The organism is Duganella sp. HH101 (assembly GCF_001758795.1).
GTDB lineage: Bacteria > Pseudomonadota > Gammaproteobacteria > Burkholderiales > Burkholderiaceae_D > Rugamonas > Rugamonas rivuli.
Genome location: NZ_LRON01000035.1, coordinates 1 through 44,755, shown reverse-complemented (window position 1 = coordinate 44,755; position 44,755 = coordinate 1). Strand labels below are relative to the sequence as shown.

Sequence of the window (44,755 nt, the reverse complement as noted above, 5' to 3'; positions counted from 1 at the left end):
CCCCATCGTCTAGAGGCCTAGGACATCACCCTTTCACGGTGAGTACGGGGGTTCGAATCCCCCTGGGGACGCCAGTGTTTCAGGACTTTTCCAATATCGCAGTACGGACAGATTTCTGTCCCCATCGTCTAGAGGCCTAGGACATCACCCTTTCACGGTGAGTACGGGGGTTCGAATCCCCCTGGGGACGCCAGTTGATGCAAAAAGCCGCCTAGTGCGGCTTTTTGCATTGCCGGGCCTACCACATGATGGGGTTGTATTGCTTGGGCAGCGGGAAGGCGCCCACATGCAGCGGCGGCCAATGCCCGCCGTAGGCCGCGAACTGCGCCCGCGCCATGTCCAGCGCCAGCGGATCGTAGACCTGCGCACCACCCAGATTACCCACCAGGCCGGCGAAATTATTGCCCAGCGCTTGCCCCGCCATCATCGGCGCCAGCGCGGCGGCCTGCTGCGGCGCCACGGCCTGTGCCGGCTGCTGGCCGGCCTGCGTCTGCAAGCCCACCGCCACCAGCACATCCGGCAAGCCGAAACCGGTGCGGCTCTGGTCGCCCAGGCTGACGCGGTGCGCGCTGGCGCGTATCAGCTGGAACAGCCGCTCGACCCGTTCGGCCCCGCGCGCCTTGTACTGCGGCGTCTGGAAGTCCGGATGGTGGGCCAGCGTCAGCGCCGCCAGTCCCGTGATGTGCGGCGTCGCCATCGACGTGCCATCCCAGGCCGCGAAATTATTCGGCGGCACACAGGACGTGATCGCCACGCCCGGCCCGCACACCGCCACCTGCGGCCCGAAGCAGCTGAACTTGGCCGTGAAATAGCCGTAGGCGTCGACGTTCTGGTCCAGCGTCTGCGCGTGGTAGCTGTCGGCCGGGAACTCGTCGAGCTTGCCCACCGCCGCCACCGCCAGCACATTCGGCGACGAGGCCGGATACTGCACCGCGCCGCCCGAATTGCCGGCCGCGACGATGCAAGCGATGCCGGCCCGCTTGGCGCGCACTATCTGCTGCTCCAGCGCCTCCGACACCTCGGCGCCGCCCAGGCTCAGGTTGACCACGTCGATCTGCTTGTCGATGCAGTATTCCAGCGCATCGATCAGCTGGCTGATCTGCCCGCCGGGGAAGAGCTTGCAGGCGTGCACCTCGGCGTCCGGCGCGAAGCCGCGTATGCCCGAGGCGATGTCGGCCGCCGCGATCACGCCCGCGCAGTGCGAGCCGTGGCCCAGCGTGTCCTGGTCCCAGCCGTCCGGATTGGTCTTCTTGTTCAGCACGTCGAAGCCGGCCTTGATGCCGCGCAGGTTGGCGTGCGAGGTGGCCGCGCCCGAATCGATGATGGCGATCTTGATGCCCTGGCCGCGGTAGTTGCCGGGCAGCTGGTCCAGCCGCATCGCCTTCTGGCCCCAGCCGTAGGCGCGCTGGCGCGGGAAGCCGGCCAGCGACGGCCAGTCCGACAGCGCCCGCAAGCCGACGACATTGGCTTCGTCGGTGCTGATGTCGGGGTCGCGCTGGTAGAAGCTCCAGTAATCGGCCTTGGGCTTGACGTACAGCCCGCGCACCGATTCCCGCGTCTCGCCGAACAGCGACAGCGTGACCTGGCCGTTGGCGTCGGTCACTCCGCTGGCCGGCAACATGCTGCCGAACAGCGACACCTCGGCGTCGGCCTGCGGCGCGCCATCCTTGCCGACCACGCTGATGACGGCGTTCAGCACCGGCCCGCCTGCTGCCGCCGGCATCATGCCCGTCACCATGGTTGGTTGGCGCAGCGCCGGTTCCATCAGGTTCAGGTGCTGGTCGTGTTCGACCAGCAGCCGGCCCTGGCCTTGCTGGTGCAGCACGGCCGCCTTTTGCTCCGTCATGCGCGCCACCAGCACACCCTGCGAACCGCCCATGCCATCGGCCAGCGCGCCGAGCACGGATTTCGGGCCGACCGTGTCGACCACCTCGATGTCGTTGCTGCTGCGCAGCGCCTGCTCCAGCGCCGAGAATTGCAGCGGCTGGAAGCTCATCGCCTGCAGGCCGTCGGGCTGGCGCGGCGCGATCACATACTGCTTCTTGCGCGCGGCGATGGCGCGGCCGCCACTGTCGCTGCGCCTGCCGGGTTCGCCGGCCGAAGCAACCGAGTCGGCCGACGCGCGCGCCTCGCTGCCGTCGCCGGCGCTGCCGGACGAGGCGGAGCTGGCGCTGCCGGACGAGCCGGAGCGGCTGGAGCGTCCGCCGCCTTCGCTGGAAGAGGCGGCTTCTATGCCGCCGGAAAGAGTGGGATCCGGCGGCGACGAAGCGCCGTCGTTGGAGGTTTTGGCCATGGACATTCCTTTCAGATCGGTCCGGCCTGCATGCCGTCGAAGAGCGACAGCGGCTGGTCCGGTTCTATCGTTAATTGATGGGAGGGCGTGCCGGTGCTGCGGAAGTGCAGCTCCAGCACGCGGGCTTTGTCGGCGCTGATTTCGACGACCGCCGTATGCGGTGCGTCGTGCGGACCGATCACGTCGACCACGGTGATCTCGGGGTCGATGTCGGCCAGCGCCAGAAAATCGGCCAGCGGCGCACCGTCGGCGGCGTGGATCAGATACCGCGCCTTCCTGCTCGGCGCGGCTTGGGCTTCTGTCATGGGTATCTCCTTAAAAAGAGCAGCGCCCTCCGCAGCGGTGGCCGTCGGAGGGCAGGGGCGGCGCACGGACGCCGCCCCGTTTGCGGCTCAGGGCGTCAAACGATCAGTGCAGCGTTTGGCCGCCATACAGCGCGTTGTTGCCGGCGTTGGCTTGCTGCGCCAGTTGCGCCAGCTGCGCCTGTTGCTGCGCATAGGCCGCCGTCACCGGATCGACCGCGAACGGCAGCATGCCGCCCAGCTGGCTGGCGATGCCGCCGATGGTGTTGCCCAGGCCGGCATTGCCGAAGGCGCCGCCGATCGCGCCGCCCAGCGGCTGCGCCACGTTCTTGATCAGGTTGCCGAACCAGCCTTGCGGCGCCAGGCCTTGCAGTTGTTGTAGTTGTGCGTCCTGGGCTTGCTGCGCATACGCTTGCGAGACGGGATCTGCGGCGAACGGCAGCATGTTGGCGATGCCGGGGTTGGAGTAGCCGATGCCGGGGCTGCCGATAGGTGGGCTGAAGATGGGTGGGCTGATGATGCCGGTGTTGGCGCGATGACGCAGCAGGTTGCCGAAGAAGCCTTGCGGCACCAGGCCTTGCGATTGCAGCTGCACATCCTGCAATGCGGCCGCCTGCTCGGCCGGGTCGACGGAGAAGGGCAGCATGCCGCCCAGCTGGCCGGCGATGCCGCCGATGGTGTTGCCCAGGCCGGCATGGCCGAAGGCGCCGCCTATCATGCCACCCAGCGGACGGCCCACGCTCTTGATGATGTTGCCGAACCAGCCCTGTGGCGCCAGCCCCTGCGCCTGCAATTGCTGCAGCTGTTGTACTTGCGCGGCCTGTTGCGCATAGGCTTGCTGCACCGGGTCGGCCGCGAAGGGCAGCATGCCGCCCAGCTGGCTGGCGATGCCGCCGATGGTGTTGCCCAGGCCGGCGTTGCCGAAGGCGCCGCCGATCGCGCCGCCCAGCGGCTGCGCCACGTTCTTGATCAGGTTGCCGAACCAGCCTTGCGGCGCCAGCTGGGCCTGTTGCAGCTGCTGCAGTTGCTGTTGTTGCTGTGCTTGTTGTGCGTAGGCCGCCGTCACCGGGTCGACGCTGAACGGCAGGAAGGAGCCGCCGATGCCGCCGGCCGCCTGGCCGATCTGGTTGCCCAGGCGGGAATTGCCGAACAGGCCGCCGATGCCGCGGCCGATCAGCCCACCCAGCGGCGCACCCAGCAGGCCGCCGAAGAAGCCTTGCGGCGCCAGGCCGCCCAGTTGTTGCGGCGCTAGTTGTTGACCATAGTACTGTTGAAACTCATTCATGGTATCTCCTTGTTGTGGTTGGTGTTGGCCAGCGCGGCCGGCACATGGCGTGCGGGCTGTCACCACCTGCGCTGGAAGGGATTGGACTGGGGGCGTCCGCGGAAGTTTTGGTATTCTTGGTGGCTGACCTGCGTTAATCAGGTATCATCCAGCCTCGCATTTTTTCCAGATCCGTCATGAACCAACTCCGCCGCCTCGATCTGTTCTGCCGTGTGGTCGACAACTACGGCGACATCGGCATTTGCTGGCGTCTCGCGCGCCAGCTGCGGCGCGAGCACGGCCTGGCCGTGACGCTGTGGGTCGACGACCTGGCCAGCTTCCAGCGCATCTGCCCCGAGGTCGACCGCGCCGCCGCCAGCCAGCAGCTCGACGGCGTCACCGTGCGCCACTGGCGCGACCAGGACGGCGTCTTCACGCCAGCCGACGTGGCCGACATCGTCATCGAATTTTTCGCCGTCGACATCCCGCCCGGCTACATCGAAGCGATGGCGCAGTGCGAGCCGCGCCCGGTCTGGTTCAACCTGGAAGGCTTGACGGCGGAAGAGTGGGTGGAGGGCTGTCATCGCCTGACCTCGCCCCATCCGCGCCTGCCGCTGACCAAGCACTTCTTCTTCCCCGGCTTCACCGGCAAGACCGGCGGCCTGCTGTGCGAAAGCGAACTGGATCAAGCGCGCCGCAGCTTCCAGGCGTCGCCGGCGGCGATGGCGGACTTCCTGGCCCGCTTCGGCGTCGCGCCGGCCGAGATGGCTTCAACCAAGGTCACGCTGTTCTGCTACCCGCACGCGCCGGTGTCGGCGCTGCTGGACGTGTGGGCCGCAGCCGCGCGGCCGCTGACCTGCCTGGTGCCGGAGGGCGTGGCTGCCGAAGCGGTGCAAGCCTTCCTCGGCGCCGGGGCCAGGGCCGGCGCCAGCGCCACGCGCGGCGCGCTGACCGTGCGCGTGCTGCCCTTCGTGCCGCAACCGGACTACGACCGGCTGCTGTGGGCCTGCGACCTGAACTTTGTGCGCGGCGAGGATTCCTTCGTGCGCGCGCAATGGGCGGGCCCGCCTTTCGTCTGGCACATCTACCCGCAGGACGAAAACCTGCACCACAAAAAACTGCGCGCCTTCCTGGGGCGCTACGCCGGCGAGCTCGATGCATTGACTGAATTCTCGCTGCGCTGGAACGGCGCGCCGACGGCGGGCGAGGGCGCCGACTGGCCCGCCTTGTGGCAAGCCTTCGCGCAGCAGATGCCTGCCATGGCGCAACGCGCCGCCGCCTGGCAGGCGCAAATGCGGGCCAACGGCGATCTGGCCGCCAATCTGATGGCGTTCGCCGCCACGCTGAGATAGGCGGTGGGGGAAAAACAAGGTATAATGCCGGGTTAATCTCTAGCGCATTTTTACCTGATCAACCGTGAGCTTTGGGCTTCCCGCCTGGCGACAGATGATTTTTACGCAACCTACTTTTTACGTACACTCTCTATGAAACCTGCAAAAGAAATTCGTGTTGGCAACATCATCATGGTTGACAGCAAGCCTATGATCGTTCTGCGTTCCGACGTTAACGGTTCGAGCCGCACGGGCTTCACGTACAAATGGAAGATGAAAAATCTTCTGACCAACACCCCGATGGAAAACGTCTTCCGCGGCGACGACAAGTTCGACGTCGTGGTTCTGGACAAAAAGCCAGTGACCTACTCGTACTTCGCCGACCCGCTGTACGTCTTCATGGACGCTGACTACGAACAGTACGAAATCGAAGAAGAAAACCTGGGCGAAGCGCTGAACTACCTGAAAGACGGCATGGAATGCGAAGCCGTGTTCTACGACGGCAAGGCGATCTCGGTTGAACTGCCAACCACCATCGCACGTCAGATCGTGTACTCGGAGCCTGCGGTCAAAGGCAACACTTCGGGCAACGTCCTGAAAGAAGCCAAGATCGAAAACGCTATCGAATCGAAGCGCCACACCGTTCAAGTGCCACTGTTCGTGAGCCAGGACGACGTCATCGAGATCGACACCCGTACCAACGAATACAAGCGTATCGTTCGTAACTAATCGGTTTTAGTGCTAAAAAAGCACGCCAGCGCATGTGAAAAACATGCCGGCGTGCTTTTTTTATTGGATCTTGGGAATTATTTGCTGATTTGTAATAATTTTTGTGGTGTAGGTGGCAACACGCTGATATATTTATGCGACGCAACAAACAGTGCGCATAGGTGATCAGTACAAACCAATCACGAGGATGGCATGGATCGCAGGGAATTCGTTCGGATCGGCGTAGCGGCGGGTGCCGCGGCGGGTAGCAACCGGGTGTTGGCGACGCCTGCCGGTGCGGCGTCCAAGCTCGGCAGCGGCGGCATCCTCGACGCCGGCGTCTGGGAGCAGCAGCAGATGATGGAGGCCGGCAAGCTGACCTCGCACTCGCTGACCTCGCAATACCTGGCCCGCATCAAGACCATCGACAAGTCCGGCCCGCGCATCAACGCCATCATCGAAATCAATCCCGAAGCGCTGAAGATCGCGCTGGAAATGGACCGCGAGCGCAACCTCAAGCGCGTGCGCGGCCCCTTGCACGGCATCCCGGTTCTCCTCAAAGACAACATCGCCACCGGCGACCGCATGAGCACCACCGCCGGCTCGCTGGCGCTGAACGGCATCCGCGCCGCGCGCGACGCCCACGTCGCCGCGCAGCTGCGGGCGGCCGGCGCCGTCATCATCGGCAAGACCAATTTGAGCGAATGGGCCAATATGCGCTCGCCGCACTCGGTCAGCGGCTGGAGCGGGCGCGGCGGACTGACCTTGAATCCGTACTCGCTGGACCGCAACTGCAGCGGCTCCAGCTCCGGCTCGGGCGCGGCGATCGCCGCCGGCCTGGCCACGCTGGCGGTCGGCACCGAGACCGACGGCTCCATCGTCTCGCCGGCCTCGATCTGCGGCCTGGTCGGCATCAAGCCCACGCTGGGGCTGGTCAGCCGCAGCGGCATCATCCCCATCGCCCACTCGCAGGACACGGCCGGCCCGATGGCGCGCAGCGTCGCCGACGCCGCGCTGATGCTGGCCGCGATGGCCGGCGTCGACGCCAAGGATCCGGTCACGCAGGACAGCGCCGGCAGGGCCGGCGACTACCGCGCCGCGCTGCAGAAGGGCGGCTTGAAGGGCAGGCGTATCGGCGTCGCCCGCAATTTCTTCGGCAGCAACGACGAGCTGGACGCGGTGATCGAGAAAGCGCTGCAGGATTTGAAGGCGCAGGGCGCGGAGCTGGTCGACACCGAAGTCCCCAACGTCGGCAAGTACGGCGACAGCGAGACCGAAGTGCTGCTGTACGAATTCAAGGCCGACCTGGCGGCCTACCTGAAGGAATACGCACCGCACGCGCCGGTATCGAACATGGCCGACGTCATCGCCTACAACCGGAAGCACGGGCAGCAGGAGTTGCCGTACTTCGGCCAGGAATACCTGGAACGCGCGCAAGCCAAGGGCGACCTCGACACCCCGGCCTACCGCGAAGCCCTGGCCAACAACCACCGCTACGCGCGCGCCGAAGGCATCGACCAGGTCATGCGCGAGCACCGGCTCGACGCGCTGGTGGCGCCGACCGGCGGGCCGGCGTGGCTGACGGACTTCATCAACGGCGACCATTTCGGCGGCAGCTTTTCGTCGCCGGCGGCGGTGGCCGGCTACCCGCACATCACCGTGCCGGCCGGGCATGTGCACGGCTTGCCGGTCGGCCTGTCCTTCGTCGGCGCCGCCTACAGCGAAGCGGCGCTGATCGGCATGGCCTACGCCTACGAGCAAGCCACGCTGCACCGCCGCGCCCCGCAATTCCCCGCCAGCGTCTCGCTGGCCGTCCGCTAAAACCTGGGGTCAAAAACAAAACCTGGGGTCAAGTCTGACATTTGGACACGAGCTGTAGCGTAGCAACGTGCTACAGTCGGGGCCGTGTCCAAATGTCAGACTTGACCCCAATGTTGAAAGGCGATTCGAATGGCTAGAGCTTTGTTTGGTTTTGCGTTGCTGGCGCTTGCCGCCGGCGCGGTTTCTCCCGTATTGGCGGCGTCGGCCGCGAGCAGCGACTCCGGCCGCGCTTTCGCCAAGCCGCAGCAGTTGATCGATGTCGGCGGCCGCAAGATGAATCTGCATTGCAGCGGCGAAGGCGCCACCACCGTGCTGTTCGACTCGCCGTCCGGCGACGCCGGCTGGGCGTGGTTCAAGGTGCAGCCGCAAGTGGCACAACACACGCGCGCCTGCGTGTTCGACCGCGCGGGCTTCGGCTTCAGCGATGCCGCCAACCGCCCCAACACTTCTGAGCACGTGGCCGAGGACTTGCACAAGCTGCTGGCCGGCGCCGGCGTCAAGCCGCCTTACATCCTGGTCGGTAATTCGCTAGGCGGCGCCAATGTGCAGGTCTACGCGTATCGCTATCCGGATGAGGTCAAGGGCCTGGTGCTGGTCGAAGCGCAGCACGAAGACGAAACCGCCCGTCTCGATAAAGTCACCGACGGGAAGATCAAGCAGATCTACAGCATGGCCGAGCAGCAGAACCAGTACTGCCTGGCCGCCGCCAGCAAAGGCAAGGGCATCGCGGCGCGCAGCGAACAGCAGAAAAACTGCATCGGCGACCCGGCCACGTTCTACGGCCCCGCGCTAGGCGCAGCGGTACTGGCGAACGAACGCAAGCCGCTGTACTGGCGCACCACGGTGGCCGAACGCAATGCGTTCAAGGACAGCGACGACCAGCTGCGCGCCTTGCGCCGGCCCTTCGGCGACCTGCCGCTGGTGGTGCTCACGCGCGGCGTCAGTCCCTACGCGGTGCCGAATCAGCCGCAAAGCGCATTGAATAAAGCGATGGAAGACGAGAACCTGGCGATCCAGAAGCAGATGGCCGCGTTGTCCACACGCGGCACGCAGCGCATCGTCGCCGGCGCCGGCCACGGCATCCAGGCCGACAAGCCCGAAGCCGTGATTGAAGCCGTGCTGGAAGTGCTAAAGCAGGTTAAATAGTCACACCCAGCTCGCGCAGGATCTGTTCCTTCATCTCCTGGAACTCGGGGCGGGACAGCTTGCGCGGGTGCGGTTGCGGCACGTCGAAGGTCGCCTGTATCCGCGTCGGCCGCGGCGACAGCACCAGGATGCGGTCCGCCATGAACAGCGCTTCCTCCACATCGTGCGTGATCAGGATGACGGTGTGGCGTTCCTCGGCCAGGATGCGCAGCAGTTCGGTGCGCATCTTCAGGTTCATCAACGCATCCAGCGCGGAGAAGGGCTCGTCCATGTACAGGATCTCGGGCTTGACCACCAGCGCCCGCGCCAGCTCCACCCGTTTCAGCATGCCGCCCGACAGCTCGTGCGGATAGCTGCCCTCGAAACCCTTCAGCCCCACCATCTCCGCATAGTGATCTGCCAGCGCCGACTTGTCGCCATGGCCGTCGCCGGTCAGGCCGAACATCAGGTTCTGCTGCACCGTCAGCCACGGGAACACCGAGCCATGCTGCGAGATCGCGATGCCTTTCGGGTTCGGCCCGCGCCGCACCGCGCCGTCGATGCGCACCTCGCCCTCGGTGGGCTGTTCGAAGCCGGCGATGATCTTCATCAGCGTCGACTTGCCGCAGCCTGAAGGACCGACGATGGCGACGAATTCGCCGTCCCGCACATTCAGGCTCACGCCGCCGACCACCGGCAGATCCTTGAAACTCTTCTTGATACCGTCGACGACGATCTTAGCGTCCATAGCGCCACCTTACCGATTTGAGGCCTTCGAGTTTGCGCATCACCGCGTCCAGTATCAGGCCGATGACGCCGATGATGATCATGCCGGCGATGACCAGGTCGTAGCGGTTGCCGGCATTGCGCGAGTCCATGATCAGGTAGCCCAGGCCGGAGCGCAGCGCGATCATCTCCGCCGCCACCACCACCAGCCACGCCACGCCCAGCGCGATACGCATGCCGACGATGATCTCCGGCAGCACCGCCGGGATGATCACCTGCCGGAACAGCGTGGTGCGCGAGACGCCGAAGTTCTCCGCCGCCCGCAGGTAGCGGCGCTCGATGGTGTGCACGCCGGCCGCCGTCTGCACGATCATCGGGAACACGGCGGCGATAAAGATCAGGAACACCGGCGACAGGTTGCCGACGCCGAACCACAGGATGGCCAGCGGTATCCAGGCGATCGGCGAGATCGGCCGCAGGATCTGGAAGATGGGATTGAGCGTGGTGTAGGCGCCGTCCACGCGCCCCATCCACAGGCCGAGCGGAATCGCCACCGCCGCCGCCAGCCCGAAGCCTGTGCCGACCCGGAACAGCGAAGCGCCGATGTGCTCCCACAACGTGCCGTCTTCCGCCAGCTCCAGCGTGCCCGTCACCACTTGCAGCGGCGTCGGGAAGATCACGCTCTCGGTCTGCACCACGACGACCCACCACAGGGCGATCAGCGCGGCCAGCACCGCCAGCGGCGGCAGGATTTTCTTGAGTTTTTCCATGGCGTCCATTCAGATTGAAAGCAGGTGCGGCGCGTGCGCCCAGGCGCGCAAGGCCCGCCATTTCAGGCGCGGCCAGCCGGCGGCGGGCGGGGCGTCGACCACCACCCGCATTTGCCCGCTGGCGTGCGCGGTACAGGCGAAGTCGTTGACGGAGACGGTTTCGAACGGCAGCCGGAAACTCTGGCCCGGCATGATCAGCACCGGCCCGAAAATCTGCGGCACGCTGTCCTTGTTGCGAAGAAGGAGCACGTCGTTGGCGCCTTGGGTCAGGTGGATTTCGGATGGCAGGATCTCCACCTTGTCGCCAGCCATGCGGCGCGCCCAGGTGCCGTTGGGGATTTCAAACAGCTCGTCGCGGGAGGCCAGGGCGATGGGCGCCAGCGCGGCCCATGCGCACAGCGCGGCAAGGCCGGCGGCTGAGAGGCCCAGCGCGATAGCGGCCGGTTTGTATGAACGCTGCGTACTCAATTCTTCAACAGCAGCGTGGCGTCGTGCACCACGTCGGCGGCGGTGCGTCCGAAGGGCAGCAGCGCGCGCAGGCTGCCCTTGCGGTCGACGAAGTACAGGTAGGAGGAGTGGCCGACGGTGTAGTCGGTCTTGCTGCCGTCGATCATTTTCTTGGTGGCGGTGATGCCGTAGTCCTGGCGCACGCGCGCCATTTGCTGCGGCGTGCCGGTGGCGCCGATGAAGGTCGGATCGAAGGCGCGCAGGTAGTTCCGCATGCGGTCTGGCGTGTCGCGTTCGGGATCGACGGTGACGTAGATGACCTGCAGCTGGCTGGCCTGCGCGCCCATCTGCCGGCGCGCTTCCGCCAGCATGCCCAGCGAGACAGGACACACGTCCGCGCAGGACGTGTAGCCGAATTCCAGCAGCACCAGCTTGCCCCGGTACTGGCTCAGTTTCAGCTCCTTGCCGTCCGAGCCGCGCACCGTGAAGTCCGGCGCCATGCGCGGCGGATCGAACACGCCGGCTTTCAGGCCGAGGGTATCGGCGGCTTGCGCGCCGAACACAATCGTCATCGCCAGTAAAGCTATTCTCAACTTGCTCATATGTTGATGGCGACCGGCTTGATGGCCTTGACGAAGCTCTCGTCCACATACGACTCGTAGGCGATGGGCCGCTTGATGGTGCCGGCCTCGATCGACAGCTGCATCAGTTCATCGAACTCGGAACGTATCATGCGCAGGTCGCCGTAGGTCACGCGGTCGGCCGGATTCTGCATCACGAAGCGCAGGATGTTCGGGTCTTGATTGAAGTACTTGCGGCCGGCGGCGATGGTGATCGCCTTTTCGCGGCTGGCCGGCGTCGAATCGAGCCAGCTGCCGGCGGCCTGCACGTAGTTGACCAGCTCCTGCACCAGCGGCCGGTTTTCCTTGATCAGTTCCTCGCGCACCGTCAGCACGCAGCAGATGTAGTTGCGCCATTCGTCGCGCGTCATCGCCAGCGGACGGGCGTAGCCGGCGCGCTGCGCGGCGGCTCCGAAGGGCTCGCCGGTGCAGTAGCCGTCGACGGCCTTGGCGTACAGCGCGGCCGGCATGTCCGGCGGCGCCATTTCGACGATCTCGATATCCTTCGGCGTCATCTTCTCGCGCGCCAGCATTTTGCGCAGGAAGAGGAAGTCCACCGCGAAGCGGCTCGGGATGGCGATGCGCTTGCCGCGCAGGTCGGAGAATTTTTTGTGCGGCGAATCGGTGCGCACCATGATGACGGCGCCCGAACGGTGGCCCAGCGAGACGATCTTGACGGGGATGCGCTTGTCGGCCAAATCCATCACCAGCGGCGCCAGCATGTAGGCGGCCTGGATGCGGCCCGTCATCAGCGATTCCTTGACCTCGGGCCAGCCGTTGTATTTGCTGTACTCGAAGCCGCGTGGCAGCGCGCCAGGCTTGCCTGCATCGGCGGCCTTCGCCATGCAGGCCACCGGCAGCGTCAGATTGCAGGTGACGGGCAGGCCGCCGACCTGGATAGGCGCGTCGGCCGCGCTGGCGCTGGACGGCAGAATCAGCGGCAGCGTTGGCGCCGCAGCGGACAGCAGGCCGCCCAGCAGCCGGCGCCGCAGCGGTGAATCGGGGGAGGGATCGTCTCGGTGGTCCATGGCTCTTGGCCTGTCGTATTGTCCTGTAATTGTACTACAGGCCTTTCCGCACCAGCACCGGATCGGCGCGATAGACATCCGGCGCGATACGTTTCAGGTTCTCGACCTTGGGCAGGTCGTTGAAGGCGATGTAGGGATCGCTGGGGTGCAGCGTCAGGTAGTTCTGGTGATAGGTCTCGGCCGGGTAGAAGACCTTGTTCATTTCGATCCTGGTCGCCAGCGGCTTCTTGAACGCGCGCGAGGCATCCAGCTGGGCGATGTATCTTTCCGCCACGCTGCGTTGCACCGGCGTCTGCGGGAAGATCGCCGAGCGGTACTGCGTGCCGCTGTCCGGTCCCTGGCGGTTCAGTTCCGTCGGATTATGCGCCACCGAGAAGAAGATTTGCAGCAGCTTGCCGTAGCTGACTTGCGCCGGATCGTAGGTGATCTTCACGCTCTCCGCATGGCCGGTGTCGCCGCCGCTGACGGCTTCGTAGCTGGCGCTGCGGCCGTCGCCGCCGGCATAGCCGGAGACCGCATTGCTCACGCCCTTCACGTGCTGGAACACGCCCTGCACGCCCCAGAAGCAGCCGCCGGCAAAGATGGCGGTAGCCGCGTGTTCGCTGCCTGCCGGCTCGTCGACGGCCGGCGGCGCGATCACCACCGCGACTTCCGCCGATTCCGCCGGCTGCTGCCACAAGGCCACGCCGAAGATCGCGGCGCCGACCAATGCGGCCGGGCCGCCCCAGTTTTTCAGTATGCTGTTCATAGTGCGCTCTCCAATTCAACCAAAGGTAAAGGCGTAGGCTTGTACGCCGGGATCGAGGAATTCAATGCTGAAGGTGCGGTCGCCGATGCTGCCGGACTGCCGCACCAGCTGATACAAGCGCTGGCCGGTGATGGTGCCGCTGCCGTCGGCGGCGACGTCGGTGCCGTGGCTGGCGCCCGGTGCGGCGCCGTCTATCGTCACGCGGAAGCGTACCGGCTTGCCGTCCTTGCCGGGGCCGAGCACCAGATGCAGGTCGCGCGCATGGAAGCGGTAGACGATGCGGCCGCCGCCCTGGCTCAGCGTGACTTGGTCCGGCTGCGACAACCAGCTGCCCGCCAGGCCCCATTGGTTCAGCGATGGCTGGGCAGGCGCGGTGTAGTTGCGGGCCCGGTCTGCGGCCTGGCCTTCCGGCGAGGCGAAGTTCTGCGCGCGTTCGTAGCCCAGGTAGGTTTCCGGCGAGGCCACCTGTCCCATGTCGGCGGCCTGCTGCACGCCCTTGGCGTCCTCCGCGCTGACCACGCTGTTGGCGACGTTCTTGCGGCCAGCTTCTTCCAGCAACTGCTGGATCACTTGTTCGGACTGGGCGTACTCGCCTTCGCCGAAGTGGTGATGGCGGATCTGTCCCTTGGCGTCGATGAAGTAGTGCGCCGGCCAGTACTGGTTGCCGAACGCACGCCAGATGGCGAAGCTGTTATCGACGGCGACAGGGTAGGTGATACCGAGGTCTTTGATCGCCTTGCGTACGTTGCCGATATCGCGTTCGAAAGCGAATTCGGGAGCGTGTACGCCGATCACCACCAGGCCCTGGTCGCGGTATTTTTCCGCCCAGGCTTTCACGTACGGCATGGTGCGCAGGCAGTTGATGCAGGAGTAGGTCCAGAAATCGACCAGCACCACTTTGCCTTTCAGCTGCTCGGCCGTGAGCGGGGCGGAGTTCAGCCATTCGACCGCGCCAGTCAGTTCCGACAGCTTGCCTTCCACTGGCAGCGTACCGTCGCCGGCCGCCGCGCCATGCATGGCCGTCATGGCGGGACCATTTCCGGTCATCGCCGTCCGCGACATCATCGCGCCGCCGGCCATCATCGCGCCATCTTGCGGTGCGCGTGGCGAAAGCTTGTCGATCAGCGTTTGCTCCAGCCCCGCCGTGGCGACTGTGGACACTCGCGTCAGCAGTCCTGTATCCAAGCCGCTCGCAATCGCCGCCACGCCGCCGAGCATCGCCACGCCCAATCCGCGCCGTACCCATTCGCCGGCGCCCAGCGATCGCTTCATCGCGCTGAAGACCTTACCGCCGATGAGCAGCGCCAGCCCCAACGAAGTCGCCGCACCCGCCGCATACGCCAACAACAGCAGCGTCGTCCCGGCACTGGCGCCGTTCAGCGCCGCCCCGGTCAGCACGAGGCCCAGCACCGGTCCGGCGCAAGGCGCCCACAACAAGCCAGTCGCGATCCCCAGCAGGAAGGACGCACGCGCCCCCGACCAGGCGCTGTCGCCAGCCGAGGCATCTGCCTGCTGCGCCTTGTTCGACAGCTTGTCGCCCAGCGCCACGAGCGGCTTGGTCAACCGATCCGCCAGATGCGGCAGCATCAGCGTCAGGGCGAAGAAGGCCATCAACGCCATGGCAAGCCAGCGCCCATACTGGTTAGCCTGCACCACCCAACCGCCGCCGACTGCGGCCAGCGTCGCCACCAGCGCAAAGGTCAGCGCCATCCCGGCCAGCAGCGGCAGGCCGCTGCGCACAAACGGCTGCCCGGTGCGGGCGAACACAAACGGCAGCACCGGCAGAATACAGGGACTGAGTATCGTCAACGCCCCGCCCAGATAGGAAAGAAGTATCAGCAGCATAGCGATCGTCCTCCCTCAAGCCGCGCCGGGCGTGAACACCAGCGCCAGCCCGTCGATGCAATACCGCAGGCCGGTCGGTTCCGGGCCATCGTCGAACACATCGCCCAGATGCCCGCCGCAGCGGCGGCACTGCACCTCGGCACCCCGGAAACCCAGCGACGTGGTGCGGGCGGTGTAGACGCCGCGCTCCAGCGGCTTCCAGAAACTAGGCCAGCCGGTACCGCTGTCGAACTTGGCGGCGGACGAAAACAGCGGATTCTGGCACCCCGCGCAGAAGAACTTGCCGGCGCGGTGCTCCTTGTAGAGCGGGCTGCTGAACGGCCGCTCCGTGCCGCCGCGCCGCAGAATCTCGTACTGCGCAGGCGACAGCAAAGCGCGCCATTCGGCATCCGTGTGGGTCACTTCCCAGGCCGGAGCGGGAGCGGCATGGGCGGTATGCAAGCGTAAAGCTGCGGCGCCCGCCATCAGGGCGGCGCCGCTAGTGATGAGAAATTTGCGTCGGGAAGTCATACAAACTCCATAAAGTGGAATGTCGATGCAGCCATTCTGGCCCGGAAGCGCTGACGAAATCCTCACGTAAACTTCAATTAAATGTGATACTTTTCAGAGCAGGAATCCCTCACAATGGCGGCATTGCGACTTTTACCCGGCCCGACAGACTATGGATTTACCAAAACGCGTCCTGATCGTAGAGGATGATATGCCCATCGCCGACCTGCTGCGCCTGCATTTGCAGGACGAGGGCTACCAGGTCACGCACTGCGCCGACGGCAACCAGGGCCTGGCCCAGCTGCGCACCGGCGGCTGGGACGCGCTGATCCTCGACCTGATGCTGCCGGGCGTGGACGGGCTGGAGATCTGCCGCCAGGCGCGTGCGATGGCGACCTACACGCCCATCATCATCACCAGCGCGCGTTCCAGTGAAGTGCACCGCATCCTCGGCCTGGAGCTGGGCGCGGACGACTACCTCGTCAAACCGTTCTCGGTGCTGGAGCTGGTGGCCCGCGTCAAGGCGCTGCTGCGCCGCGCCGACGCCATGGCCCGCAACCAGCGCAACGAAGCGGGCTCGCTGGAGCTGAACGGCGTCCGCCTCGACCCGCTGACCCGCCAGGCCCAGGTCGAAGGCCGTCCGTTGGACCTGACGCCGCGAGAGTTCGACCTGCTTTACTTCTTCGTCAAGCACCCCGAAAAAGTGTTCTCGCGGCTGGACCTGCTCAACCAGGTCTGGGGCTACCAGCACGACGGCTACGAACACACCGTCAACACCCACATCAACCGCTTGCGCGCCAAGATCGAAGCCGATCCCGCCGACCCGGCCCGCATCCTCACCGTCTGGGGCAAGGGCTACCGCTTCGCCAACGGCGCACCTGCGGCATGAACCTGAGCCTTTCGCAGCGCCTGTCGCTGGTGTTCTCGGTGCTGCTGCTGGCCTGCTGCGGCGCCTCCGCCTGGCTGCAGATCCGCGCCAACATCATGCATGAGAAGGAAGTGGTGCAGGGCCTGTCGCGCGGCCTGGCGCGCAGCATCGCGCTCGACGCCCAACTGATGCACGCCAACAGCGATCCCGCGCCGGCGACCGGCGTACCGGCCAGCGAGGGCCTCGGTCCCGAAGCCGTGCGCCGCCTGTTCGGCCAACTGATGGTGGTCAATCCCAACGTCGAGGTCTACCTGCTGGACATGGAAGGCCGCATCGTCGGCCACGCCGCGCCGGCCGGCCACCTGAAGCGCGACCGGGTGAACCTCGAACCGATCCGGCGCCTGCTCGACAACCAGCCCTTGCCGATCCAGGGCGACGATCCTCGCAGCGACAGCGGCCGCAAGGTCTTCAGCGCCGCCGTGCTGCGCATGGACGAACGCAAGGTCGGCTACATCTACGTGATCCTGCAAAGCGAAGAGCACGACCGCCTCGCCGCGCGCGCCACCGCCAGCTCGGCGCTGCGCATCACGCTGTGGTCGATGGCGGTGGTGGCGCTGCTTGGCCTGCTGGCCGGCCTGGTGGCCTTCCGCCTGATCACGCGGCCGCTGCACCGGCTGGCCGCGACCATGCGCCAGCTAGACACCAGGGCCGAACAACTGCAACTGCCGCCGCCCAATGCCGGCGGTCGCCGCGACGAAATCGCCATCCTGGAGCGCACCTATGGCGAGATGGCTGAGCGCATCAACGAGCAATGGCAAACCGTGCGCCAGCTGGACCACGAACGCCGCGAAGTGGTGGCGAACATTTCGCATGACCTGCGCACGCCGCTGGGCTCATTGCACGGCTACCTGGAGACGCTGTCGCTGAAGGATGAAACACTGGACGCGGCGGGCCGCCAGCACTACCTCGGCATCGCGCTGGCGCAGAGTCGCAAGGTGGGCCGCCTGGCGCAGGCCTTGTTCGAACTGGCCCGCCTTGAGCATGGCGCGGTGGCGCCCGAGATCGAGGCCTTCTCGCTCAGCGATTTGATACAGGACGTATTCCAGAAATTCGAACTGCGGGCCGAGGAAAAGCAGTTGCACCTGAACGCTGTGCTGCCGCACCCGGCGCCGATGGTGCGGGCAGACCTGGGGATGATCGAACGCGTGCTGACCAATCTGTTCGACAATGCGATCCGCCACACGCCGGCAGGCGGCACGGTGGAGATTGCGGTGGAGCCGGGCGAGCAAGGCCAAGTCCGCATCACCGTCGGCGACACCGGGCCGGGCATCCCGGCGGACATGGAGGACGTGCTGTTCCGCCGTCCGTTCGCGCTGCGCGGGGAACACAGGGCAGGGGGCCTGGGCCTGCTGATCGTCAGCCGCATCCTGCAACTGCACGGTAGCACCATCGAGTTGGTGCGCGTGCCGCAGTGCGGCGCCGTGTTCCGCTTCGCGCTGGCGGCGGCTTAAGTCCCGGCGTTCTGCAAGGGCGCGCGCCAGCCGCTCAGATAGTGCTGCGGCGTCTTGCCGAGGATGCGGCGGAACATGGCGCTGAATGCACTCGGACTGGCATAGCCCAGCGCCGCCGCGATCTCGCCCACGCTGTCGCCGCGCGCCAGCCGGCCGAAGGCTTCGGCCAGGTGCACCTGCTGCACCCACTGGCGGTAATGCAGCCCTGTCTCTTTCGGGAACAGGCGTATCAGCGTGCGCGCGCTGGCGCCGGCTTCGGCGGCCCAGTCCTCGATGGTGCGCGGGCTGCCCGGATCGTCGACGATGCCCTCGCATACCGCAAGCAAACGCCGGTCGCGCGGCCAGGGGATGGCGATGGGCACCGTCTCCGCCGCAGCCAGCTCCGACAGGATCAGCATCGCCAGATGCTCGCCGCGTCCCGGCAGCGGGTATTCGATCGGTTCATCCAGTAGCGACAAGATCAACTCCCGCAGCAGCGGGCTCACTTCGATCACGCGGCAGCTGTCGCCGAAAGCCTGAGCCACCTTGGCCTCGATGTAGATGGTCCGCATCGTCACCCGGCTCAAGGAGGTCCACTGGTGCACCACGCCGGGCGGAATGAACAGCGCCCGGCGCGGCGGCAGTATCCACACGCCGAACGCCGTCTTCACCTTCATCAGGCCCTCGGTGGCATACAGCAGCTGCGCGCGTTCATGGCTGTGCGGCGCCACCGACACGCCATGCACCTCATCCCGCGCCATCGCGGTGACGACGCGTGGCACGCGCTGGTAGTCGCGATGATCGCTGCTGCGTTTAAGGGCTTTCATTTGTCACTTATTCGACGAAAAATGGAATAGATCGGGTTTTTAGCCATATTACACTGGACGGCATGAATACCTCGACTCTCTCCGCTTCCAGCCGCCCCCACGGCAACACCGTCATATCCATCCTCGGCGCGGTCGCGCTGGTCCATCTGCTGAACGACCTGACGCAAGCCATGCTGCCGTCGATCTACCCGATGCTGAAGGCGCAGTTCGGCCTGACGTTCGCGCAAGTCGGCCTGATCACGCTGACCTTCCAGTGCACCGCCTCGCTGTTGCAGCCGTGGATAGGCCTGTACACCGACCGCCGTCCCATGCCATGGCTGCTGCCGATGGGGATGGTGTCCACGTTGGTCGGCGTGCTGATGATGTCCGTCGCCGGCAGCTTCCCGGCCTTGCTGCTGGCCGCAGCGCTGATCGGCGTCGGTTCCTCGACCTTCCACCCGGAGGCTTCGCGCGTGGCGCGCATCGCCTCGGGTGGGCGGTTCGGTTTTGCGCAATCGCTGTTCCAGGTCGGCGGCAATGTCGGCTCGGCGCTCGGCCCCTTGCTGGCTGCGGCCGTCATCATCGGCCGGGGGCAGGGCAATATCGCCTGGTTCGCGCTGTTGGTGATGGCGGCGATTGTGGTGCTGGTGCGCGTGAGCCGCTGGCACAGCGCCCACCTGGCCGGGTTGCCGCGCAAAACCGCCGCGCATGCTGTATCGCCTTTATCCAAAGGCCGCGTTTATGGCGCGCTGGCGGTGCTGGCGCTGCTGGTATTCTCCAAGTACATCTACATGTCCAGCTTGAGCAGCTACTACACCTTCTACCTGATCGATAAATTCGGCCTGTCGGTGTCGTCGGCGCAGATGTATTTGTTCCTGTTCTTGGCGGCGGTGGCTGCGGGCACCTTCATGGGCGGGCCTATCGGCGACCGCATCGGCCGCAAGCGCGTGATCTGGATCTCGATACTCGGCGCGGCGCCGTTCACGCTGATGCTGCCATACGTCGGCCTGTTCTGGACGGCCGTGCTGTCGGTGGTGATCGGCTTTGTGATCTCGTCGGCGTTTTCCGCCATCGTGGTGTTCGCGCAGGAGCTCATGCCGGGCAAGGTCGGCATGATTGCGGGGATCTTCTTTGGATTGATGTTCGGCGTGAGCGGCATTGGCGCCGCAGCCATGGGGCATATCGCCGACGTGGCCGGCATCGCCTATGTGTACAAATTGTGTTCGTTCCTGCCGCTGCTGGGCATCCTCACGGTGCTGCTGCCGCATATCGAGCAGCCGCACCGTTGAACGACATCAGGATTCGATGAAGCGCATCTTGAAGTTGCGGCCTTTGATGGCGCCGAAGTCGCCGCCCAGCGGATTGTTACGGCTCAGGCGTTCGAAGGCGTCGTAAGCCACGCGGCGGTCGATCGCCACGTAGGTCTGGAACTCGAACACGTTGATCTTGCCGACTTGTTCCTTGGAGAGGCCTGCGTCGCCGGTCAGTGCGCCCAGCAGGTCGCCCGGACGCAGCTTGTCCTTTTTGCCGCCCGAGATCACCAGCGTCATCATCGGCGCCGGATCGACGCCGTACTCGTTGTCGTCCAGGCTTTTCAGGTCGAACCACTGGACTTCGGATTGCTGGTATTCCTCGATCAGCTTGACCCACTTCTTCTCGTTCGGCGCGCACAGCGACAGGGCCAGGCCCTGCTCAGTGCCACGGCCGGTGCGGCCGATGCGGTGGATGTGCACCTCGGTGTCCTTCGACACGTCGACGTTGATCACCGCTTCCAGGTTCGGGATGTCCAGGCCGCGCGCGGCGACGTCGGTGGCCACCAGCACCGAGCAGCTGCGGTTCGAGAACAGCACCAGGATCTCGTCGCGCTCTTTCTGTTCCAGTTCGCCGTACAGCGCCATCGCGGAGAAGCCCTTCGATTGCAGCTCTTCCACCAGTTCGCGGCACTGCACCTTGGTGTTGCAGAAGGCGATAGCCGATACCGGCTTGTAGTGGCCCAGCAGGCGCGCCACGGCGGCAGTGCGCTGGTCGAAGCCGATCTCGAAGAACAGCTGTTCGATCTGGCTGTTGTCGTGCTGCGCTTCGACCGTCACTTCAACCGGATCGACCAGGAAGGCATCGGTGGCGCGGCGGATGTCGTCCGGGTAGGTGGCCGAGAACAGCAAGGTCTGGCGGCGTTTAGGGCAGGCGCTGACGATGCCGGCGATTTCGTCGTAGAAGCCCATGTCGGTCATGCGGTCCGCTTCATCGAGCACCAGCGTTTCGACCTTGGACAGGTCCAGCGTGTTGCGGCCCAGGTGGTCGCGCACGCGGCCCGGCGTGCCGACGACGATGTGGGCGCCGTGTTCCAGCGAGGCGATCTGCGGACGCATCGGCGAGCCGCCGGTCAGCACCAGCACCTTGACGTTGCCGGTGGCGCGCGCCAGGCGGCGCAGCTCATTGGCTACCTGGTCGGCCAGTTCGCGGGTCGGGCACAGCACCAGCGCCTGCACGGCGAACCATGCGGGATTGAGCTTGGCGAGGATGCCGATGCCGAAGGCTGCGGTCTTGCCGCTGCCGGTCTTGGCCTGGGCGATCAGGTCGCGGCCTTCCAGCACCGACGGCAGGCTTTGCGCCTGGATCGTGGTCATCTCTTTGTAGCCGAGCGAATCGAGATTGTCGAGCAGGGTAGGGGCCAGCGGCAGGCTGGAAAAGGCGGTGGATGTCATGGTGTCAGACCTGTTCAAAAAGGACGTGGTCACAGTCTAACAGGCTCGCTGACGCTGTGATAATCGGGTTGTTATTAGTTTGGCGCCCACACCGGCAAGCCGGTGAGGTCCAGGTTTTCGTCGCGCACCCAGACCGGCAGGCCGGAGGTGTCGGTCGGTTCGAGCAGTTCCAGTTGCACTTGCTTGAGTGTGGCGCGCTTGCCGCGTGGCGGCGGCGGACGCTTTGCTTCCGGTTCGAGCGGCGCGGCCGGGCTGAAGCCGGGCAGGTCGAACGTAGCGTTATCTTTTTTATCTCTCATCTGAAAAAAAACAAAAGCCCGGCTGCAGCAGTCGGGCTCAGTGTAAGTTAGGGGCGAAGTGTAACACAAAGCCCAAACTCAACGGAAGCTCAGCGCTCCCGTCAGGTCGCCCGGCGGCAGCGCGTTGCGGGCGGCGAAGGCGTCGTTGCGCAGCTTCAGGCCTTCCAGCAGCGGCAGGCCGTGCAGGCGGGTGATGAAGCGCATGATCGACGTGGTGTCGTAGAAGGTGTGGTCGACCTGGCCTTTTTTCGCGTACGGCGAGATGACGATGGCCGGGATGCGCGAGCCAGGGCCCCAGCGGTCGCCCTTCGGCGGCGCCACGTGGTCCCACCAGCCGCCGTTCTCGTCGAAGGTGATCACCACGACCATGTCTTTCCACTGCGGGGACTTCTTCAGGTGCTCGATGACGTTGGCGATGTGGGCGTCGCCGGACTCGATGTCCGAGTAGCCGGCGTGCAGGTTCAGGTTGCCCTGCGGCTTGTAGAAGGTCACGGCGGGCAGCTTGCCGGCGATGGCGTCGGCGATGAAGCGGTTCGAGATCGGGCTGTCGCCCAGGCCGCCGTCGCGCAGGTGCTCGGCGCGCGCGGCGGTGCCGGGGGCGAACTGCTTGAAGTAGTTGAACGGCTGGTGGTGGTACTGGAAGTTGGGCTTCTCGCCGCCGCCGCGCGCGTCCAGCGCGGCTTGCCATGCGCCGCCGTACCACGCCCAGCTGACCTTCTTGGCCGACAGCAGGTCGCCGATGGTGTCGTAGCTTTGCGGCGGCAGGGTGCCGGCGTCGTTCGGATCGGCCAGCAGCGGATCGCCGTCGAAGGCGGGGCGGATGTAGCTTGGCTGGTAGGGCGGCGCCATGGTGTTGACCGCGTAGCCGTCCGGCGTAATGGCGCCGTTGTTGACGAAGTGCGGATGGCCGTCCATCGCCGAGGCGGGGCTGTCCTTGGTCACGGACAGGCGGAAGCCGGTCGGGCCGTCGTCCAGCACCGCGATCTTTTTCTTGGCCGCGGTGTCCTTGGCGTTGAAGTACTCGGGCGTGCGGCCGGAGATCAGGAACTGGTGGTTCAGGTAGGAGCCGCCGAAGGCCGCCATGAAGAAGTTATCGCACAGCGTGTACTGTTCGGCGATCTTCCACAGGCCGAGGTTCTTGCTGGTCTCGCCGTAGTAGCCCATCACCATGCCGCCGGTGTTGCCCCAGGCCGCGAAGCCGTCGTTCTTGCCGCCGTTGATCTGCATCTGGTTCTGGTAGAACAGGTGCCACAGGTCGCGCGTGATGACGGCTTCCGGCAGCGGCTTGCCTTCGGTGTCGACCAGTTTGAACGGCGCGTTCGGCAGGCCCTTGATGTCGTCTTCCTTGAGCGCGTACTTTTTGCCGCCGATGTCCTGGGTGTTCGGCACCATGCCGCCCCAGACTTTCGGCAGCGCCGGCAGCACGGAGCCGTCGCGGTCGCGCTGCTGGCAGGCGGCGGCGGTGGCGGCCGACAAAGGCCAGGCGGTGCCGGGGAAGTTGGCGAACAGGTTGTTGAAGCTGCGGTTTTCCAGGTAGATCACCACCACGTTCTTGACGTGGGCTTTCAGCTTGGCGTCCAGCGAGCCTTTGACGGCGGTTGGTTTTGCGGTCGCAGCCTCGGCCAGCGAGGGCAGGGAGGCGGCCATGCCGGTTGCTGCGGCGGCCTGGAAGATGCGGCGGCGTGATGGATTGACTGGAGCGTCCTGCTCCTGTTGTGCTGATACCTGAACTTGATCCTTCACTCACGCCTCCCTGGCTAACCAAAAGGAGTGATTGTGACAGTTTTGTGACGGCTTGTGTATGGCCGCAAATGTAAAAAGCCGCTGATTCTTTTGCAAGAATCAGCGGCTTTTTGGATCTGGTTGCGGGGACAGGATTTGAACCTGTGACCTTCGGGTTATGAGCCCGACGAGCTGCCAGACTGCTCCACCCCGCGTCTGAGGCCCGAATTATACATAGGCCTTTTGCATTCCGCAAGGGCCAAAATAAGAGCCACTTATATTTCTCGTGATTTTTTAAGTGAAGCTTATGTTTATCGCATCAATTGCGACTTTTAAAATTGCTTTGCGTTTCAACAAAGATGCTCTACCATTGGGTCACTGTAATACATCACTATAACACTACAACTCACCCTGGAGACCATCAATGCCACCTTCGAGTAACCCCTTCTGCGCGCTTGCGCTGTCATCCTTGCTGTTGCTGGCGACGGCCTGCGCAGCCGAGCCCACGCCGCCCGCACCAGCCTCCCTGGAAGAGCTGGACGGGCGTCTGGCAAAAATGTTCGCGCAGCGCGGCATTCCGGGCGCAGCGCTGGCGCTGGTGGAAGACGGCAAGATTGTCATGCTCAAGGGATATGGCGTGGCGGACAAGGCCAGCGGCGAACGGGTCACGCCGGATACGATTTTTCGTGCGGCCTCGATCTCCAAGAGTTTCACCAGCATCGCCATCATGCAGCTGGTCGAAAACGGCAAGCTGAAACTGGACGCGCGGCTGGCCGACCTGGCGCCCGAGATTCGCTTCAACAATCCATGGGAGCAAAGCGATCCCGTCCGCCTGGTCCACCTGCTGGAACATACGACGGGCTGGCCGGACATCAGCACCCGCGTCGAGCTGCAGAACGGCCCCGGCTGGACGGTGCGGCGTGGCGTCGAGTTCGCCAGCCCGGAGTTCGTCAGCCGCTGGAAGCCGGGCCAGTTTGCCGTCTATGCGAATGCCGGCCCGGCCGTGGCGGGTTATGTGCTGGAAAAAGTCACAGGACAGGATTTCGCAACCTTCGAGCGTGAGCATGTGCTGCGGCCGATGGGCATGGCCAGCGCCGATTTCACGCTGACGCCGGCACTGGCGGCCAAGGTGGCCAAGAGCTACGCACCCGATGGCACGCTGACGCCTTACCAGCACATCATCATGCCGGCGTCCGGATCGCTGGCCACCAGCGTGCGGGAATTATCGCAACTGGTGTTGTTCTTTGTCGGCAGGGGCACGGTCGATGGGCATAGGATCCTGTCGCCGCAGGCGGTCGAGCGTATCGAGCACGGCGAGGCTTCGCTGGCCGCGCGGGCAGGCTTGAGCGGAGGCTACGGCCTGGGTAACTTCCCTGCGAATGAGACGGGGCCGAGTTTTCGCGGCCACAATGGCGAGATCGACTCATTCACCTCCGTCTACGGCTATTCCGCCGCGCAAGGCAGCGGCTATGTGGTGCTTGCCAACGGCGGCGAGGGCGTCGACTTCCGCACGCCTGTCACCGGCCTGATCCAGGCTTACCTGAGCCGCAAGCATGCGTTTGCGCCAGCTCCCTTGTTCCCCGTCGACCCCAGGGAACTGGCTGCCCTGACCGGTTTCTACCGCAACGTGACACCGGCCAAGAACTTGATGCGGCCATATGCGGAGGTACTCGGCATGTCGAGGGTCACGCTGGTCGATGGCGCTTTGCGTGTCGGCGGCAAGCCTTACCTGCCGACCGGCAAGCACAGTTTCCGCCGCACCGATCGGGAAGCGGCCAGCCTGGCCTTCGTCGAGCAGGACGGACAAACCTACCTGCTGTCGGGCGGTTTGGGCGACCGCAAGCGTGAAGCCGGTTGGTGCGTAGCCGCTTACGCCTTTGTGGCTGCGCTGGCCTTGCTTGGCGGCTTGTTTGGGCTGCTGGCTTTGCCTGTCTGGGGCGTAGCTGCTTATCGGAAGTCCCTGCAGGCCAAGGGCGGCTGGAAGGTGCGGCTGCTGCCGCTGCTGGCGTTTGCCAGCTTGTGCGCCACGTTCGCCTTGCCTCTGATCGGCATTGCCGGAGGTGTCGGCACATTGGGGATGCTGGCCGCGCCGAGCGTGCTGTCGCTGCCGATACTGCTGTGCAGCGTGGCGTTCCCGCTGCTGGCGGCGGCCGGCGTATGGTATGCGCTGACGAACAAGCGCGCCAGCCGGCTGGTGCGCTGGCATGCCGGCCTCACATCGGCCGGCATCCTGGCCATCGCCGGCTACGCGTTGTCGATCGGTTGGATCGGGCTGCGTACCTGGACGATGTGACGGGCTGTCTTTACGCGGCGGCCAGGCGCCACAGCGAGGTGACTTCGGCGGCGCGGGCCGCGTGCAGCGGGTCGGTGGCGTCGGCGGCGCGCGGGTGGGTGGGGCGCACGTCCTGGCGGTCGATGACTTTCAGGCCTCCGGCGGCGATCCATTCCATCAGCTCTTCCCGTGGACGCAGGCCCAGGTGCTCGGCCAGGTCCGACAGGATCAGCCAGCCTTCGCCACCCGGCGTCAGGTGGGCCGACAGGCCGGCCAGGAAGCCGCGCAGCATGCGGCTGTCCGGATCGTAGACCGCGTATTCAATCGGCGAACTCGGACGCGCAGGCACCCACGGCGGATTGCACACCACCAGCGGCGCCCGGCCTTCCGGGAACAGGTCCGCTTCCAGCAGCTCGACCTGGCCGTCCAGGTCCAGGCGCGCCAGGTTCTCGCGGGCGCAGCTCAGTGCACGCTGATCCTGGTCGGTGGCGATGATGCGCGCCACGCCGCGCTTGGCCAGCACCGCCGACAGCACGCCGGTACCGGCGCCGATGTCATAAGCCAGCTTGACGCCGGCCGGCAGCGGCGCATTCGCCACCAGTTCCACATACTCGCCGCGCACCGGCGAGAACACGCCGTAGTGCGGGTGGATGCGTGCATCCAGCGCCGGGATCTCGACCCCGGTACGGCGCCATTCATGCGCGCCGATCAGGCCAAGCAGCTCGCGCAGCGAGGCGATGAACGGTTCTTCGAAGCGGCCGTAGGCCTCGTTGCAGGCCAGCTGCACGTCCGGCGCGCGGCGCAGCGGGATGGCGTAGCCGGCGTTGAATGGAATCAGCAGCATCGCCAGCGTGCGTGCGCGCTGCGATTGCGCCTGGCGGTGCAGGTGGAAGGCTTCGGTCGCCGTTGCCGGCACTTTGGCCGGCTTGGCCTTCTTCGACGGCTTGCCCTTGTGGTCCGCGCGGCGCGCCAGCGCTTGCAGCAGCTGGCGGGCGTTCTGGAAATCGCCGCGCCACAGCAGCGCCGTGCCTTCGCAGGCCAGGCGGTAGGCTACGTCCGCATTGGTGGTGTCGTCGGCGATGACGACGCGCTTAGGCGGCGGCATGCCCGCTTCGGAGCGCCAGCGCGCGGCGCACTGCACGCCGTTCTCCTCCCAGTGGATCTGTTGCGGCGTAGGGGAGGTGGGGATTTGTGCGGACATGTCGGGGCAATCGGTAGGTGTAATAAGCTGAATGGACCAACACAAAAAACGCCGGGGATGGTGTCCATCCCTGCCGGCGTTTTTGGTGTTGCGGTGCTTATTATACTTGGCGCTTAGCTTGTCGCGTCTTTGGCGCCCGGCGCGAGCGAGATCGGGTCGTCGGCCGGAGCAGGCGTAGCGCTGGCGCCGGTGCTGGTATCGGCCTCCGGTGCGGCGGCTTGCGAACCGTAAGCGTCGGCGATCGACTTGGCCTTGTCGGCGGCGGTCGGCGCGGTGTAGGTGTTGGTGTCCTTGCTGTCGACCAGGTTCAGCAGGCGCAGCGACAGGCTGCGCAGGGTATTGCGGTCGATGCCGTCGCTGGTCTGGCTGGCCGAGTTGTCGCCGGTCGACAGCGCCGATTGCAGGTCGCGGCCGATCAGTTTGAACAGGTCGGCCAATGTGCCCGGGAAGTCGATGTTCGGCACCTGCACGGTCGGCAGGTTCTCGGCGCTGGCGCCGTTGCTCGCCACCGGACGCTTGGCGGCGGCTTCGCCGGCCTTGTCGCTGTTGGTGGACGTGGTCTGGCTGGCGGCGCCGCTCAATTCGGCGTTGTACTGGACTTCCACTTCGAAATCGAACTTGCGGCCATCGGCCGTGGTGATCGTGCCCTTGCCGATAAAGTGCGAGCTGTCGGTCAGCTGGAAGGCGGCGGCGTCGCTGCTGCCGTTAGGCCCGGAGCTGTGCTGCACGCCGACGGCGAGGGTGGACGAGGTATCCAGGCTGGCCGAGTCGAAATCGATGACCGCGCCCTTGGCGGCGTCGCCGAACAGCGATTTGGCGAAGCTGCCCAGGAAATCCTGCGCGAAGTCGATGGTCGCGTTGCCGACCGACGCCACGTGCTTTTCCAGGCCGTCGTTGGACAGCGAAATCGGCGAGGAATCGACCGGTTTTACCTGTCTGGCGGCGGAAGTGCCAACAGTCTTGCCATCGCTATGCGGGTTGGCGCCGTAGAGGGACGCCGGCAAGGTGCGGGCGCCGAGAGCAGGTAGGATAGACATGGCAGGTTCCAGCGGATTCGGTTTGATAATACTTCTATAACGGTCCCCCGGCCGATTTCTTGAGGGTGCCGCAAAGATTAATGATGGTGGGTCCAGCCTTCCGGGGCTGCCAAGTAGGAAGCGACGGCGTCTTTCTGGCCGATGGCGTGGTGTTTGACCTCGCCGCAGGCGCAAATACCCAGGTAAGGCTGGATGTGCGAGCAGGCCGATACTTTTTGCAGGCGTACCTGCACGGCTTTGGCGCATTTGGCGCATTTGAAGGTCAGGGTGCGTGGTGCTTTTAACATGGTTGCTCTTTGAGTGGCTTGCAAAGGCGGGATTCTAACATTCAGGCGTAGATATCCAGCTTGGGCGGCACCAGCGGCGCCACTTCATAGGTGCGGCGGACCTTGGCGGCGTCGCTTGCCACCGGCGCCGGACCCTGCGAGCGCGCCGTGGCCTGTTCCACCTGTTGCGTGGCCAGTTCGGCGCGGGCCTGCAGTTCCAGCTGCTGCGCCTGGGCCGCCACGGCGCGGTCCGCGCCGGAGGGATCGGCCGGGGCCAGCGCCGCCGCCTGGATCGTGTGGGCGCGTTCGATGGTTTCCTGTGGCGTGCGGCCGGGCGAGGTATCGATATGCACCTCGCCGCCGATGGCGTAATCGACGCCATTCGGGCCGCGCTGGTAGGTGTAGGAAGCGCCGGACGTGGCCATGCCGCCGGCGGTGGCCAGGTGCGCCTGCTCGTGCTGGCGTACCTCGGTATCGCGTGCCTTGAGCTGGGCGACCAGGGCCAGCGCTTCCGGCGTCAGGTTGGTGGCCGAATCGCTGCCGGAGAAATTGGTGTTGGGGGATGAGGCGGTCGACGCGGAGGCCGGACCGGCGGGCGTCGCCGACGACGCAAGCTGCACCGGAGGCGCTGCACGCGCCGGTGGCTGGCTTGTGGAACTCGGTGCTATGGCGCCTATGCTCATGGTGGTGTGCGCTGCCTCCTGCTCGTCTCAATGATAGCAAATCTGTAGCAAATGGTTGCAAATTCGCGGACGCCTGCCGGTCAACTGGCGGGTCTGGCCCGCGTTGAAGGTCTCAGGGATCGTTCTTCCACCAAAGAGGCAAGGCCATGGACCAAAAGAAGCAACCGAGCAAGGAATCAGTGCGGCAGTGGTTGCAGACGCAGATCGCGGAACGGCGCCCGCCGCCGGATGCCCAGCAAATCCGTCGCGAACTGGGGTGGGAGATGCTGAAGCTGGAGCGCAAGGACCGTACTACTCGCTGACCGTGGCGATCAAGGTGTGCAGCAGCTGGTTGACCTTCGCGCCCATCGCCTCTGAACCGTAGTCGCCGGCGGTGATCACCACCGTCAGGTCCAGCTCCGGCACGATGAAGATGCGCTGGCCACCGTTGCCGAAGGCGGCGCTCCACGGCATGCGCCGGCCGTGCCAGGCCGCCGTGCCGTCCCACCACTGGTAGCCGTAGCGCAGTTCGTCCGGCTGGTTGCCCGGACTGCGGAAGCCCACGCTCAGGCGCGGCTTGAGCGATTCGTCCACCCATTCCTCGGCCACGATCTGCTGGCCGTTCCAGCGGCCGCGGTTGAGCATCAGCCGCCCGATCTTGGCCATGTCGCGCGGACGCAGGCGCAGTCCGGCGAACGGCGCCGGCCGGCCGCGCAGGTCCGTCACCCATTCCCAACTCACGATGCCCAGCGGTTCGAACAGCTCCTTGCGCGCGACCTCGATCCACGGCTGGCCGCTGACGCGGGTGACGATATCGGCCAGGATGGTGGTGCCGCCGCCGTTGTAGTTCCAGACGGTGCCGGGCGGCGCGACGACCGGGCGCTCCAGCACGTAGCGCAGCTGGTCGCTCTTCCAGAACAGGCGCAGTTCGTTGTTGGGCTGCGTCCCTTCATCCCATTTCCAGCCGCCGCTCATGGTCAGCAGGTGTTCGAGGTGGATGGCGTTCAGCTGCGGCGAGCGCAGGTCGTGATATTCCGGATAGTAGTCCAGCACCGGCGTGTTGAGCGCGGCGATTTTGCCGTGCTGCTTCTCGATGCCGACCAGCAGGCTGATGACGCTCTTGCCGATCGAACGCACGTCGTGCAGCGTGTTGGGGCCGAAGTCCACCGTCGGCGCGATTGGCGGCCATACGCCAAGGCCGCGCCGGATCGAGTGGTCCTTGCCGCTGCGGTACATCTCCGCCACCAGTTTGCCGTGGCGTTCGACGACGATGCCGTGGATGTTGTCCTTGCCCTGCGCCAGCGCGGTCAGTGTGACGCACAGCGCGTTGGCGTTGAAGCCCGATGCTTCGGGCGCGGCCAGTTCCCAGCCGTCCGCCTGCTTGAACGGCGCGGCGCAGGTCGCCGCGTGCGCCATCGGCATGGTGAGGGACAGGCAGAAGCACAGACGAAGCAGCAGTTTCATGGACCAACCCGAATTAGCAATAAAGCACTATTCTACTGCACAGTGACGGTACTTTTGCCGCCCGCCGAAGGTTGGACCAATATTTTTACGGCGATCCGTTCCGTCATCTCCTGCACGTGCGAGATGACGCCGACTTTGCGGCCCATGGCCTGCAGGCCGTCCAGCGCGTCCATCGCCACGCGCAGGGTCTCGGCGTCCAGGCTGCCGAAGCCTTCGTCGATGAACAGCGATTCGACGCGCACGCGGTTGGACGACAGCGAGGCCAGTCCCAGCGCCAGCGCCAGCGACACCAGGAACGATTCGCCGCCGGACAGCGAGTGCACCGAGCGCATCTCGCCGCCCATGTCCTGGTCGCGCACCAGCAGCGCCAGCGACGGCGCGGCCGGGTTGTCGATGCGTTCCAGCTGGTAGCGGCGCGAGAGGTGGTTGAGGTGGGCGTTGGCGTAGCCCAGCAGGACGTCCAGCGTGAACTGCTGGGCGTAGTTGCGGAACTTCTTGCCGTCGGCCGAGCCTATCAGGTCGCTCATGCGCGCCCAGCGTTGTTCGATTGCCTCCTGACGCTCGATCTCGGCCAGCATGGCTTGCGATTGGCGGCGTTTGGCGTCGTCCTGTGCCAGCGAGAGCTGCAGGGAGGTGGCTGTGTCGTGGGCGGTTTTGCGTTCGGCCATCAGCGTGTTCAGGGCGGCGGCCAGCAGGGCGATCGGCGACTGGGCGGCGCCGTGCGGCTCGGCGGCATCCGCTTCGGCGGCGTCCTGCGACGCGTCGGGCGCCTCGCTGCGGGCGGGGGGCGCGGACAGCTGGTGTTGTTCGCGCTGTCGCTGGCGCTCCTTGAGCACGGCGGCGGCGTTGTCGGCGGCGCGGTCGATGGCCAGCAGCGCGGCGCGTTCGGCGTCGACGTCGTCGGCCGAATGCGCCAGCAGCGCGTGCAGGTGGTCGATGTCGCGCAGGCCTGCATCGGGCTGGCGCTGCTGGAATGCGGCGACCCAATCGGACAGCGCCGCCGCCGCTGCGGCCGACGCACCGCGCAGCGCCGCCAGCCGTTGCGTGGCCTGGGCCAGCGCCTCGTCTGCGCGAACGCGGGCCTGGGCCGCCTGCTGCGCGGCGGCCTGCAAGCCTGCCAGCCGTTCCCTGGCCGCGTCGATGGCGGCGATGAGCGCCGCTTCGACATCGCGCACTTCCTTGCCGTCCCACAGCGCCATGCGTTGCTGCTGCATGTCCTTGAGCGCCGTGTCCGCGCTGCTGTAGGCCACGCGGGCGCTGACGGCATTCATGCCGGCCTTGGCCTGCGCTTCTCCCAGCGCCTTGACTTCCACCTCAATGGTGGCGATCACTGCGGCGCGTTCGTCCTGCGCTGCGCGCTGCGCCAGCCATTGCCGGCTCTCGGCCTGGCGGGCTTCGTGGAATCGGGCGGGGCCGGCCTTCCAGTCGTCCTTCCATTCCTCGCTCGGCATGTCGCCGCCGCTGAAGGCCGGGTCCAGGTCGGCGAGCAGGGCGCCCAGCGTCAGCGCGACTTCGATGCGCTGGTCGTCGAGCGCCTTGTGTTCGGCATTGGCTTGCGCCAGCGCAGTCTGGGCATGCGACGCCACGCTTTGCAAACGCGTATGCTCGGCGGCCGCCAGATCGCACGCCGATTGCGCCTGGTCGCGGGCGATGCGGGCGGCGTGCAGCGCGCCTTCCCGCCGCTCGATGGCGTGCAACGCGTCGCGCACCTGTTCCAATTGGTCGACGAACCAGCCGGTGCGTTCGGGTTCCGGCGGCAGTGCGGGCGGCAGCGATGCCGATTGCCATGCTGCGGCGACGCGCTCCAGCGCTTGCGCCACCATGCGGCCCTCGGCGGCCAGCGCGTTCAGTTGTTCCAGGCTGGCCTGCTCGGTGGCGCGCTGCGCCGCCTGGCGATTGACGTTGGCCTCCATCCGCTGGCGGCAGCCGGCGACATCCGCCTGCAACTCGGCCAGCAGCGCGTGCAAGCCGCCGTCATCCTGCTTGTACGGGTGTTCCGGCGATCCGCAGACCGGGCAGGGCGTACCGTCTTCCAGCGTGGCGCGCAGCGATTCCACATTCTTGGCGCAGGCGGCTTCCGCCAGCTTCAGCGAACGCTCGGCCTGCGAGAAGGCCGCCAGTATGCCGACGCCTTCCTGCTGGGCAGCCTGCAACTGCACCTCGGCCGCTGCCACGGCCTGGCGCAACTGCGCGGATTGGGTTTCGATATGCGCATGGCGGCTCTGGCGCGCATCGAGCTCGATCCAGAGTTTTTCTGCCGATGCCAGTTGATCGCGGCGCTGCTCCAGATCGCGGCGCGATGCCTGCAACTGCTCGGCCGGAAGGGCCGCGAGCACGCGCACCGCTTCCTGGCGCTGCGCTTCCAGCGTTTGCAGCGCGGCGCCGGACGCCGCCAGCTTGGCGCTGGCTTCCGCCTCGTCGTCGCGGTGTGCGTTGGCGTTGCGCTGGACGCGGGCCAGCGCGGTGTTGAGTTTCTCGGCCTGCGCGGCGGCCTGGCCGGCCTGCACGAACAGCACATCCCAGCGCTCCCACGACTGCGCCATCGTTTGCCATTGCTTGTGCTGCGCCAGCCAGGCGGCGCCGGCTTCATGCTGCGCGCCGAGGCGCTTGCGCTCGTCCTGGCGCTCTTGCAGCGCGGCGCGGGCGACCGCGTCGGCCTGGTCGGCCAGCTCGCACGCGGCGGACGCCTGGCGATAAGCGGGCAGCATGGCTTCGATGCGGGCGTCCAGCGCCTTGGCCTGATCCAGTCGCGGTGCGGCGGTGCGCTGGGCGGATTCTGCTTCCTGCACCTGTGTCGCCGCCTGCGTTTGCGCCGTCATGGCGCGTTCCAATGCCTGCGTCGCCAGGGCCGCGTCCTGCGTGCCGGCGGTGATGGCTGCCTGCGTGGCGGTGATGTCGGCGGCAATGCGGCGGATGTCATCGGCCAGCGGCCGCGCCGGCTGCACGGCGGCGAGGCGCGCCAGCACGGTGCGGCGCGGCGCGGCCGCCTCCACATCGGCGATGGCGGCCTGGCTGGCTTGCTGCGCCAATTGTTCGTCCTCGGCCAGCTTCTCGGCCTGCTTGTGCCAGCGCAGTTCCTGCTCCAGCTCCGCCTTGTGCTGCTCCAGCGCCTGCAACGCGGCCGCCGCGGCGGCGCTTTGCGTTTCCAGCTCGCCGCGCTGTTCAAGGCTCAGCGGCTTCTGGTCGGCCAGGCGGGCGTTCAGGTTCTGCAAGGCCGCCTGTTCCAGCTTGGCGCGCTCGAAGGCCCGCATCGAAATCTCGGTGTAGATGGTACTGCCGGTCAGCGTCTCCAGCAGCTCGCCGCGCTCGTTGTCCTCGGACCTGAGGAAGGCCGAGAACTCGTTCTGCGCCAGCAGCACGGCCCGCGTGAACTGCTCGAACGACAGGCCGATGCGCTTCTCGATCTCCACTTTCACTTCAGTCTTGGTGCCGCCTATCGGCTGCAACGCCGGCAGCAGGTGCAGCGTCATGGCGGTCGGCTGGAGGGCGCCTTCGACCTTGGTGCGCGAACGGCGCACGCTCCAGCGGGCGCGATAGGATGCGCCGTCGTTGCCGACGAAATCGACCTCCGCATGGCCTTCCGCCGTGCCCCGGCGGAGCAGCGTGCGCGTGTCCTGGGTGGACACGGTCTCCGCGCCGACATCGGCCAGATAGCTGCGCCCCGCAACCTTCAACAGGCGCGGCGTGGCGTCGTACAGCGCCAGGCAGAGCGCATCGAGCAGCGTGCTCTTGCCCGCGCCGGTCGGCCCGCTGATCGCGAACAGGCCGGTGGACGCCAGCGGCTCCTGCTCGAAGTCCACGCCGAATTCGCCGGCCAGCGAGGCCAGGTTCTTGCCGCCGATTTTCAGGATTCTCATGGCTGCCCCGGCGTCAGCATGAGTTCAGCGAATGCGCTTAACTGCTCGGGCGGGGCGTCGTTGTCGAAGCGCTGCCGGTACAGCTGGCGGAAGATGTCGTCCGGCTTGAGCTGCTCCAGCTGGTCCAGCGTCATCACGTCGTCGTCGATGGAAGCACTGCGCGCCGCGCTGGAGGTTTCGATCTTGGCCAGCCGCACCGGCTTGCCGTCCAGCGCCGCCTCGACGCGCGTGCGCAGGCCCGGTTCCGGCGCATCCAGCAGCACCCGCACTTCCAGGAAGGGCTGCTGCTCAGGTTCCATCGGCGCCACGTCCAGTACCGCCAGTTCTTCCAGCACTTGCGCCAACGGCGCGGGTTTGGCGGGAATCCGCAGCAGCTCGACCGCGCGCGGCACGGGCAGCGTCACGATCTCGCGCACGGCGGCGCCGTCGATATCGATGCGCAGCACCTGGTGCTGATAGCCCACCTCCGCAAACGACAGCGGGATCGGGCTGCCGCAATAGCGGATGTGCTCCTGCTTGCCGACGCGTTGCGCCAGGTGCAGATGGCCCAGCGCTGCGTAGACGATGGCCGGGTCGAAGATCCCCGCCGGCAGCATCTCGGTGCCGCCGATGACGATGCGGCGTTCCGAATCGTTGGACATCTGGCCGTCGACCATGTGGCAGTGGCCCATCGCCAGGATGGCCTGGCCGTCCGCGCGCTTGCCCAGCGCCAGCTCCAGCACCTGCCGGTAGAGCAGGGCGATGCCCGCCAAATAGGGATCGGCGCCATCTTTGGTTTCGGCGATGCGCGGCACGTCGCCGGGACGCAGGAAGGGCACGGCCAGGCACCATGCCTCCACCGCGCCGCTGCGGCCTGTCAACGGCAGCACCAGCTGTTCGAGGTCGATCTCGCCGTCGGCCTTGCGCTGTACGCTGCCGATGACCCGGGTCCCGTGCGCTTCCAGCAGCGGCCCCGGTGCTTCCAGCCGGCCCGGCGAATCGTGGTTGCCGGCGATGACCACCAGGTTCAGATGCGGCAGGCGTTCCCTTGCCTGTTGCAGGAAGCGGTACAACTGCTTCTGCGACGCCGCCGACGGATTGGCGTTGTCGAAGATGTCGCCGGCGATCAGCAGCGCGTCCGTCTGCTCCTGGACGAGGGTGTCCAGCAGCCAGTCCAGGAAGCGCTGGTGCTCGTAGCCACGCTCGAAATTATGCAGGGATTGGCCCAGGTGCCAGTCGGAAGTGTGCAGCAGACGCATGAAGGTGAGTAGTCAAAACAGCCGGGAAGCGCACAATATAGCGCAAGATGGCGTTGGACGAGTTGATAAAAGTGGCGCCGCCGCGCCGTGGCGGTCCGTCAAGCCGCGTTGCTGGCCGCCGGCGGCAGCGCCGGGCCGGCGCGGTAGGTGTTGCGGCCGCCCTGTTTGGCCTCGTACAGCAGCACGTCGGCGCGGTTCAGCAGCTCGGCCGGGGAGACATCCTCGTCGCGGTAGTAGGCCATGCCGATGCTGGCCGAAATCGACACCACCGTGCCATCCAGGTCGAACGGCGGCTGCATCGCCGCCACGATCTTGGCCGCCAGCGCCGCGGCGTCGTCGAAGCGGGCGACGCGCTCCATGATGATGGTGAACTCGTCGCCACCCAGCCGGGCGATGGTGTCGCTGGCGCGCATGGCGTGCGTCAGCCGTCCCGAAAAAGCCTTCAGCAGCGCGTCGCCGACGCTGTGGCCGAAGGTGTCGTTGACCGGCTTGAAGCGGTCGATGTCCATGTACATCACCGCCATCAGGCTGTGGTTCTCGCGGCTGGCGGCCATCGCGTCCTGGAGCTTCTGCAGGAAGCCGGCGCGGTTGGTCAACCCTGTCAGCGCATCGACCTGCGACAGTTTCAGCAGGCGCTGCTTCTCGCGCTTCTGCGCCGTGATGTCCTGCCGCATGACGTGGAAGCCGATCACGGTGATGCCGTCTTCGTCCATCTGCGGGATGTAGACCACTTCGAAGGTGCGGTCGATGGCGGCGCCGGGATCATCCTCCTCGAAGGTCAGCGTCTCGCCGGCCAGCGCGCGCTTGATGTAGGGCGCCAGGAACTGGTAGCGCTCCGTGCCCATGGTCGCCTCGATCGACTTGCCCAGCACCGCCACGCCGGTGCGGTTGAATTCGCGTTCATAGGCGACGTTGTGGAAGCGGTAGATCTCCTCCGAATCGATATAGGCCACCATCGCCGGCAGCGTATCGGCGATGGTGCGCAGGCGCGATTCGCTTTCGCGCAGCGCCATCACGGACTTGCGCACGTGGGTGATGTCGTCCACCGTGCCGACGTAGCCGTAGATCTGGCCGTCCACCACCATCGCGGCGATCTTGAACGAGATCCAGATCATCATGCCGTCGGGGTGCACGCAGCGCACCGTGTCCTGGAAGGGCACGCGGGTCTTGGCCATGTGCTTCAGGGCCGTCTTCAATACTTCGCGGTCGTTGGGGTGTACGGCGCGCATCCACAAGTCGCCCAGCGCTTCCTCGCGCGTCAGCCCGGTGATGAATTCGAAGGTGCGGTTCACATAGGTGCAGTGGCCGGCCGGATCGGCGCGCATCAATCCCAGCGGCGAGGCGTCGTTGACGGCCGCCAGCTCCGCCTGGTTCTTGCGCATCGCCAGCTCGGCCTCCTTGCGCGGCGTGATGTCGCGCGTGGTGACAGCCACGCCCTCGTCGATGGCGACGATCTGGTGATGCAGCCACAGATGGCCGCTGCCGGGCAGGAAGTCGATCTCGAACTCCTCGTCCAGCGGACGGCCGGAGATCAGCACCGTCTTGTACTTTTCGATGAAGCCCTTGGTGTGCAGCGCCGGCAGCACCTCGATCAGGCGCTTGCCCTTGATCTCTTCCGCCGTGGAGCCCAGCAGGGCGGCGCCGCGTTCATTGAGGTCGGCGATGGTGAAGTCGACGATCTCCTTGCCCGGCCCGCGCATGCGGCAAGCCTTGAGCAGGTAGACCGCGTCCATGCTGGCGTCGGCCGCCGCCCGCAGCATGGCTTGTGCCTCGGTGATCATGCGCGCGCTGCGCCGCAGGCGATAGGCTTGCTGCATCAGCAGGCCGATAAACAGCAGCACCAGCACCGAGGCGATGGCGGCCGCGCCGTAGTAGACGTTGCGCCGCTGTTCGAAACGCACCATCGCCGAACTCACGGGATTGCCGACCACCGCCAGCAACAGGTAGCGCGGCATTTCGGTGTAGCCGTAGATGCGCTCGACGGCGTCGAAGGGATGCGCCAGCAGCAGCTCGTCGGGCTGCTGGGCGCCGCTTTGCGCCGCCGTGAAGTCGATCGCATCGCTGATGATCAGCTGTTCGTCGACGCGGGCGGTGGACATGCCGTTCTCGCGGCTCACCAGCAGCACCGCGCCGCCGGGATCGACGGTCAGACGGTCGTAGTCCTCGACGAAGGAGGCCGGGTCGACCATCACCATGATGACGCCGGCGAACTCGCCCCGGTGGTTGTTGAGCCGCCGCGTAATGAGGATCTGCCATTTCTTGGTGCGCGGCTCGACCACCGGCGTCGAGACCTGCGGCGTGTCGGCCGGATTGGATGCGTGCTGGCGGAAGAAGGCCTGGTCGTGCTGGTCGGGCGCGAAGTAGCCGTTGCGGCTGTCGATCAGGCGGCCTTCGGCGTTCAGCAAGGCCAGCGGCAGGTCCAGCTTGGACGGCAGCAACGAATCGAGCAGGCCGTTGCGGCGCGTGAATTCGGCCAGCCGCAGCGCGCCGTCGGTCTCTTCGAACTTGAGTTTGAACAGCTGCGTCGCGTGGTCGATCTGGCGCAGCAGGTGGTTGGTGTGCTCGGCCAGCGTGCGCGCCAGCGATTGGCTGTGCAGCACCGCCTCGTTGCGCGCGGTCCGCTTTTCCTGGCCGATCTGATAAGTCACCGCCGCCCACATGGCCGCCAGCAGCGCCAGCGCAAACACGGGCAGCAGGACCGCCCGGTACAGGCGGCGCAGGAACATCACGATCGGGCGAGTGGCAAATTGGTTCATCGAAAGTCTACATTCCCCGCGAAATGGTAGCGGCACGCCATCTGTGGATATTCTGCACGGAAATGTCACGTTTGTGGCTGGCGGGTCAAAAAAAACCCCATTCCGATCACAGGCAATGTTGATTTCTTTATTAGAATAGCGCTCATGACCGAATTGATCATCAGCCTGGCCGCGGCGCGGGCGCTGCATCTGGCGGCGCAGGGTTTGCTGCAGCCGCGCCGCCGCAAGGCGCGCCAGGCCGACGTGGTGGACGCGATACGGCAAATGGGCGTGCTACAGATCGACACCATCCACGTGGTGGCGCGCAGCCCCTATCTGGTGTTGTGGAGCCGCCTGGGCGACTATCCGCAGCCGTGGCTGGAGCAGGCGCTGGCCGCCGGCCAGCTGTTCGAGTACTGGGCGCACGAGGCCTGCTTCGTACCGATCGAGGACTACGGCCTGTATCGCCACCGCATGCTCGATCCGGCGGCGATGGGCTGGAAGTATTCGGCGACCTGGATGGCCGAACGCCGCGCCGAGGTCGACGCGGTGCTGGACCACATCCGCGTCAACGGCCCGACCCGCTCGTCCGATTTCGAGCGCACCGACGGCCAAAGTGGCGGCTGGTGGAGCTGGAAGCCGGAGAAGCGCTCGCTGGAAGTGCTGTTCACCGCCGGCGCGCTGATGATCGCCGAGCGCCGCAACTTCCAGCGCATCTACGACCTGGCCGAGCGCGTGCTGCCAGGCTGGGACGACAGCCGCATGCCGCACATGGACGACACCCGCCGCCTGCTGGTGCTCAAGGCGGTCAAGGCCATGGGCTGCGCGCGCGCCGGCTGGATCTCCGACTACTTCCGCACCAAGCCGCCGCGCCTCGATCCGGAGGAACTGGTAGAACAGGGCGCCCTGCTGCGCGCCTGGGTCGACGACTGGGACGATCCGGTCTACGTCCACCCGGACCACGCGGCGCTGCTGGCCGCGGCGGCGGCCGGCACGCTGGCGCCGACGCTGACCACCATCCTGTCGCCGTTCGACCCGGTGGTGTGGGACCGCCGCCGCGCGCTGGAATTGTTCGGCTTCGACTACCGGCTCGAATGCTACACGCCGGCCGACAAGCGCCGCTACGGCTACTTCACGCTGCCCATCCTGCGGCGCGGCGCGCTGGTGGGCCGGGTCGACGCCAAGGCGCACCGGCGCGCCGGCGTGTTCGAATTGAAATCGCTGGTGCTGGAGCCCGGCGCGCGCCTCAGCGAGCGCTTCGTGCGCGACATCGCCGGCGCCTTGCAGCGCCTGGCCAACTGGCACGAGTGCCCTGACATACAGGTCGTCCACGCCGCGCCGGAAGGCTTCGCGCCGCTGCTGCGCGCCGCGCTGGACCTCAACACGAAAGACACGAAAGAAATGGAAGCCGCATGAGAGTAGGAGTGTTATGAGTCTGCCCGCCGCACCCGCCAGCCTGCTGGGCCCCGACGGACAACCGCTGTTCGGCCGCTACGCCGGCCAGGTCGGCCAAATCGACTGGAGCAAGCTGGCCGCGCCGTTCGCGCGCAGCCGTTTCTGGCGGCGCTTCCACCACAAGCGCTGGCATTACGTGGCGCTGTGCACGGAGCAGGTGTTCTGCGCGGTCGCCATCGTCGACCTGGGCTGGACCAGCACCGCCTTCGCCTACGCCTTCGACCGCGGCGACGGCGACATGCTGGCCAACTTTTCGCAGGACGGCCTGCCCGGCCTGTCGGCGCGGCTGGCCGACCACGCCGGCGGATCGAGCAGCTTCAAGACCCGCAGGAGCAGCATCGCCATCGACAGCCGCGCCGACGGCAGCTACGGCCTGGCGCTGCGCTGCGACTACCTGGAGATCGACGCCGAATTCGGCCCCGGCGCGGCGCCGCTGCTGCTGGCCACCGGGCCGGTCGAACAGGGCTCGGTGCACGCGACGCAGAAGTCGTCCGGCCTGCCGTTGCGCGGCGAGGTGCGCACCTTCCGCGAAGACTATCCGCTGGCCGGCGGCGTCGCCAGCTTCGATTATTCCAACGGCCTGCTGGCGCGCAACACCGCCTGGCGCTGGGCGTCGGCGCATAATCTGGAGCTGGGCTTCAATCTGCAGGCGGGCTACTTCGGAGGCAATGAGAACGCGCTGTGGCTGGACGGCCAGGTGCACGCGCTGGCGCCGGCGCACTTCATCTACGACAGCAGCGATCCGCTGTCGACCTGGCACATCTTCACCGAAGACGATCTGCTGGAGCTGTACTTCACGCCGGAAGGCGCGCGCCGCGACGACAAGAACCTGGTGGTGGCGGCCAGCCGCTACCTGCAGCCGATCGGCACCTTCACCGGCTGGGTGCGCAGCGCGCCGGAACTACCCAAACGCATGGTCACGCAGATGATGGGCGTGACCGAGGATCACGCTTCACGCTGGTAACAAGGGGCATCGCCACATGAGCATCAGGAATCTCGACCGCATGTTCCAACCCCGCTCGGTGGCCGTGATCGGCGCATCGGACAACCCGCAGCGCATCGGCACGCGGGTGCTGGCCAACCTGGTGGAAGCCGGATTCGCCCGCGACGGCGGCGCCATCTGGCCGCTCAACCCCAAGCACCAGCGCCTGCACGACCTGCCGTGCTACGCCCGCGTGGCGGCGCTGCCGGCCGCGCCGGACCTGGCGATACTGTGCTCGCCGCCGTCGACGATACCGGGCGTGATCGCCGAACTGGGCGCGCGCGGAACCCGCGCCGCCATCGTCATGACGGCGGGGCTGGACAGCCTGCGCGCCGGCAGCCGCAGCCTGCAGCAGGCGATGCTGGAGGCGGCCAAGCCGCACCTGCTGCGCGTGCTGGGGCCGGGCAGCGTCGGCCTGCAATCGCCGGCGCTGGGCCTGAACGCCAGCTTCACCCACATCGCCGCCGATCCGGGCAAGCTGGCCTTCGTGTCGCAATCGGGCGCGCTGGGCACGGCGGTGCTGGACTGGGCCAGCCTGCGCGGCATCGGCTTCTCGCGCTTCGTCGCCATGGGCGAGGGCTCGGATGTCGATTTTGGCGACCTGCTCGACTACCTGGCGGGCGATGCCGGCACCGAGGCTATCCTGTTGTGCATCGAGGACGTCAGCAGCGCCCGCAAGTTCATGTCGGCGGGACGGCTGGCCGCGCGCGGCAAGCCGGTGATCGTGCTCAAGGTGGGGCGCGACCCCGCGCCCGGCGCCGACCTGGTGTTCGACGCCGCCATCCGCCGCGCCGGCATGCTGCGGGTGCATTCCACCGAAGACCTGTTCGACGCCGTCGAAACGCTGGCCCGCCAGCGCCCGCAGCGCGGCGAGCGGCTGGCCGTGCTGACCAACGGCGCGGGCCTGGGCCTGATCGCCGCCGATGCGCTGGCGTGCGGCGGGGCGCAACTGGCGCCGCTGTCGGCCGAGACGCTGCGCCTGCTGCGCCGCGCCGCCGCGCCGCCGGCCAATCCGGTCGACCTGCTGGCCGACGTGCCGGTCGAACGCTACACCAGCGCGGTGGAAGCGCTGCTGCGCGAAACCCAGGCCGACGCGCTGCTGTTCCTGCACGCGCCGACCGCCATGGTGCCCAGCAGTTTGATCGCGGCGGCGGTGGCGCCGATGATGCGCTCGGCCTCGAAGAACGTGCTGTCCTGCTGGCTGGGCGGGCGCTCGGCGGCGGCCGCGCGCCAGGTCTTCGCCGACGCCGGACTGCCCACCTACGACACGCCGGAAAAAGCCGTGCATGGCTTCCTGCAGATCGCCCAGTACCGCCGCAACCAGGAGCTGTTGATGGAGGTGCCGGCGCGCCTGCCCGCCACCGCCGCGCCGGAACGCGCGGCGGCGCAGGCCCTGGTGACGGCGGCGCTGGCGGCCGGCCGCAGCGAGTTGTCCGACAAGGATGCGCGGGCGCTGCTGGCGGCCTACGGCATCGCGCTGGCGACGCCGCAGCAGGCGGCGCTGACCGGCGCCACGCTGGCTGCCGCCCGCATCCAGATCGGCATCGATGCGGTGTTCGGGCCGGTGGTGTTCTTCGGCCAGGGCGGCATCGCGGCGGAAGTCGCGGCCGACCGCGTCGCCGGCCTGCCGCCGCTGAACATGGTGCTGGCGCGCGACATGGTGGGCCGCACCCGCGTGGCGCGCTTGCTGGCGCAGGGCCAGACCGAGGCCGACGCCGATGCGCTGTGCCGCACGCTGGTGCAGGTGGCGGACATGGTGGCCGATCTGCCGCAACTGGCGGAACTGGACTTGAATCCCTTGCTGGCCATCGGCGGCGGCGTGGTGGCGCTGGCCGCGCGCGTGCAGCTGGCGCCGGCCGGCCGTGGCCGGGCGCTGGCGATCCGGCCGTATCCGCTGGAGCTGGAACAGGAAATCGATTGGCGCGGCGGCCGCCTGCTGCTGCGGCCGATCCGGCCGGAGGACGCGCCGCAGCACCAGGTGTTCTTCGCCGCGCTCGATCCGGACGATGTGCGGCTGCGCTTCTTCACCGCCATGCGCGAGCTGCCGCCGGCCCAGCTGGCGCGGCTGACGCAGATCGACTACGACCGCGCGATGGCCTTCATCGCCACCCGCAACAGCGCCGGCGGCGAGCCGGAAACGCTGGGCGTGGTGCGCGCCGTGGCCGATGCGGACAATCAGTCCGCTGAATTTGCCATCATCGTGCGTTCCGACTTGAAGGGGCAGGGACTGGGCTACATTTTGTTCCAGAAATTGATCGATTATTTCCGCAGCCAGGGCACGGGCGAGATCGTCGGCGACGCGCTGGCCGAGAATCTGGGCGTGCAAAAACTGGTGCGGCATTTCGGCGGCGTGGTATTGCCGCATCCTGAAGCGGGAATGGTGCGGCTTCAGTTGTCGTTGCGATAGCATTCGGGGCCAGCTTGTTATATATTGGAGTGCATAACGCAGGGGCCTACGTTTGTTCTAGCTCAAGGCGTGTTTGTCGGCTTTATTTACACTTTCACTTCCGCTCTTGCCGCTCATCCGGGCGCGCGCAACTTCAGCTTTGGGAGTCAGAATGTTAACTGCCACATATACTCTGGTAGCACTGTCGGTGGAACATGCCATTGTCCGCCTCAGTTTGTTATCGTTCCAAAAATATGTGCGCTCCACGCTGATGCATCAAAACCGCATCACCCTGTCGCAGCTGGAATATGCCTGCGAGAATCTCAACAGCCTGTACCAGGCCTGCCACTGGCGCAAGACCGAGATGTACCTGATCCCCGCGCTGCGCGAAGCGACCGAACGCGCAGACCAGTTGCTGGACGAGCTCAACCGTTTGAACCAGTCCGCGCTGCTATCGATCCGCATGCTGCAGGACAAGCTCGGTTCGCTGGCCGATGTGCGCGACGACCAGGTCAACTTGATCTGCGACAGCATCGAAACCTTTTGCTCCTCGCTGCTCAAGCGGCTGGAGAAGGAAGAGCAGGAGCTGTTCGCCATCGCCCGCAACGCCATCGCCGGCGAAACGTGGTTTTCCATCGCGAATCAATTGATGATGCATGACAAGCATCTGGAAGAAATGAAACGCGCCGGCCTGGGGCCGGGCGCCACGGTGGAGGCAGCGCCCAAGGCGGCCGCCCGCAGCACGGCCAACGCGCTGCGGGTGGTGGACGATGGCCAGATCAGTATTCCCGGCTTGCAAGTATTGCCGATAATAAGCATCGACGAAACCGGGGCGCATCCGGCCCCGACCACCGTCGCCCGATCGACCCGGCAAATGCCGGCGATGAAATAACCGCCCAATTAGCATACGCCTCGGGCAAATCCCCTTCGCTTTGCTATGATGGTGGTTTTAGCCATCTCATAGCGCACCATGTTCGATTTCATCTTTAAGCGAACTACCGACCAGGCGGCCGAACTCCAGGCCGCCGTGGCGACTCCCGGGCAGGGCGCCGCCGCTGCCGCATCGGCCAGCCGCCGCGACGAGCAGGCGCAGTGCGCCGCCGGGCTGGCGGGCAACGAAGCCGCCGCCGTCCAGCTGATCCTGCAAAGCGAGTTCGCCGGCGTGCGCCTGACGGCCGCCGAGCACGTGCATTCGCAGGCCTGTCTCGAACAGGTGTTGCAGGCGATGCGCAATACCGACCGCCGCGTCGCCAAGCTGATGCAGGGACGGCTGGATGCGATCCGCTATCAGCAGGCCGAGCGGCAAAAAGCCCAGGCTTGCCTGGAGCTGGCCCAGCGCCTGCTGCAGGATGAAAAACTCACGCCCAACCAGGTCGCCGACCTGGACCGCCAATGGCAGGTGACGGCCGCCGTGCCGGAGCTGGCCGAGCCGTTCGCCAGCGCGCGCGCCGCGCTGGCGGCGCGCTTGCAAGCGCAGGTCGATCTACAGCGCGCCATCATCGATGCGCTGGCGGCGCTGCGTCAGCTGCCGTCGGCCGGCTTGCCGCCGGAAGAGGCGCAACAGGCGCTGGAGCGCCACGCCGCCGCGCATGCCGGCTACCGGGAGGCGCCCGAACACCATGCCTTGCCCAAGCACTTGCTGAGCGATTTCGCGCAGGCGCTGGAGCAGAGCCGCGCCGCGCTGGACAGCGCCGCAGCCGCCACCGCCGCCGGCCAGCGTGCCGCCGCCGTCGCCGAAGCGGCCGCCACGTCCAACGAGCCGGCCGTCGCTGCGGCGCCAGCCGCCCCGGCCC

At 66.4% G+C, this 44,755-nt stretch carries 36 protein-coding genes, 2 tRNA genes and 1 pseudogene; 15 read left to right on the top strand and 24 right to left on the bottom strand.

Translation table 11 applies throughout. The features are described 5' to 3' along the window. The first annotated feature begins 117 nt into the window (after positions 1–117). A tRNA-Glu gene (locus tag DUGA2_RS30730) sits at positions 118–193 on the top strand. Between the two features lie 45 nt (positions 194–238). On the opposite strand, the gene DUGA2_RS30725 is transcribed toward DUGA2_RS30730, so the two are convergent. The 3 genes from DUGA2_RS30725 to DUGA2_RS30715 form a co-directional block, all read right to left on the bottom strand. After that, complete coding sequence (locus tag DUGA2_RS30725) at positions 239–2,293, bottom strand: S8 family serine peptidase (RefSeq protein WP_070273116.1); 2,055 nt, start codon at positions 2,291–2,293, stop codon at positions 239–241. An 11-nt stretch (positions 2,294–2,304) separates the two neighbouring features. Next, entirely contained in the window at positions 2,305–2,598 is a 294-nt protein-coding gene (locus tag DUGA2_RS30720) for a hypothetical protein (protein WP_070273113.1), read from the bottom strand. 103 nt (positions 2,599–2,701) lie between these two features. Beyond that, a complete protein-coding gene (locus DUGA2_RS30715) occupies positions 2,702–3,880 on the bottom strand; it encodes a hypothetical protein (protein ID WP_070273112.1) in 1,179 nt (392 codons plus the stop codon). Between the two features lie 176 nt (positions 3,881–4,056). Here DUGA2_RS30715 and earP point away from each other — a divergent pair, with 176 nt between their 5' ends. The 4 genes from earP (at position 4,057) to DUGA2_RS30695 (ending at position 8,865) form a co-directional block, all read left to right on the top strand. Continuing rightward, a complete protein-coding gene (earP, locus tag DUGA2_RS30710; protein WP_070273111.1) occupies positions 4,057–5,211 on the top strand; it encodes an elongation factor P maturation arginine rhamnosyltransferase EarP in 1,155 nt (384 codons plus the stop codon). A 132-nt stretch (positions 5,212–5,343) separates the two neighbouring features. After that, positions 5,344–5,919, top strand: coding sequence for an elongation factor P (locus DUGA2_RS30705; RefSeq protein ID WP_070273110.1), 576 nt, complete (start codon positions 5,344–5,346; stop codon positions 5,917–5,919). Positions 5,920–6,111: 192 nt separating this feature from the next. Beyond that, positions 6,112–7,719: an amidase gene (locus tag DUGA2_RS30700; RefSeq protein WP_070273109.1), complete on the top strand. Its 1,608-nt coding sequence runs from the start codon at positions 6,112–6,114 to the stop codon at positions 7,717–7,719. Between the two features lie 129 nt (positions 7,720–7,848). After that, positions 7,849–8,865: an alpha/beta fold hydrolase gene (locus DUGA2_RS30695; RefSeq protein ID WP_083296546.1), complete on the top strand. Its 1,017-nt coding sequence runs from the start codon at positions 7,849–7,851 to the stop codon at positions 8,863–8,865. Here the strand turns inward: DUGA2_RS30695 and DUGA2_RS30690 are convergent. From DUGA2_RS30690 to msrB, 8 genes are read right to left on the bottom strand one after another with little or no spacing between them, the layout of a single operon-like run. Further along, a complete protein-coding gene (locus DUGA2_RS30690) occupies positions 8,858–9,592 on the bottom strand; it encodes an ABC transporter ATP-binding protein (RefSeq protein ID WP_070273107.1) in 735 nt (244 codons plus the stop codon). The genes DUGA2_RS30695 and DUGA2_RS30690 overlap by 8 nt on opposite strands. Then, positions 9,582–10,340 carry an ABC transporter permease gene (locus DUGA2_RS30685; RefSeq protein ID WP_070273115.1) on the bottom strand — a complete coding sequence of 253 codons (759 nt, stop codon included), beginning with the start codon at positions 10,338–10,340 and terminating at the stop codon, positions 9,582–9,584. The genes DUGA2_RS30690 and DUGA2_RS30685 overlap by 11 nt, the downstream gene beginning before the upstream one ends. A gap of 9 nt (positions 10,341–10,349) precedes the next feature. Beyond that, on the bottom strand, positions 10,350–10,808 hold the full coding sequence (locus DUGA2_RS30680; RefSeq protein WP_229214814.1) for a hypothetical protein: 459 nt from the start codon (positions 10,806–10,808) through the stop codon (positions 10,350–10,352). After that, the gene (locus tag DUGA2_RS30675) at positions 10,805–11,389 is read right to left on the bottom strand and encodes an SCO family protein (RefSeq protein ID WP_070273106.1); all 585 of its coding nucleotides are present in this window, start codon (positions 11,387–11,389) and stop codon (positions 10,805–10,807) included. Before DUGA2_RS30675 ends, DUGA2_RS30680 begins: the two co-directional genes overlap by 4 nt. Then, positions 11,386–12,435 (bottom strand): ABC transporter substrate-binding protein, encoded by a 1,050-nt coding sequence (locus DUGA2_RS30670; RefSeq protein ID WP_070273105.1) that lies wholly within the window; start codon positions 12,433–12,435, stop codon positions 11,386–11,388. Before DUGA2_RS30670 ends, DUGA2_RS30675 begins: the two co-directional genes overlap by 4 nt. A gap of 34 nt (positions 12,436–12,469) precedes the next feature. Next, the gene (gene msrA, locus DUGA2_RS30665; RefSeq protein WP_070273104.1) at positions 12,470–13,183 is read right to left on the bottom strand and encodes a peptide-methionine (S)-S-oxide reductase MsrA; all 714 of its coding nucleotides are present in this window, start codon (positions 13,181–13,183) and stop codon (positions 12,470–12,472) included. Positions 13,184–13,198: 15 nt separating this feature from the next. Beyond that, positions 13,199–15,028 carry a cytochrome c biogenesis protein DipZ gene (locus DUGA2_RS30660; protein WP_070273103.1) on the bottom strand — a complete coding sequence of 610 codons (1,830 nt, stop codon included), beginning with the start codon at positions 15,026–15,028 and terminating at the stop codon, positions 13,199–13,201. A 15-nt stretch (positions 15,029–15,043) separates the two neighbouring features. Further along, entirely contained in the window at positions 15,044–15,538 is a 495-nt protein-coding gene (msrB, locus tag DUGA2_RS30655) for a peptide-methionine (R)-S-oxide reductase MsrB (RefSeq protein ID WP_070273102.1), read from the bottom strand. Between the two features lie 151 nt (positions 15,539–15,689). Here msrB and DUGA2_RS30650 point away from each other — a divergent pair, with 151 nt between their 5' ends. Together DUGA2_RS30650 and DUGA2_RS30645 are read left to right on the top strand one after the other, a co-directional pair. Further along, a complete protein-coding gene (locus tag DUGA2_RS30650) occupies positions 15,690–16,406 on the top strand; it encodes a response regulator transcription factor (RefSeq protein WP_070273101.1) in 717 nt (238 codons plus the stop codon). After that, positions 16,403–17,896 carry a HAMP domain-containing sensor histidine kinase gene (locus tag DUGA2_RS30645; RefSeq protein ID WP_070273100.1) on the top strand — a complete coding sequence of 498 codons (1,494 nt, stop codon included), beginning with the start codon at positions 16,403–16,405 and terminating at the stop codon, positions 17,894–17,896. The genes DUGA2_RS30650 and DUGA2_RS30645 overlap by 4 nt, the downstream gene beginning before the upstream one ends. On the opposite strand, the gene DUGA2_RS30640 is transcribed toward DUGA2_RS30645, so the two are convergent. Beyond that, positions 17,893–18,702: a helix-turn-helix domain-containing protein gene (locus tag DUGA2_RS30640; protein ID WP_070273099.1), complete on the bottom strand. Its 810-nt coding sequence runs from the start codon at positions 18,700–18,702 to the stop codon at positions 17,893–17,895. The two genes, DUGA2_RS30645 and DUGA2_RS30640, sit on opposite strands and share 4 nt — an antisense overlap. Positions 18,703–18,764: 62 nt before the next feature. Here DUGA2_RS30640 and DUGA2_RS30635 point away from each other — a divergent pair, with 62 nt between their 5' ends. Beyond that, positions 18,765–19,970, top strand: a complete 1,206-nt coding sequence (locus DUGA2_RS30635) for an MFS transporter (RefSeq protein WP_070273098.1) — start codon at positions 18,765–18,767, stop codon at positions 19,968–19,970. 6 nt (positions 19,971–19,976) lie between these two features. Here the strand turns inward: DUGA2_RS30635 and dbpA are convergent, their stop codons facing one another. From dbpA to DUGA2_RS30615, 4 genes are all read right to left on the bottom strand, one after another. Then, positions 19,977–21,386 carry an ATP-dependent RNA helicase DbpA gene (dbpA, locus tag DUGA2_RS30630; RefSeq protein ID WP_070273097.1) on the bottom strand — a complete coding sequence of 470 codons (1,410 nt, stop codon included), beginning with the start codon at positions 21,384–21,386 and terminating at the stop codon, positions 19,977–19,979. A gap of 74 nt (positions 21,387–21,460) precedes the next feature. After that, positions 21,461–21,685, bottom strand: a complete 225-nt coding sequence (locus DUGA2_RS30625) for a hypothetical protein (RefSeq protein WP_008449983.1) — start codon at positions 21,683–21,685, stop codon at positions 21,461–21,463. 78 nt (positions 21,686–21,763) lie between these two features. Beyond that, positions 21,764–23,428 carry an acid phosphatase gene (locus DUGA2_RS30620; protein ID WP_070273096.1) on the bottom strand — a complete coding sequence of 555 codons (1,665 nt, stop codon included), beginning with the start codon at positions 23,426–23,428 and terminating at the stop codon, positions 21,764–21,766. 117 nt (positions 23,429–23,545) lie between these two features. Then, a tRNA-Met gene (locus DUGA2_RS30615) sits at positions 23,546–23,622 on the bottom strand. Positions 23,623–23,831: 209 nt separating this feature from the next. Here DUGA2_RS30615 and DUGA2_RS30610 point away from each other — a divergent pair. Next, the gene (locus DUGA2_RS30610) at positions 23,832–25,700 is read left to right on the top strand and encodes a serine hydrolase (protein ID WP_070273095.1); all 1,869 of its coding nucleotides are present in this window, start codon (positions 23,832–23,834) and stop codon (positions 25,698–25,700) included. A 10-nt stretch (positions 25,701–25,710) separates the two neighbouring features. Here DUGA2_RS30610 and DUGA2_RS30605 read toward each other — a convergent pair whose 3' ends face one another. From DUGA2_RS30605 to DUGA2_RS30590, 4 genes are all read right to left on the bottom strand, one after another. Beyond that, complete coding sequence (locus DUGA2_RS30605) at positions 25,711–26,880, bottom strand: class I SAM-dependent methyltransferase (RefSeq protein WP_070273094.1); 1,170 nt, start codon at positions 26,878–26,880, stop codon at positions 25,711–25,713. Between the two features lie 113 nt (positions 26,881–26,993). Further along, complete coding sequence (locus tag DUGA2_RS30600; RefSeq protein WP_070273093.1) at positions 26,994–27,917, bottom strand: hypothetical protein; 924 nt, start codon at positions 27,915–27,917, stop codon at positions 26,994–26,996. A 77-nt stretch (positions 27,918–27,994) separates the two neighbouring features. After that, positions 27,995–28,204, bottom strand: a complete 210-nt coding sequence (locus DUGA2_RS30595; protein WP_008449977.1) for a hypothetical protein — start codon at positions 28,202–28,204, stop codon at positions 27,995–27,997. Between the two features lie 41 nt (positions 28,205–28,245). Further along, positions 28,246–28,866, bottom strand: a complete 621-nt coding sequence (locus DUGA2_RS30590; protein ID WP_070273092.1) for a putative metalloprotease CJM1_0395 family protein — start codon at positions 28,864–28,866, stop codon at positions 28,246–28,248. Between the two features lie 146 nt (positions 28,867–29,012). Here DUGA2_RS30590 and DUGA2_RS34135 point away from each other — a divergent pair, with 146 nt between their 5' ends. Continuing rightward, positions 29,013–29,168: a hypothetical protein gene (locus tag DUGA2_RS34135; protein ID WP_168167838.1), complete on the top strand. Its 156-nt coding sequence runs from the start codon at positions 29,013–29,015 to the stop codon at positions 29,166–29,168. Here the strand turns inward: DUGA2_RS34135 and DUGA2_RS30585 are convergent. The 4 genes from DUGA2_RS30585 to DUGA2_RS30570 all read right to left on the bottom strand — a co-directional run bounded on the left by DUGA2_RS30585 (position 29,158) and on the right by DUGA2_RS30570 (position 38,160). Further along, positions 29,158–30,309: a serine hydrolase gene (locus DUGA2_RS30585; RefSeq protein WP_070273091.1), complete on the bottom strand. Its 1,152-nt coding sequence runs from the start codon at positions 30,307–30,309 to the stop codon at positions 29,158–29,160. The two genes, DUGA2_RS34135 and DUGA2_RS30585, sit on opposite strands and share 11 nt — an antisense overlap. A gap of 32 nt (positions 30,310–30,341) precedes the next feature. After that, positions 30,342–34,166 carry an AAA family ATPase gene (locus tag DUGA2_RS30580; protein ID WP_070273090.1) on the bottom strand — a complete coding sequence of 1,275 codons (3,825 nt, stop codon included), beginning with the start codon at positions 34,164–34,166 and terminating at the stop codon, positions 30,342–30,344. After that, positions 34,163–35,404 carry an exonuclease SbcCD subunit D C-terminal domain-containing protein gene (locus DUGA2_RS30575; protein WP_070273089.1) on the bottom strand — a complete coding sequence of 414 codons (1,242 nt, stop codon included), beginning with the start codon at positions 35,402–35,404 and terminating at the stop codon, positions 34,163–34,165. Before DUGA2_RS30575 ends, DUGA2_RS30580 begins: the two co-directional genes overlap by 4 nt. Before the next feature lie 98 nt (positions 35,405–35,502). Further along, positions 35,503–38,160 (bottom strand): diguanylate cyclase domain-containing protein, encoded by a 2,658-nt coding sequence (locus DUGA2_RS30570; RefSeq protein WP_070273088.1) that lies wholly within the window; start codon positions 38,158–38,160, stop codon positions 35,503–35,505. 144 nt (positions 38,161–38,304) lie between these two features. Here DUGA2_RS30570 and DUGA2_RS30565 point away from each other — a divergent pair, with 144 nt between their 5' ends. The 5 genes and pseudogenes from DUGA2_RS30565 to DUGA2_RS30545 form a co-directional block, all read left to right on the top strand. Further along, entirely contained in the window at positions 38,305–39,555 is a 1,251-nt protein-coding gene (locus DUGA2_RS30565) for a winged helix-turn-helix domain-containing protein (RefSeq protein ID WP_070273087.1), read from the top strand. A gap of 13 nt (positions 39,556–39,568) precedes the next feature. After that, positions 39,569–40,558 (top strand): DUF2804 domain-containing protein, encoded by a 990-nt coding sequence (locus tag DUGA2_RS30560; protein ID WP_070273086.1) that lies wholly within the window; start codon positions 39,569–39,571, stop codon positions 40,556–40,558. A 16-nt stretch (positions 40,559–40,574) separates the two neighbouring features. After that, positions 40,575–42,983: a bifunctional acetate--CoA ligase family protein/GNAT family N-acetyltransferase gene (locus DUGA2_RS30555; RefSeq protein ID WP_070273085.1), complete on the top strand. Its 2,409-nt coding sequence runs from the start codon at positions 40,575–40,577 to the stop codon at positions 42,981–42,983. 235 nt (positions 42,984–43,218) lie between these two features. Then, complete coding sequence (locus DUGA2_RS30550) at positions 43,219–43,854, top strand: hypothetical protein (RefSeq protein WP_229214813.1); 636 nt, start codon at positions 43,219–43,221, stop codon at positions 43,852–43,854. A gap of 78 nt (positions 43,855–43,932) precedes the next feature. Further along, positions 43,933–44,755 (top strand): annotated as a pseudogene (locus DUGA2_RS30545) (DUF349 domain-containing protein); the annotation flags it as partial.

What these genes read in the sequence shown, in the direction of transcription:
- DUGA2_RS30600 (WP_070273093.1), bottom strand. Translation starts at nt 27,917, where the DNA reads ATGTCTATCCTACCTGCTCTCGGCGCCCGCACCTTGCCGGCGTCCCTC.
- DUGA2_RS30555 (WP_070273085.1), top strand. Translation starts at nt 40,575, where the DNA reads ATGAGCATCAGGAATCTCGACCGCATGTTCCAACCCCGCTCGGTGGCC.
- DUGA2_RS30685 (WP_070273115.1), bottom strand. Translation starts at nt 10,340, where the DNA reads ATGGAAAAACTCAAGAAAATCCTGCCGCCGCTGGCGGTGCTGGCCGCG.
- DUGA2_RS30580 (WP_070273090.1), bottom strand. Translation starts at nt 34,166, where the DNA reads ATGAGAATCCTGAAAATCGGCGGCAAGAACCTGGCCTCGCTGGCCGGC.
- DUGA2_RS30660 (WP_070273103.1), bottom strand. Translation starts at nt 15,028, where the DNA reads ATGCTGCTGATACTTCTTTCCTATCTGGGCGGGGCGTTGACGATACTC.
- DUGA2_RS30595 (WP_008449977.1), bottom strand. Translation starts at nt 28,204, where the DNA reads ATGTTAAAAGCACCACGCACCCTGACCTTCAAATGCGCCAAATGCGCC.
- DUGA2_RS30695 (WP_083296546.1), top strand. Translation starts at nt 7,849, where the DNA reads ATGGCTAGAGCTTTGTTTGGTTTTGCGTTGCTGGCGCTTGCCGCCGGC.
- dbpA (WP_070273097.1), bottom strand. Translation starts at nt 21,386, where the DNA reads ATGACATCCACCGCCTTTTCCAGCCTGCCGCTGGCCCCTACCCTGCTC.
- DUGA2_RS30610 (WP_070273095.1), top strand. Translation starts at nt 23,832, where the DNA reads ATGCCACCTTCGAGTAACCCCTTCTGCGCGCTTGCGCTGTCATCCTTG.
- DUGA2_RS30715 (WP_070273112.1), bottom strand. Translation starts at nt 3,880, where the DNA reads ATGAATGAGTTTCAACAGTACTATGGTCAACAACTAGCGCCGCAACAA.
- DUGA2_RS30725 (WP_070273116.1), bottom strand. Translation starts at nt 2,293, where the DNA reads ATGGCCAAAACCTCCAACGACGGCGCTTCGTCGCCGCCGGATCCCACT.
- DUGA2_RS30675 (WP_070273106.1), bottom strand. Translation starts at nt 11,389, where the DNA reads ATGAGCAAGTTGAGAATAGCTTTACTGGCGATGACGATTGTGTTCGGC.
- DUGA2_RS30590 (WP_070273092.1), bottom strand. Translation starts at nt 28,866, where the DNA reads ATGAGCATAGGCGCCATAGCACCGAGTTCCACAAGCCAGCCACCGGCG.
- DUGA2_RS30635 (WP_070273098.1), top strand. Translation starts at nt 18,765, where the DNA reads ATGAATACCTCGACTCTCTCCGCTTCCAGCCGCCCCCACGGCAACACC.
- DUGA2_RS30625 (WP_008449983.1), bottom strand. Translation starts at nt 21,685, where the DNA reads ATGAGAGATAAAAAAGATAACGCTACGTTCGACCTGCCCGGCTTCAGC.
- DUGA2_RS30575 (WP_070273089.1), bottom strand. Translation starts at nt 35,404, where the DNA reads ATGCGTCTGCTGCACACTTCCGACTGGCACCTGGGCCAATCCCTGCAT.
- DUGA2_RS30560 (WP_070273086.1), top strand. Translation starts at nt 39,569, where the DNA reads ATGAGTCTGCCCGCCGCACCCGCCAGCCTGCTGGGCCCCGACGGACAA.
- DUGA2_RS30645 (WP_070273100.1), top strand. Translation starts at nt 16,403, where the DNA reads ATGAACCTGAGCCTTTCGCAGCGCCTGTCGCTGGTGTTCTCGGTGCTG.
- DUGA2_RS30705 (WP_070273110.1), top strand. Translation starts at nt 5,344, where the DNA reads ATGAAACCTGCAAAAGAAATTCGTGTTGGCAACATCATCATGGTTGAC.
- DUGA2_RS30565 (WP_070273087.1), top strand. Translation starts at nt 38,305, where the DNA reads ATGACCGAATTGATCATCAGCCTGGCCGCGGCGCGGGCGCTGCATCTG.
- DUGA2_RS30690 (WP_070273107.1), bottom strand. Translation starts at nt 9,592, where the DNA reads ATGGACGCTAAGATCGTCGTCGACGGTATCAAGAAGAGTTTCAAGGAT.
- msrB (WP_070273102.1), bottom strand. Translation starts at nt 15,538, where the DNA reads ATGACTTCCCGACGCAAATTTCTCATCACTAGCGGCGCCGCCCTGATG.
- DUGA2_RS30700 (WP_070273109.1), top strand. Translation starts at nt 6,112, where the DNA reads ATGGATCGCAGGGAATTCGTTCGGATCGGCGTAGCGGCGGGTGCCGCG.
- DUGA2_RS30605 (WP_070273094.1), bottom strand. Translation starts at nt 26,880, where the DNA reads ATGTCCGCACAAATCCCCACCTCCCCTACGCCGCAACAGATCCACTGG.
- earP (WP_070273111.1), top strand. Translation starts at nt 4,057, where the DNA reads ATGAACCAACTCCGCCGCCTCGATCTGTTCTGCCGTGTGGTCGACAAC.
- msrA (WP_070273104.1), bottom strand. Translation starts at nt 13,183, where the DNA reads ATGAACAGCATACTGAAAAACTGGGGCGGCCCGGCCGCATTGGTCGGC.
- DUGA2_RS30720 (WP_070273113.1), bottom strand. Translation starts at nt 2,598, where the DNA reads ATGACAGAAGCCCAAGCCGCGCCGAGCAGGAAGGCGCGGTATCTGATC.
- DUGA2_RS30640 (WP_070273099.1), bottom strand. Translation starts at nt 18,702, where the DNA reads ATGAAAGCCCTTAAACGCAGCAGCGATCATCGCGACTACCAGCGCGTG.
- DUGA2_RS34135 (WP_168167838.1), top strand. Translation starts at nt 29,013, where the DNA reads ATGGACCAAAAGAAGCAACCGAGCAAGGAATCAGTGCGGCAGTGGTTG.
- DUGA2_RS30670 (WP_070273105.1), bottom strand. Translation starts at nt 12,435, where the DNA reads ATGGACCACCGAGACGATCCCTCCCCCGATTCACCGCTGCGGCGCCGG.
- DUGA2_RS30570 (WP_070273088.1), bottom strand. Translation starts at nt 38,160, where the DNA reads ATGAACCAATTTGCCACTCGCCCGATCGTGATGTTCCTGCGCCGCCTG.
- DUGA2_RS30585 (WP_070273091.1), bottom strand. Translation starts at nt 30,309, where the DNA reads ATGAAACTGCTGCTTCGTCTGTGCTTCTGCCTGTCCCTCACCATGCCG.
- DUGA2_RS30650 (WP_070273101.1), top strand. Translation starts at nt 15,690, where the DNA reads ATGGATTTACCAAAACGCGTCCTGATCGTAGAGGATGATATGCCCATC.